This is a genomic window from Flectobacillus sp. BAB-3569 (assembly GCF_002270355.1).
GTDB classification, from domain to species: Bacteria; Bacteroidota; Bacteroidia; order Cytophagales; family Spirosomataceae; genus Flectobacillus; species Flectobacillus roseus.
Genome location: NZ_NJFZ01000019.1, coordinates 57,672 through 115,342 on the forward strand (window position 1 = coordinate 57,672; position 57,671 = coordinate 115,342).

Consider the following 57,671-nt stretch of genomic DNA (forward strand, 5'->3'; position numbering starts at 1 on the left):
CTCGAATCCGTTAGGTGTAATATTAGTTATGAATCTAACGAAATCGTTAATTTCAAAACCATAAAATCGGGAGATAGTCAAACAGAAAATAAAAAAGATTTATTGTTCATTCTCTACACCAATGGAAAGCATAGTTTTTTTGCTTCACCCACCTCTATTTCATTGTCTACACTAAAAAAGAAGCTACTTGAGAAGGCCGATATTAGCACAGCAACCACTCATACTACCACCACCCAAATCATTAAGCTGTCTAATGCTGAAATGGAGTCATACAGCAAAAAAGCTGAGTTAAAAGTAGATGGCTTTAGTAGTTTCTTAAACCTCATTGCAAACAAAGAATTGTCATCAGAGGAAAAAGATAAGGTGATCGAACAAGCTACAAAACTATTTACCCCTGGTGCAACCATACAGGTGTCATTCCGCAAGCCCGACGGTACAGTATCAGTGGCAACACGAAAAATTGAAGAGTATTTGAAGAAGTTAAAGCTATCTAAATTTAGTAGTGTTAAAATAGAATGGTCTGATATTCAATATATAGGAGATTTAAAACAAGAGGCAGATGGCAATTATTATGGTACTATCACAGGAGAGCAACGATTTTCTGGATATAATAAAAATGGTAAGATTTCTTACAGTGATATTGTAAAAAAGGATGTTAAAGTAATGATTACGACCTATAATAAAACAATTGACGCAGTAGAAAAACGTCAATGGGAGGTCTTTCTAGGTAATATTGGAATTGTAGAAAACAAATAATCTAGCAGTTAATTATCAGATCATTTACTCATTTTTAGCAAAAATTTAGGGTTAGAATCGAACGCAATATGAAAAAATTATACCACGCATTACTACTAATAATCATTTACCTTAGCTCAACAGCAACTATTGTTTCTCAAACTATTACCCAAAAAGAAAGCGAGGAAATCAAACTTTCTGCCAAGAGAAAAATTCAAAATGGATTTAAAGACTTACTAAACTTTATCACAGATGAATCAATTGGTGATGCCGAAAAGCTAGCGACTATAAAGGATAGTTATTCAAATAGCAATATTCAAGTCTTTTACAATAGTCAGACTATTTTAGAAGATGATATTAATCCCAACTATTACAATGGAAACAACATTCACGATCTTAATGTAGAAAAATACCTAAACGCTTTAGATATTCTCTACACCAAAAGTATCGAGAGCTCAATAGAAATAAACATCTTGAGTGTTTCAAACGTAAAACAGGTAGGAGGTACAATGTTTATTAAAGTATATTTTGAATGTCTGTTTAAAAATTCACATAGAACAATAAAAGTTGCCTATAAAAAGAATGATAGAGTTGCCGAACTAAAGGTTGAACATATAGGTAAAAAGTGGATAACCAACATCACTCGTGTAGCATTCGGAAAAGTTAATGATGAAACAGGTAAAAATGATCTTGCCATAACACAGGTAGTCGAATCTGCCACCAATCAACCTAAAGAATCAGAAGTCATTCAAACCAACGAATCTCAAAAAGACGTCAATGAATTTAATCGTTTATTGGCAGATGCTGACGATGCCTTCAAGGCCAAAGAATATGATATTGCACTACAGGCATACTCTGAAGTTCTAAAAAAGGACAGAGACGAATACGGTAAATCATTCTATATCAAAAAACAAATCTCTCTCTCGAAAAGAGAAATACAAAAAGAACAAGACCTAAAAAAACAAGAAGAGGAACGTCTAGCTCAAAAGCAAAAAGAGGACAATTACTTTAAAGTAATATTTGAAGCTAAAACTTTTGAGCGCAAACGATATTACGGAAAAGCTATTCAACAATACCAAGCAGCGTTTAGAATAATACCTGATTCAGCTATTCTATACCAGGAAACCATTAGAAATCTGAATAAAGAACTAAGCCTAAAAACAGAAGCAGATGAAATGTTTTTAGCGGGAAACTTCAAAGAGCTGAAACGAAAATATGATGCCTATATCAAAAAAGATCAATCCAACTCGGATTATTTCCTTGGCCGAGCAAAGTGCTCAATTCAACTAGGTGATTCTCCCAAAGCCATCCTTGAGGACTTGGACCAAGCGATTAGTCTTGACTTTAGTAATACCTATGCTTTTAAAGTAAGAGCTGAGTTTTATACTTCTCAAAATAATATTCCAAAAGCCATTGCTGATTATACAAACTTTCTAAATATTGAGCATGATAGTGCATCTATCTATGCCATAAGAGCTACTTTAAAAACAAGAACTAACAATACCCAAGGAGCACTTGAAGATTATGAGAAAGCCATACAATTGGATAAAAGAAACCCCAAATACTATTATGAACGAGGAATAATACATACGCAAAATAGCTCTTGGCAAAAAGCTATTACTGATCATACCGAGGCAATATCTATAGATCCAAAAATGGCTCAAGCCTATTACTACAGAGGAGAAGCTTATTACAATCTAAAAAAGTATAAGGAAGCTGGTCAAGATTTTTCCAGGGCGATTAGCCTACAAATTGATGATAATCTGGCTAATAATATTCGACAACATTCGGAGGAGTTTTTTCTAATCGGAGACAGAGCTCTTGAAAATAATGATATAGCATTTGCCATATCAAGTTTTACCAACAGTGTTCTTATACTACCCTACAATTATAGATCGTGGTATAAGATTGGGGAATCATATCAAAAAGAAGGTAAACTACTTGAAGCAATAACAAACTACACAACTGCAATAAAATATAACGATTCTTATGATGATGCTTATTATGGACGCGGTTATGCAAAGTTTTATTTGAACAGATATAAAGAGGCTCTTGAGGATTTCCACAAAGCCAACGAATTGGTAGGGAATTATTACAACGCTATATTTTACGAAGCTAGAACCCTCATGTTATTGAAAAATTTCAAATCAGCGATTTTACTATTTCAAAAAATTAAAATAGCAAAATCGACTATAGAAAAAAGTTACTCGAAAGATTTTTTTGCTAATACACATTTGTACTTGGGCATAGCAATGATTGAAGAAAAGTATATTGCAGAAGCTAGTACAGAACTAAGCTCGGCTATCAAGATAAACCCTTACTTGTCAGAAGCTTACTTTCAGAGAGGTCTAGTATATCTACAATTAAATAACTTGGAGTCTGCATTGAGTGACCTCAATCAAACAATCACGCTTGGACCAAACAATAGCCAGAAAGAAATGGCAATAGGTAACGCTTTGTATAATATGGAGAACTACAGCCAAGCTACCAATGCTTTCCAAGAATCTATTAATCTTGATACCCTGAAATCCAATTACTATGAAGCCCATAAAATGAAAGCTTACTGTTTCTTCAAACAAAATCAACATGCAGAGGCTGCCCAGACATTTGTTAAAGCAATAGAGTATAAATCTAAACAGGACGATTCAAGCATTTATCGAGATTTGACAGTGAGCTATCTATTTGATGGTCAAAGCTCAAAAGCATTATCAGTCATTGAAAATGTACTTAAAACAGATCCAGAAAATGTAGAAATCAATTATCTATTAGTATGTTATTATGTACAAACTCAAAGTATGGAAATAGCCTTAAAAATTTTAGAGAAACTCTTCACTCTCAATGCAGTGGACAATAACTTCATAAAAAAGGATAGGTTAATTAATACCATAGATAGTAGCTTTAAAACTTCTAAGGACTATAAAGCTCTTTTAAAAAGAATCGCAAAATAGACATCTTCATAAACAACATATCATAGTGATTTTACGCTTGCTATCCATTTTACTTTTTCTGATATTCAATCATACAAATTTGGTCTTAGGTAGTCCTCTAGATATCAAAATAAGAGGACTACTTATTGATGCCATTACTACAAAATCAGTATCAGCAAATATCTATTGGGCTTATTCAAGTAATTCAACACTTATTTGGAGTAATCCTACTTTTTCTGATGGGCATTTTGACATTAAATTAAAAGATAAAGCCATCAAGCTGAGAATTGAAGCAACGGGATATGAAAGTGTTATAATAGATTTATCACTCGATAAATCAAAGACTGCTAATTTGTTTTTAAAGATTCCCTTACTTAAACAAACCACGCACCAACTCAATAAAATATTTTCTCAGTCAACGACCAAGTCAGATAAAACAAAAAAAACTACCGATAATAAACATCATAAAGTTACAAATATTGAATTTATAGCAGTTAATGGTCTTACACATGAGCCACTTGCAGCTACTTATAAGTTTGTACCTACAAATTTTTCAAAATCAGAACATTACACAACCAGCGTCGAAAATCCTCATTTAGCATTAACATTTAATGGAAATGATATATATGCGGTAGAAATCGCTGCTGATAATTTTCAAACTTTTTTAGGTAATCTTATCATTGATAATTTAGATAGTCGCACACATCATGATACTATTTATTTAGCTAAAGAACTAGTTTTTCTGAATATAATAACTCAAAAAGTAGGAACTTTAGATGATATTTATATCTCAAAATATGGCTCGAAAGCACCACATTTATTTCAAAAATTAAGCTTTAGTCATGAAATAGCCTACGAAACCCTAGAAAAGAACGAAAGGTATCAATTATATATCATAAACGATAAAAAAGATACTATTTCACATACTTTTCAAGCTACCCACAATATTTATCAAATCCTTAGCGACACACTTTCAAAATCTATAAATCATCCTAATCAAAATTACCATAAATCTATTTTATACTTTGAAGCAAGTGATTTTCATCTCAAACCAGAGTCATATGATCATTTGAGAGAGGCCATCAAGAGAGCAAAATACCAAAAAGAATTATTAATTGATATTTATGCTTACACTGATAATTTAGGCGAGTTTTATGCAAATCTGTACCTTTCTGAAATCAGGGCGATGTACATAAAAAATACGTTATCCGCCGAGGGAATATCAGATAAACGAATTAGATGTATACCTATGGGAAGCAAAAACCCTATCTCCAAGAATAAGGATGAAGCGTCTAGAAGTCAAAATAGGAGAGTAGAAATAATATTATACAATCCTACAATATCAAAAAATAGCAAATAGAATATTCTATCATCATAACAACAGAATCCCTTAAAGATTTCGTCCAACCTCCCAAAACTCCGTAACCCATCATCATCCACCCATCTCGCCAGTCATCATTTTCTTTGTTATTGCTGGACAAAAATCAAACAATTTTCCTGCCTCAATCATTTATTAATCCCTCTTTAAAAATGAAAAAATTCCTTTTTTACCTCCTTATTCTTATAAGTAATGCCTCCATCGCACAAGTCAGCAGAGATACTGAACTTTACCAAAGCATTATGAAAAAAGACAGTCTATTGTTTAATGTAGGCTTTAATACTTGCGATATTTCACAATTTGAGCGTTTGTTGAGTGACAAATTTGAGTTTTTCCATGATGTCGACAGTATTTCGTATAAGCCTCAATTTTTACAAAATATCAAAAAAGGATTATGTAAAACTCCCGATACCTATCAATCTCGTCGAGCATTGGTAGAAGAAAGCACTGAGGTTTACCCATTGTACAAAAACAAAGTTTTGTATGGTGCTATCCAGCATGGCGTGCATAAATTTTATGAAAAAATAGCAGGAAAAGCAGAGCGCTTTGCCAGTACTGCCAAGTTTACGCATGTTTGGCTACTCGAAAATGGAGAATGGAAACTAGCTCGTGGACTCAGTTTTGACCATCAGCAAAAGGATATTCCTTTTCAAGCAGCCTCTACTTTTGACAATATTCCTGATATAGAAAAATGGTTACAAGAAAACAACGTTCCCACGCTGGGAATCGGCGTGATAAATGCTGGCAAAATTCAAGATATTAAGGTTTATGGAACACTGAAAAAAGGAGTTACAGCTCCCTACAATACTATTTTCAATGTTGCCTCTTTGACTAAACCTGTCACAGCCATGGTCACGCTCAAACTCGTAAGCCAAGGAAAATGGAATTTGGACGAACCCATTTATAAATACTGGACAGACCCCGATGTTGCCAAAGACCCAAATAGCAAAATTTTGACCACAAGACATTTACTGAGTCATCAAAGCGGATTTAAAAATTGGCGTTTTATTAATCCTGACAACAAACTTCATTTTGATTTTAAGCCTGGAACCAAATATCATTATTCGGGTGAAGGATTTGAGTACTTGAAAAAAGCCCTAGAACATAAATTCCACAAAAGTCTGGAGCAATTGGCACAAGAGCTTATTTTTACGCCTTTGCAAATGAACCAAACACAATTGGTTTGGAATAACAAAATTGATATTTCAAGATATGCAATCGGCTACAACAAAGAAGGCGAAGCTTATCCCATTGAAAAAAATACTAAAGCCAGTGCTGCCGATAACTTGCTTACGACGATTGAAGACTACAGCAAATTTATGCTAAGTATTATGAAAGGAGAAGGACTTAGTAAGGAGGTTTTTGAGGATATGATCAAAACTCAAGTAGTCACCAAAAAAGGAAAACATTTTGGTTTGGGCATGGAAATCTATGAACTCGATAAAGGAGAATACGCCATTTCGCACGGAGGAGCCGACAAAGGTTGTCAGACGATTATGTTTATTCTTCCTAAAACCCAACAAGGTCTAGTCATTTTTACGAATGTAGATGATGGCTATAAAGTTTATGAGAAAATTCTTTTCCACTATTTGGGAGAAAAAGGTAGAAAAATCTTCGAGATAGAAACGAAATAAGCCTTCCCCTCGTAGAGATACTAAAACAGGTGTCTCTACGAGAATAAAATCATATTTTTCTGTAAAAAGCAGGAATATCCCACCTATAGCCCCAAAGCTAAAAGCCCCCAAAACAACACCTAAGCGCTTTTGTACAAAGTTGACCAAACATTTCAAATAAGTAAATAAAAGCACCTATATCTACGGCAAAATTGTATAATACATTGAGAAAATGATACAAATAAGACCCTACACTGTAGGCTATCTTTGTGATTCAATCGTTCTCATTTTTTCAATTACCTCAGCGTACTAATTGCCAATGAAAAATAGCACTGGTAAGATATTTTTGCTCCTTTGTTGTACTTTTTTTGTACTTTGTTCAAATTGTTTTGGACAAATATCCGAAGTATGGGTGTCTCCCACGGGTTCGGACAGTAACATTGGTACCAAAGAACAGCCCCTTGCTAGCCCTTCAATGGCACTCAGAAAGGTACGAGAACTGAGAAGGTTGCATCAAACCGACCCTTCAAAATCTGTACATATTTATCTTAGCTCAGGTAAATACTTTTTGGAAGAACCTATCCATATTAGACCCGAAGATTCAGGTATATCTAATAACCCCACCATCCTCGAAGCAGCACCACAAGCACAAGTTTCTATTAGCGGTGGCAAAGCCATTGTTAACTGGAAATTATTAAAAGAGACTCTCGCTTTTTTACCACAAAAAGCGAAAGGAAAAGTTTGGGTAGCCGATTTACCTGAGGGTATTTCATCGGGAATTCGCCAATTGTGGGTCAATGGAAAAAAGGCGACTCGTGCCAAAAATACAACTGGCATTGAGATGCACCGTATCCTTTCTTGGAATAAAAAAGAACAAACTTGTTGGATTCCTGCACCCAAAGAAGCGCATTTGGAACAAGCCAAAGGATTGGAATTCTTTATCCATCAGTGGTGGGAAGTTGCACAATTGAGGGTAAAAAGGATAGAAGTGCAAGGGGACAGTGCAAAACTTACTTTCTTTCAACCCGAAAGCCGTATTCAATCAGAACACCCTTGGCCAGCGCCTTGGATTTCGAAAGAGACAGGCAATTCTGCTTTTTATTTATGCAATGCTTTACAGTTTTTGGATGAAGCTGGCGAGTATTATTGTGATCCTGTTGCGCAGAAAATCTACTATTTCCCATTCTCAAACGAGAATATGAATCAAGCTGAAGTAATTGCTTCTCATTTGGAGACATTGGTGCGCATAGAAGGAACACCAGAAAAACCTGTACAACATTTTCATATTCAAAATATTAACTTCGAGCATACTGCCTACTGGCGACCAGCTACGCACGGACACGTGGCGCACCAAACGGGTATGCCTATGACTGATGCTTACAAATTAAAAATTGCAGGAACGCCAGAAAAACAAACGCTCGAAAATCAAGCTTGGATTATTCGCCCGACGGCAGCGGTTAGTATCAACCATAGCCAAAATATTCATATTCAAAACTGTCAATTTACCCATACTGCCTCTACAGGCTTGGATTTGTACAAAGGAGTTAGCCAAAGTTCAGTGACTGGTAATGTGTTCAAAGACATTGGTGGCAATGGTATTTTGGTGGGCAATTTTTCTGATGAAGCTACCGAAATACATTTACCTTATAATCCTACAGACCTACGAGAAGTTAGTCATCATATCCAAATTTCGAATAACCTTATTACCGATGCGACCAACGAAGATTGGGGAAGCGTTGGAATAGGTGTGGGCTTTGCGCATGGTATCCAAATTACACATAATGACATTTCAAATGTACATTACTCTGGTATCAGCGTAGGTTGGGGCTGGACACGTCATATAACTGTTTTGAAAAACAATCTTGTAAAGGCTAATAAAATTCGCCTTTACGGCAAAAATATGTATGATGTCGCTGGTATCTATACGCTTTCGGCACAACCCAATACGCAAATCATTGAAAATGTCATTGATAGCATTTATCGTGCGCCGTATGCACATATTCCTAGTCACTGGTTTTACCTCTATACCGACGAAGGCTCTTCGTTTATGACTATTCGTGATAACTGGACGGCTTCGACCAAATACTTACAAAATGCGAATGGGCCAGCTAATACATGGGAAAACAACGGTCCTATCGTAGCTGATAGCATTTATCAAAAAGCTGGTTTAGCGCCACAATTCCAATCTCTTTTACGTTTCGCCAATCCGTATGACGCTCGTTACGCCATCAATATTGAAAAACCAGTAATAGTCGAATTGGTCACAGCCCAAGGAAATGTGCTTGATAAAGAAAAACTAAAAATCATTTTAGAAAAAAGCAAAATCAGTACTTCGTCCGTCTATCAGTGGCAAAATCATACGGCCATTTTTGATAAAGTGCAAGATGTGTATTTACTCCAAGACCGTCTTAAAAATGCTTTTCCTGACGTAAAAATTAAAACATATCATGATTTATTCTATGAGTTTAATCGTGAAAAATGTGGCGAAAAGAAAAAGGAAGGTACCTGGAAACATATTCTACTTACTGCCAATTTGGTTGCTGATTCCAACAAACAAAAAGCGTATTTAGACGCTCACGCTACTCAATTTGAAAAGTGGCCTGAAGTGTCAAAAGGCTTTTGCAAGGCTGATTTTCAACAACTTTTATTATTCAAAAATGGTCGCCAGCTCATGCTTGTCATTAGCATTCCTGCTGAAGCTGATTTTGAAAAACTCAATCCACGCACTACCCTCGACAATCCAAGGGTAAATGATTGGAATAAAGCCATGAAAGATTATCAAGAAGGTTTGGAAGATGCACCCAAAGGCGATACTTGGGAGTTTTTGAAACCTCTCGAATTTTAAGAAATAAAGTCATTTAACAATATTTAGTCAAAACCATGTTAAGAATCGGCATTTTAGGACTGGGAGAAGGACGAAGCACTATGTCTGCTGCGCTTGCGAGTTCAAAGTTAGAATTAGTAAAAATATGTGATTTACGCTTAGAGCTTTGCCAGCAACGTGCCAAAGAGTTTGATTTTCAGTCTTATACGACCAATTTTCAAGAATTACTCGACGACGAAAGTATCGATATTATTGCCATTTATACCCCTGACAAATGGCATGCTACGCACGTAAAGCAAGCACTCTTACACGGCAAGCATGTAGTATGTACAAAGCCATTTATCGACAATTTGGCTGATGCTAAAGAGCTCATCGACTTATCTGAGAAAACAGGAAAAAAGGTATTTGTTGGTCAAAGTTCACGCTTTTTTGAACCGATGAAAAAGCAAAGAGCAGACTATGAAAAAGGTCTTATCGGTGACCTTATTACCATCGAAGGCTATTATCATGCTGATCACCGTTGGTTTTTGGAAAAAGGCTGGTCTCTTGAATCAGCATTCAAATGGTTATATGGTGGATTGAGTCACCCTGTGGACTTTATTCGTTGGTATTTGCCCAATATCGAAGAGGTGATGGGTTATGGTATGTTGAGTGCTAATGGCTTGAAAGGCGGACTCAAAAACCCTGATACTATGCACTTTATTTTTAAAGCTACCGACGGACGTATTGCTCGGGTTAGTGGCTGTTATACAGGCCCCGTACAACCAGTAGTGCGCGATAGCGAAATGAGTTGTATTCTGCGTGGAACAGAAGGCTGTAGTCAAGCTGATTACATGGATTTGAGATACGCTGTGACGACCAATACAGGCGAGGAAATCGTACAGACTTGGGAACATAAACTAAAGCATTATTTCAGATTTGAAGGCAAAAGTCATCACGCTGGCGAATACCAAAACTACCTTGAATACTTTGTTGATTGCCTGGAAAGCGGACAAACAGCCTATCCAGATGTGAGAGAAGGAATCGGAACTGTAGCGCTATTACAAGCAATGGATCGTTCATTATCGACTGGTCAGCCCGTAAAGGTTGCTGATCTTTTGGCAGAATTTAGCTTGTAAGCAACAGGGTTGAATTGTAAATATAAGTCTTTAATTATCAAAAATTTACATTCTCAATTCACAACTCACAATTCTGCATTATTACCTCTGTTTGAAAAAATAGTAAAACCATGAAACACTATTTCTTACTACTGACTTTATTGGGATTGCTTTTTTCTAGCTTTAGAAAAGATGAAAAAGCGATTACTGTTGAAAAAGTCCGTTGTGAATTTTTACAAAATCCTGAAGGTATCGACGTAGTACAACCACGTTTGAGTTGGCAAATCAATACCAACCAAAGAGCAGTCAATCAGACAGCTTATCAAATCTTGGTGGCTTCTAGTCAAGAGTTATTGGCGCAAAACCAAGGTGATTTATGGGATTCTGGAAAAATCAATTCAGACGAAACGATTCAGGTACGCTATGCAGGAAAAGCCCTCAAAAGTCGTAGTAAGTGTTTTTGGAAGGTAAAGGTTTGGACCAATAAAGGAGAGTCAAATTGGTCTGAAACAGCATCTTTTAGTATTGGTTTGCTCAATTATGTAGATTGGAAAGGGCGCTGGATTGGCTTAGACCGCTCATTCGCATGGGATAACGAAGGGCAGTTTTCACGCTTGTCGGCTCGCTATTTCAGAAAAGATTTTACGGTAAAGAAAAAACTTAAAAGTGCTACTGCCTATATCATCGGCTTGGGACTGTATGAGTTATATCTCAATGGCCAAAAAGTTGGTAATCAGGTATTAGCGCCTGTTCCGACGGATTACAACAAAGGTGTCAAATACAATACTTTTGATGTAACAAATTTGTTGCAACAAGGTGCCAATGCAGTGGGGTCAATTTTGGGAAATGGTCGTTATTACACGATGCGCCAAGATTACAAACCTTATAAAATCAAAACATTTGGTTATCCTAAAATGCTTTTCAATCTCGACTTGGTTTATGAAGATGGCAGTCGCGAAACTATCGTAAGCGATGATACGTGGAAAGTAACTGCCGATGGACCTATTCGATGCAATAATGAATATGACGGAGAAGAATACGATGCTACCAAAGAGTTAGGCAAATGGAGCCAATCTGGCTATGTAGATACTTCATGGCTCAAGGCGCAATTGGTACAAGAACCAGGCGGCGACTACGAAGCACAAATGACTGCAAACATGAAGGTTATGCAGACCATCAAACCAATTGCTCTTAAAAAACTCAATGCTCAAACCTATATTTTGGATGTGGGTCAAAACATGGCAGGCTGGTTACGCCTAAGTGTTCAGGGAAAAAAAGGCCAAAAAGTTACCCTTCGTTTTGCCGAAAGTCTGCAAGCAGATGGAAGTTTATATGTACGTAACCTTCGTGATGCCAAAGTTACAGATATATACACACTCAAAGGAGAAGGTACAGAAACATGGGAGCCTCGTTTTGTCTATCATGGCTTTCGATATGTTGAGATTACAGGTTTTCCAACAGAACCCAAGCTTGAGCAATTTGAAGGAAGAGTGGTATACGATGAGATGAGTGATGCGGGTAAATTCCAAAGTTCGAATACTACGCTCAATCAAATCTTCACCAATGCTTATTGGGGAATTCGTAGCAATTACAAAGGTATGCCTGTGGATTGTCCACAACGCAACGAGCGCCAGCCATGGCTGGGAGACCGTACTACAGGAGCTTATGGCGAAAGCTATTTGTTTGATAATCATACCCTTTATGCCAAATGGCTAGATGATATAGAGCAAAGCCAAAAAGCCGATGGAAGTATCCCCGACGTAGCCCCTAGTTTTTGGAGATACTATGGCGACAATGTTACGTGGCCAGCTACCTATATCACGATTGCAGATATGCTCTACCAGCAATTTGGAGATGCTGAACCTATCAAAAAGCATTACCCATCTATGAAAAAATGGGCAATGTATATGGCTGAAAAGTATACCGAAAACGGATTAATCAATAAAGATAAATATGGAGATTGGTGTGTACCACCTGAGTCAAAAGAATTGATTCATGCCAAAGACGAAAGTAGATTGACTGATGGCAAATTGTTAGCTACAGCGACTTACATTCGTGTGTTGCAACTCATGCAAAAATTTGCTCAAACTACTGATAATCTGAAAGATGTAGCATCTTTTTCCAAAATGGAATCAGATTATAAGAATGCCTTTAACCAAGCTTTTTTGAAGACCTCAAATTACAGCAATGGAACCGTAACTGCCAATTTGTTACCCTTGGTTTACGACATAGTTTCAGCGGAAGAAAAAACTAAGGTTACAGAGAATTTAATCCAAACTATTGTACAAAAAACAACAGCCATATCAGCACGGGCGTCATTGGTACACAATGGCTCATGCGAGGATTAAGTAATCTCGGAAAAGGTGATTTGGCTTATACGATTGCCACGCAAAAAGATTACCCAAGTTGGGGTTATATGGTCGAAAATGGCGCCACAACCATTTGGGAATTATGGAATGGCAATACCGCCAATCCCGAAATGAACTCAGCCAATCATGTGATGTTGTTAGGTGATTTGTTGATTTGGTATTACCAACATTTGGCAGGTATTAAATCCAGAGAAACCGCATACAAATACATTGAGTTAAAATCAGATTTTCCAAAAGGATTAAATCAAGTACAAGCAAGTTATCAGTCAATACGAGGAACGATTGAATCCCATTGGAAAAAAGAAGGCAATACTTCTACTTGGCAAGTTAGCGTACCAGCCAATAGCAAAGCTATTATTTATATTCCTTCCCCTGATTATCAAAATATTATAGAAGGAGGGAAGGCAATTTCTCAATATAGAGAAATCAAAATTATGGGATTGAGCCGAGCATATACGATACTAGAAATTGGTTCTGGCTCTTACTCATTCGAATTTAAAATATAGGAATAGAGTACAAGGTCTGAGGCTCAGTTTTATACTTTTCACTTTGTGCCTATGTGCCTTGGTCACTGTTTCAAAGTAAAAAAGCATTTATGAAAAAATTACTTATAGGATTTATCTCATGCACACTGGCATTGCCCTTCACATCGGAAGCTCAAGTTTGGAAAAAAGGGCTTCTTGTGGATGAATTTGTAGTGGAAAATCCACCTTTCCCAGAAAGTCATGCCTCTACAATGGCTGAAACACCTACTGGATTAGTTTCGGCATGGTTTGGTGGTACCAAAGAACGTAATCCAGATGTGTGTATCTGGGTAAGTCGCCAAGAGAATGGCAAATGGCAAGCACCACAAAATGTTGCTAATGGCATCGTAAACGACACTTTGCGATATGCTTGTTGGAATCCAGTTTTGTACCAAATTCCTAATGGCGAGCTTTTACTATTTTATAAAATAGGACCTAGTCCTGCCAAATGGAAAGGCTGGTTAAAAACCTCTGCCGATGGTGGAAAAACCTGGTCCGAAGCAAGAGCTTTACCAGAAGGATATATCGGTCCTGTGAAAAACAAGCCCGTATTACTATCCAACGGCAACTTATTTTGCCCAAGCAGTACCGAAGGTTCATTAGGCTGGCGCTTGCATTTTGAAGTGACCAAAGACGGTGGCAAAACATGGAGACAAGTAGGACCTATCCAAGGAGATAAAGGCACGCAAGGAATCCAACCAAGCATTTTAGATCATGGAAAAGGCAAATTGCAAATTTTGGCGCGAAGCAGAAATAGAGCCATTTTGACCTCTTGGTCGTATGATAATGGAGAAACTTGGACTCCTTTAGAAAAAAGTAATTTACCTAATAACAACTCAGGTACAGATGCCCTAACAGCCTCAAATGGAAAGCATTATTTGATTTATAATCACGTATTACCTCCAGGAGATCTAGCAAAAGGGCCAAGAACACCTCTGAATTTATCGGTTTCAAATGATGGCATCAATTGGTCTGCCGCCTTGATTGTCGAAGATTCTCCTATTAGTCAATATTCCTATCCATCTATTATTCAAACCAAAGATGGATTATTGCATGTGATTTACACATGGCGCAGACAAAAAATTAAACACGCTGTAATAAACCCTAAAAAACTCAAAATCGTAAAAATTACTGAGGGCAAGTGGCCTGTTGTAAAAGGTTATACCGCTCCGCAAGGAGGCGAAATTACAAAAGACTAATCCTCAGAAATACCTTAATTAATATGAATACGCTTCAACATGTAAGTATTTATTTTCCGAATAAACTGGTATTTGGTAGCGGTGTTATCAACCAAATCGCCGAAGAATTAAGCGGATATAATGCCCAAAAAGTTTTATTAGTTACAATAGAACCTATCCTAAAAGCCTTAGAACCGCTTTTAGCAGATATAAAAGCTCGACAAATCGAAGTACAGATTGATACTAGTATTGTTCAAGAACCTACTTTCGAAGACTTTTTTACTTTAATGAAAAAAGTAGAGCCTTTCAACCCAGATGTAGTGCTCGGAATCGGTGGGGGAAGTGTGCTCGATATAGCCAAATTGGTAGCAGCTCAGCTTGACAATCCTCAAGAATTAAGAGAATATGTTGGCATTGGTTTGTTAAAACAAAGAGCCAAAAAGCTCATTTGTGCACCAGCCACCGCAGGAACAGGAAGCGAGGTTTCACCTAATGCTATTTTGGTAGATAATCTTGACAATCAGAAAAAAGGCATTATTAGTCCTTATCTAGTTCCAGATGCTGTATATGCTGACCCTTTGTTAACGGTAAGTGTACCTGCAAGTATCACAGCAGCTACGGGACTTGATGCCCTTACGCATTGTTTGGAAGCCTATACCAACAAATTTGCTAATCTGTTTATCGATATGTATGCTTATGAAGGAATGAAGTTGATTGGAGCGCATATAGTCGAAGCTGTACAAAATGGCAATAACGAGCACGCCAGAGTACAGGTAGCTATGGGCAGTTTACTTGGAGGTTTTTGTTTAGGGCCTGTCAACACGGCTGGGGTGCATGCTTTGTCTTATCCTTTGGGAAGTTTATATCACTTACCACATGGTTTGTCAAATGCCCTTTTGCTTCCCTATGTAATGGAATACAATCTTGTGGCAGCACCCGAACGATATGCCAAAGTAGCAGAAGCACTTGGTTGCGAACCCGTGGCGGATTCGCTCGAAATGGCAAAGTCTGGCGTAGCCAAAGTGCGAGAACTAATCAAGGCTTGTGGTATTCCTGCTACCTTACGTGAGGTAGGTGTGGCACATGAAGATATTCCTCAAATGGCGAAGGATGCCCTAAAAATTCAACGGTTATTGAAAAATAATCCAAGACCAATTGAGGAGTCTGACGCTATTCAAATTTTTGAAGCTGCCTTCTAAACTCCCCATTAGGGCTGTACGAAGGAAGATAATACCTATCCATTTCGGATATTGGACGTTGGATTTCGGAAGTGTAATCTACTATTTTTTGTAAAAAATAAAGGTATTTTTCCGACATCTGAAATCCCAAATCTGAAATAGTTTGAAAATCTCCCAATCATAAATCCTTAAATCAACTGTTCTCCATGAACACGATATAAACTACCCCATGAGTATTCAAAAAAATATAGCGGAATAGTGGTACCAGCGGTAACGCCTCTGACTGAAAGTTTTCAGTTGGACCACGGTGCAGTCGAAAGCATGTTCGATAATTTTTACCGTAACCATGTTTTACCTTTTATTCTTGGAACTACTGGTGAATCAGCATCTTTACCTTTTGAATTAAAGGCTGATTATGTAAGACAAGCAGGGAAAAATAAACAAAAAGGGACCACATTATATGCTGGTATTGCCTCTAATTGCCTTGAAGAATCCATAGAGCTAACCAAAATTTGCGAACAAGCGGGAGTAGATGTGGTAGCAGCCACCTTACCCTCTTATTACGCACTGACTGAAAGTCAGATGAAACGATATTTTGAACAATTGGCAGATGCTATTCCGTTGCCATTAATCATTTATAATATTCCTGCAACAACCCATAGTTCTGTTCCTCTACAAATCATTGACGACTTGAGCTATCACAGCAATATTATTGGTTTAAAGGACTCTGAAAGAAATGTAGAACGCCTTCATGAATCCCTTCATTTGTGGAAAGATAGACCAGACTTCAGTCATTTTATGGGTTGGGCAGCCAAATCGGCAGAAGCGATGTTGTTAGGCAGTGACGGTATTATTCCTAGTACAGGAAACTTTATTCCTAGCATTTATCACGAAATGCAAGAGGCGGTGCTTCAAAACGATACCAACAAAGCCCTTCGTATGCAAGAGCTTTCGGATTTGTATGGAAGTTTATACCAAAAAGGTCGTACACTTGGCGAGTCGCTTTGGGCTTTAAAAGCATTGATGTCAACGCATCAGCTTTGCCAGCCAATTGTAATGCCTCCATTACAAGGTTCTTCGCAAGAAGATTTATTGCAACTAAAAGAGGCTTACGCACAAGCGCTAGAGAGTTTAGCATTGTCAGAGTAGCAGTAGGCACTAGGCAACAGGCACAAGGCAAAGAGTGTTAAAAAGTTTTTAACGACCACGGACATGCATTTTTCCCATAGCTCACCGCCGAAAACCGATACCTGAAAGCTTAAAGCACAATCTTAAACTTTATCTGGTGTACTAACTTAAATCACAATTCAACATTAAAAATTCTGCATTAGTACTTATGTCAGCATTACCAATTATCGGAATCACCATGGGGGATCCAGCCAGTATTGGACCCGAAATCGCTATAAAAGCCTTATTAGATCAGAGTATTTACCAAACTTGTCGCCCGCTATTGGTGGGTAGCGCCAGTGTTTTTACCCATATTATTAATTTATTAGGTCTCGAAGCTACGATCAATCCTATTAAATCGGTAAAAGAGGCGCAGTTCCAATTTGGACAAATTGATGTTTATGACTTGGACAATGTGGATATGGAAACTTTGCGCTTTGGCGAAATATCAGCCATGTGCGGAGAGGCCTCTTTTCAAGCGGTAAAAACCGTTATTGAACTAGCCTTGGCCAATGAAATTGACGCAACAGTAACAGGACCTATCAACAAAAAGTCTATCAACGAAGCTGGTCATCATTTTGCGGGACATACCGAAATTTATGCGCATTACACCAATACAAAAAAATATGCCATGCTTTTGGTTGAGGATAAACTAAAAGTTATTCATGTATCCACGCACGTATCCTTGCGCCAAGCTTGTGATTTGGTGAAAAAAGAACGTATTCTACAAGTAACAGAATTGCTACATACAGGCATGAAACGTTTGGGCGAAACCAATATGCGTATTGGTATTGCAGGGCTAAATCCGCATGCGGGCGACTCTGGTCTGTTCGGTACAGAAGAAGCAGAGGATATTGCGCCAGCAGTTGAAGAAGCTTTGAGTTTAGGATACGAAGTAGAAGGACCTGTTCCGCCAGATACCTTGTTTGCCAAAGCTGCAACTGGTTATTATGGTGGGGTAGTAGCGATGTATCACGACCAAGGACATATCCCCTTCAAACTTACTGGTTTTAGATGGAATGCCGAAAAAGGTCAAATGGATAGCGTAAAAGGCGTAAACATCACGCTAGGTTTACCCATTATCCGTACATCGGTAGACCATGGAACGGCTTTTGAAATTGCAGGAAAAGGCATCGCTAGTCCTGACGCTATGACTTTGGCTATCGAAAGTGCTATTCAATTGAGTAAGAATAAGTAAAAAGAGGTTATTTGTTAATAGTATATCAGTTATTGGAATACACTCATAGTCAGAAGAATACTATTAAAGTGTAGTGTATAAGTAAGTAAAAGCCAAGATTAACCTTTTGATTACTAATATATTATAATAACTATTATACTATTAACCTGATTACTGGACAAAATTGAAGTTACTAGTTCAAGACTTAGTCTTGGACTCATTTTTTAACAGTTTTAAACTGTTTTTAAACATTCATTGAAAAAGTCTAAATACCTTTTCTCTTTTTGTCCAGTAATTAGACTGTTAACTAATTACGTCTTGTTACGTACTTCTTGTACGAAAGATTGTAAGAACTATCTATTTCGGAAGTAAAGTAAAAAATAAAGGTATTTTACTTTTTTTCCGAAATCCTAAATCTGAAATAGTAAGAAATCCTTCGTACAATTCTAATTTTCTAATTATGATTCTTGTCATTGCTGACGACCTCACTGGAGCTGCCGAAATAGCTGGAATTGGATTGAGATATGGGCTCAAGGTAAGAGTTTGTACAGAAATTATTCAAGAAGTAACAGAGGATTTATTGGTCATTTCGGCAGATACACGTTCTCTAACTGAAAATCAAGCGGTTGCCAAAGTTGAGTATCTGATTAAAAGCAGTCAACAGTATAAGCCAAGTTTGATTTATAAAAAGATTGATTCGGTACTACGCGGTCATGTTTTGGCTGAAATTAAGGCGATTCAACAGGTTTTTAGTAAAAAAAATTGTCTAATTATTCCTACAAATCCATCCATGGGGCGGAAAATACAGGATGGAAAATATTATGTAGGTGATAAATTAGCGCATGAAACCGCTTTTGCTCATGACCCTGAGTTTCCGATTCAGGATAGTGAGGTAATTAATATGCTTCGTGCCAAACCTACTGATCAGGTTCGTGTATTGGCACAACCAATTTTACCATTACAAGGAATAATAATCGCTGAAGTTGCACAGAAGGAAGATTTGACAAAATGGGCCTCACAATGGGCAAAAATTGACCTATTGGTCGGCGGAGCTGAGTTCTTTGCCTCAATTTTGTCAAATTTAGGGTATAATCTTGTTGAAAAAATCTTTTCTCCTCAACAAACAGCCCTCGATTGTCTGTACGTCAGTGGAACGACTTTTAGTGATAGTGTAGAAAAAATACAAAACCATGCCCGACACAAAGGTGGTGTTTGCTATTTACCTCATGAATTAGTCAGACAACCCATTGACTCAGAAGAATTTAACCAATCGTTAAATCGTTGGGAAAGCGAAATAATTCAATGCTTTAGTCAACATAAGGTAGTCATAATTGCTGTTAAAAAACAGTTGGATACGACCCAAATAACGCCTGCTGAATTAGCTAAATTAATGGCTAAAGTTGTCAAAAAAGTATTGAATCAAGTACATTTAGCAGAAATACTCATCGAAGGAGGTGCTACGTCAGCCGCTATTTTGGCAGAAATTCCTTTACAAAACTTTCTTCCTACCGAAGAATTTGCTCAAGGGGTAATTCGTATGCAAAGCCTCGAACGTCCGAGTACCTATTTAACACTCAAACCAGGAAGTTACGCATGGCCACAAGCCGTAACGTATGCTCAACTGTAGAAAACATTACCACCAACCAATGAACCATACATTACATGCCATTGACTATGGCATTATTTTGTTTTTTTTAGGATTGACGTTATACTTCGGTTTTATTTTCGCCAACAAACAAAAAACAACTCAAAATTATTTTCTTGCTAAAGGTAAAGTACCTTCTTGGGCCATTGGTATGTCCTTGCTGGCTACTCTTATCAGTAGTGTAACTTTTTTGGGATACCCCGGCGAAGGTTATTCTTCCAACTGGATTTTATTGGTACAAGGCTTAATGGTGCCTATTGTTTTGTTGGGAACGATATGGTTTATTGTGCCTATTTTCCGAAAAGTCATAGGGCTAAGTACCTACGAATACTTCGAAAAACGTTTTGGGCGCTTTGCTCGTTACTACAGCTCTTCTTCATTTATCCTTCGTCAATTTTCGGGTATGGGAACGGTATTATTCCTCATGGCAATTGCATTGGGTAATCTTACTGGACAATCGCCTTTGTTAATCATGTTGGTGATTGGGGGAATTATCATTTTGGTCAATCTCAAAGGTGGTATCGAGGCCGTTATTTGGCTCGATGTATTCCAAGGTTTTATGTTGCTGGCCAGTGGTATTACCTGTTTGGTCGTTTTGATATATTCTATCAAAGGTGGATTTTCGGAGGCATGGCAAATTGCCTCTAGCAAAGGTCATACAGGCTTTGGCCCTTATGAGTTAGATTTAAGCAAATTGACTTTTATCGTGATGGTCATCAATGGTAGTTTTTATGCTATTCAAAAATATGGAACAGACCAAACTGTTGTTCAACGATATTTAACTGCCAAAACAGACCGTCAGGCTATCAGAGCCTCACTTATGGGTATTTTCTTAACCGTACCTGTTTGGATGATGTTTATGTTTATTGGAACGCTACTTTTTGTATTTTACCAACAAAATACACTTCCTGAAAAGATACAAGCCGATGCCGTTTTTCCTTATTTCATGATGACTCAATTACCAACTGGTGTAGTGGGTTTTATTCTCTCGGCATTAATTTCTGCTGCAATTTGTAGCTTAGGTGCCGACCTCAATTCATTGGCTGCAGTAGGCGTAGAAGATTATTACAAAGTATTGCGTCCCAACCAAAGCGATGAAAGTTATCTGAAAGCCAGTAAATGGATTGTTGTTCTTTCAGGTGTCATTACCCTTCTTATTGGCGCTCTATATCTGAGCACTGGTAGCGAAGGCGTACTTGGAATTGTATTCACACTTTATGCAATATTTTCAGGGGGAATTGTTGGTATTTTCTTATTAGGTTTACTCAGTAGTCGTGCCAATACACAAGGCGTAAATATTGGTATTTTTGTCTGTATTCTTTTTACTGCCTATGCTTTTTTGACATCTACTCAAATTGGATTAGGAGACCAAAAATCATTATTATTAGACCTAGGAGCGTATAATTTCCCACACCATAAACTCATGTTGGGCGTTTATAGTCACCTGATTGTGATTGTAGTAGGATATGTGGCAAGTCTATTTTTTCCAGCACCTAACTGTGATAGAAATTTATTGCTAAAAGGTTGGTTTGAGGATAGAAAGAAAAAATAATACCATAATCAATTCTCTGAACTTAAAGCTTATGAAAAAGCTATCTTTCTTGCTTTTGGGTGTATTTTTTGCCCATATTCTTAGTGCTCAAAATTATCAACTATGGTACGATAAACCAGCCCAAAAATGGACGGATGCTTTACCATTGGGCAATGGACGCATTGGTGCAATGGTTTTTGGAAATCCTTCCCAAGAACATATTCAATTCAATGAAGAAACACTTTGGACAGGAGAACCTCGTGAATATAATCGAAAAGATGCCTATAAATATTTGGGGCAAATTCGCCAGTTATTGCAAGAAGGAAAGCAAAAAGAAGCAGAAGCTTTAGCAGAAAAGCAGTTTATGGGACTCAAAAGCAATGAAGGCAAGCGAGAAACTTGGATTGCAGATATGTTGGCTTTGAAAGGAATATCTGGAAATCCTTCACAAATAAACTTTGATGACTCTTCATGGAAAACCATGACCGTACCATCCTATGAAGGTTGGGAAGCTGTTGGATATGAAGGCTTAGACGGAGCCGTTTGGTTTAGAACAACCGTTGATATTCCAGCAGGTTGGGAAAATCAAACGCTCGTATTAGATTTGAATCGCATCCGAGATTATGATTATACCTATATTAATGGAAAATTGATTGGTAGTTCACAGCATACTGAAGGGCGTAAATATCAAATTCCTGCCAATACTTTACATGTAGGAAAAAACTTAATAGCGATACAAGTATTGAACTTTTCCGATAAAGGAGGTATTGCAGGCTACAAAGATACCTCTCGTCATATTGGCTTATATCCTGTGGGTCAAGAGGACAAAAAAATCTCTTTGAATGGTCAATGGAAATACTTTATCCAAAGCGATGAAACGCCAGCAGTAGGCAAATATCAAGCTGATTACCAACCGTTTGGAGACTTATACATCAACTTTTTACATGGAAAAGTATATCAAAAATATCGTCGCTCTCTTAATTTAGCAACTGCCGAATCTCAAACAGAATATACGGTTGATAATGTTGTTTTCAAAAGAGAATATTTTGTTAGTCAGCCTCACCAAGTAATGGCCATTCGTTTGACCGCGAACAAAACTCACCAAATCAACTTAGAGAGTTTTTTAACAAGTCCACACAAAAATTATAGCTTTAAATCTCTCGGAAATAATACGTGGGAGTTGTCGGTAAAAGTTCGAAATGGCGGATTGTTTGGAAAAGCCTATTTACAAATCCAACAAAAAAATGGCTCTTTAGAAGAGAATGCTGGGAAAATCGAGATTAAAGGAGCCGATGAAGTAATTTTTTACCTGACCGCCGCTACTAATTTTGTCAATTATCAAAATATTTCAGGAAACCCTCAAAAACGCTGCGAGGAAGTTTTTAGCAAACTACAAGGAATATCTTACGAGCAAATTCAAAAGGCCCATCAGGCGGAATATCAAAAATATTACAAACGTTTTGCCATCGAGTTAGGTCAGGATACCAAAAGCCATCTGCCTACGGATGTGCGTTTAGCAAATTTTGGTAGAGAAAATGATCCTTCATTTGCCGCATTATATGTACAATACGGACGCTATTTGTTGATTTCAGCCTCTCGTCCCAATACACAACCCTCTAATTTGCAAGGTATTTGGAATGATTTGTTGGCCCCACCTTGGGGAAGCAAGTACACCACCAATATCAATGCCGAAATGAACTATTGGCCAGCGGGAGTTTTGAACCTTATTCCTACACAACAGCCTCTTATACAAATGATTACAGATTTGTATAAAACTGGTAAAATTACGGCAAAAAATTACTATAATGCCCGTGGTTGGGTAGTTCATCACAATACGGATTTGTGGCGAGGAACAGCCCCAATCAACGCCTCAAATCATGGTATTTGGGTGAGTGGTGCTGGTTGGCTAAGTCAACATTTATGGGAACATTACCAATACACACAGGATAAAGAGTTTTTACGAAAAACGGCTTATCCCATCATGAAATCAGCTTCAGAATTTTTTGTGGATTTCTTGGTAAAAGATCCTAAAACAGGTTGGCTTATCAGTACGCCTTCTAATTCGCCAGAACAAGGTGGATTAGTAGCTGGACCGACAATGGATCATCAGATTATCAGAGAATTATATAAAAACACGATTAAAGCTTCTCAGGTTTTAGGAATAGACAAAGCCTTTGCAGACACGCTTAATCAACAACACAAGCAGATAGCGCCAAATCAAATTGGTAAGCATGGACAATTGCAGGAATGGCTACAAGATTTGGATGACCCTAAAAATAATCACCGTCATGTTTCGCATCTTTGGGGCGTTCACCCAGGGCATGATATTGGTTGGGACATCGACTCGACGATAATGAAAGCCGCTCGACAATCACTTATTTATCGTGGCGACGAAGGTACTGGCTGGAGTTTGGCTTGGAAAATTAATTTCTGGGCAAGATTTCATGAGGGCGAGCACGCATTACAATTAGTCAAAATGTTGCTCAGACCTGCCACAAGTGCTGGTGGTTCATACTTAAACCTATTTGATGCCCATCCACCGTTCCAAATAGACGGCAATTTTGGTGGTGCGGCGGGTATTGCCGAAATGCTTATCCAAAGTCAAACAGATATTATTGAACTATTACCTGCTTTACCCAAAGATTGGTCAGAAGGGAAAGTTAAAGGCATACAAGCTAGGGGAGGGTATATCTTGAGCTATGCCTGGAAAAATGGCAAAATCACAGAATTGAGTATGACAAGTAGAGAGACTACTACCTGCAAAATAAGAATTAATCAGGTTGTACATACCCTCAAGCTTCAGCCTAATAAGCCCTACCTCATCGAATTTTAAATACTTATAGTAAATACTGTTAACACGAGATATTTTCATAAAGGTATCTCGTGTTAATTTTGTACAATACTTTGAAAAAATCTTACCGAAAACATCGCTTTAGCCTGTCTATTTTTGTACAATAATTCTGATAAAATTCATTTTACCGATATTTACCTATGTTCACCAGAAGAAGGTATTGTACAATCTTGATACTCTTTTTAGGATTCTTATTTTCTGCAAAAGCACAAAGACAAGATATTTCCCTCAATGACAACTGGCTAACCACCGTTCATGAATCAAACATTCATGCGTATGATGGATTTGAAAAAAGTACATTTTCAACACAATCATGGAAATCTGTACAAGTACCGCACAACTGGGATCAATATGAGGGTTACCGCCGACTAACACATGGCAACAAACATGGGTATGCATGGTATCGGAAAAGTTTTACTGTCAACTCTACTAATAAAAACAAGCGCTATTTCCTTTATTTTGAGGGAGTTGGTTCTTATGCGACTATTTGGCTCAACGGTAAATTATTGGGTATGCATGCTGGTGGACGCACTACTTTTCAATTAGATGCCTCGAACTATATTTTACTCAATAATCAAGAAAATATTTTGGCGGTACGTGCCGACCATCCTGCCGAAATTCAAGATTTGCCTTGGGTTTGTGGCGGATGCAGCACCGAACGAGGTTTTTCAGAAGGCTCACAACCCATGGGTATTTTTCGCCCAGTACATTTATTGATTACTGAGCCTATTCGAATCGCTCCTTTTGGCATTCATATTTGGAATGATACCACCGTTTCTGCGCAAAAGGCACAACTCTATGGTTCTGTCGAAATACAAAATCTCAGTAATAAACAATCAGCTATCAAAGTCGTTCAAGAATTAAGAAACCAAGATAATCGACTGATTTTTAGCAACAATAACACGATTTATCTTTCAGAAAAAATAACACAGAATATTCCTATTACCTTCCCAAGTATTTCCAATCCTAAGCTTTGGTCGCCAGAACAGCCCTATTTGTATCAACTTGTAACCAAAGTCTATAAGAAAGGTAAACTTATCGATGTTCAAAAAACAGCGTATGGTATTCGTTCAATCAAATGGCTAAAAAAATCAAACGGACAAAAGCAATTATTAGTAAATGGTAAACCATTCTTTATCAATGGAATAGCCGAATATGAGCATTTATTAGGTAGTAGTCATGCTTTCAGTGCTGAACAAATCAAGACTAGAGTTGAAATGGTGAAAGCGGCTGGTTTCAACGCTTTTCGTGACGCACATCAGCCTCATAATTTGCGCTACCAAGAATATTGGGATAAAGACGGGATTCTATGGTGGCCACAAATGGCAGCACATATTTGGTATGACACACCAGCTTTTCGAGAAAATTTTAAAACCCTTTTAAAAGACTGGATAAAAGAGCGCAGAAACAGTCCATCCATTATACTTTGGGGACTCGAAAATGAAAGTACTTTGCCTGAGGATTTTGCCAAAGAATGTACCCAAATTATTCGAGAATTAGACCCAACAGCTTCTATTCAACGATTGGTAACCACCTGCAACGGAGGAAAAGGCACCGACTGGGATGTGCCTCAAAACTGGACAGGCACTTACGGTGGTGATCCAGCAAAATACGCAGAAGACCTTGAACGACAAGTGCTTGTAGGAGAATATGGTGCTTGGAGAACGGTAGATTTACACCAAGAAAAACCTATGGCAGGAGCATTCAGCGAAGAAGCGATTGGCGAATTAATGCAATTAAAACTTCGCTTAGCTGAAGCCGCCAAACAAAATTCCATAGGACATTTCTTCTGGTTATTGACGTCTCACGATAACCCAGGACGGGTCCAAAGTGGTGAAGCATTGCGCGAATTAGACAGAATTGGTCCTGTAAATTATAAAGGTTTATTGACGCCTTGGGAAGAGCCTGCCGATATATTCTATTTATTTAGAGCAACTTATGCCCCAGCCAAAACCCAGCCGATGGTCTATATCGTTTCTCACACTTGGCCAGACCGTTGGACTCAGGGTGGAATAAAGTCAGGGATAAAAGTTTATTCCAATTGTGAAGAAGTCGAATTGTTTAATGACCTAAATGTTTCGTTAGGAAAACAAAAAAGAGGAAAAGAAGGCGTATTTATCTGGAATAATGTCCAGATTCAATATAACATGTTGATTGCCAAAGGCTTTGTCAATGGGAAGTCTGTGGCAGAAGATATGGTGCAATTGCATCATTTACCAACGGCACCTGCTTGGTCTGCCCAAAAACAACAAACGAAAAATCTTGTAGTCAATAGTCCACAGAAACACTACTTGTATCGTGTCAATTGTGGGGGCGATTCCTATACAGACAAGAACAAATCTTTATGGCTAGCAGACCAAGCAAAAACACCTCAAAATCAATGGGGGTATCTTTCATGGGCAAATGATTTTGAAGGTATTCCCAAAGCTTATGCAAGTCAAAGGAGAACCTTTGACCCAATCAAAAATACCGCCGACGATGAACTGTTTCAGAGTTTTAGATATGGGCGAGATAAACTTTCCTATCAATTTGCACTCCCTGATGGTCAATACGAAGTGGAATTATATTTTATTGAGCCTTGGCATGGCACAGGTGGGGGTACGATTATTCGGGTTGGCGTTTGTTTGATGTGGCATTTAATGGAAATACCGTCCTCAAAAATTTGGATATCTGGAAAGAAGTAGGGCATGATGCAGTGTTGAAAAAAACAATTCCATTTCAAGTAAAAGGAGGAAAACTGAACATTTCTTTCCCTCAAATAGCCTCGGGACAAGCCATTATTTCGGCTATTGCTATTGCTAGTACTGAGAAGAAAAATACATTTACAGCAAGTTCAAACACCCTGATTACATCAACAAAAACCATTAAAACTTGGCTAGATACTGGCAAACCACTTTTTAGGGATTCACAAGAAAACTATGTGAGCTTGCCAGCTGTATTATACGGAGCAGAATATCTATTTTCTGAAAAAAGTGAAAAATTGTACAAACTTGCTCTGAATGAAATAGGGGATATTTATGTCGGAATAGATTCTTCGAAGGCATTACCAAAGACTTTAGAGGCATTTGAAAATACCCAAAGTTATATTCAAAGTACCCAAAAAGTATATCGAGTTTTTAAGAAAAGAGTTCAAGCCAACACAGAAGTGGCATTAGATTTCAACACGTTTGAGGCAGAAGCACTTGTTTTTGCTTTGCCAGCAAGTAGTTTGCAACCACCTTTTGATTTAAAAACTACGACTACCTACAAGGCTGCCGAAGCCAAAGGAATAGGAGAGGGGATTCAAAAAATGGCTTTTTTAGGCAAAGAACGTATGAGTATTGTCAAAAAAGGGCAAAATGCAATTCAATGGACTATCTCTACGGGAGTCGCAGATACGTATTCATTAACCATCAAATATCATAATCCTAGCTCGGAAACTGTCTATGGCAAACTAAGCATTAGTCTGGTAGATGGCACCATCATCAAGAACAAAGAAACGATTGCATTAGTACCAACCAAAGCAGGCAAATGGAACTATGTAAGTACCACAACAGGCACGATGATTAATGCAGGAAAATATCATGTAGTACTAGAATTAGATCAAGTTGGAGAACTGCACTTAGACGCCTTGGACGTTCAATAGTATTTATGATAATATTGTACAATTTAATATAAAAATACTATAAATTTTACTAGATAAAGTACTATAATTTTGTATCAGCCTCCAAGGGAAGTTTGAGAAAAAGAAGCGTGGAGCGTTAGTGACATAGTGAGACCTTTTAACTTTATGAAAATAATCTCAATACACTATGAACCACCAAAGCTTACCGCTTGTGGATATCTCTCTGATTATCATCTATTTATTAGGAATGATAGCAGTAGGATACCATTTTTCGAAAAAGAATCAGAATACAGAACAATTCACCAAGGCATCGGGTAGTATACCGGGCTGGGCAATAGGCGCCTCGATCTATGCCACTTTTTTAAGTAGTAATACCTTTTTGGGTGTTCCGGGTAAGGCTTATTCAGGCAATTGGAATGCTTTTGTATTTAGTTTGTCTATGCCTTTGGCGGCATGGGTAGCTTCCAAATATTTTATACCATTTTATCGAGGAACAGGTGAAATTTCAGCCTATACTAATCTCGAAAAAAGGTTTGGTGCATGGGCAAGAACGTACGCTGTAGTGTGCTTTTTGCTAACGCAATTAGCCCGAATGGGGTCTATTTTTTCGGTATAGCACTCAGTCTACAAGCACTAACTGGCTATTCGATGGAAACGATTATGTGGGTGATGGGTATTTGTATCATCGTATATACCGTCTTGGGAGGCATCGAGGCTGTGATTTGGACAGAAGTAGCACAGGCATTTATCAAAACTTTTGGTGCTTTACTGATTTTATTTCTCATCGTAAAGGATATGCCTGAAGGCTCGCGACAAGTTATCGAAATAGGCACCATAAAAAATAAATTTAGTTTAGGCTCCATGAATTGGGATTTTACCAGTTCAACTTTTTGGGTGGTTCTATTTTATGGTTTTTTGATAAATCTGAACAATTTTGGGATGGACCAAAATTATATTCAGCGCTATCACACCACCACCTCTGAAACTGAAGCTCGAAAATCATTATGGATGTGCGTTTGGATGTATATTCCAGCATCTTTACTTTTTTTCATCATTGGTTCAAGTTTATATGCCTATTATGAGGTTCATCCTGAATTATTGAACCAGCTCAAATTGGAAGTTGTCAAAGCCAAATTTCCTAATCTGAGTTCCTCTGAATTACTGAAGCAAGCGGCTCAACTCAAAGTAGAAGATTATGGCGATAAGGTAATGCCACATTTTATGGTTCACAAAATCCCAGTTGGATTGATGGGACTCATTATTTCGGCATTGTTGTCTGCGGCCATGAGCACGATTAGTTCTGGTATGAACGCCTCAGCAACAGTGTTTTCGATAGACATTTACCAACGATATTTTGTCAAAGACATAAGCGACAAAAGTAGCTTACGTATATTGCATACGTCAACGATTATTTTTGGTTTTTTAGGACTCGCTTCGGGTATGGCTATGATTGGTGTCAAAAGTATTTTGGATATATGGTGGCAACTTTCAGGACTTTTTGCCGCAGGTATGCTAGGGCTATTTTTGTTAGGGTTATTTAGTAAAAAAGCCACCAACCAAGCAGCCATTATTGCCACATTAATAGGATTGGTGGTCATTTGTTGGATTACATTTTCTGACATCTTACCATCCGAATATGACGGATTAAAAAGTCATTTACATAAAAATATGAGCATTGTAATCGGTACAGTTACCCTATTTATTTCGGGTGTTATTGCTACTAGGTTATTGTCAAAAAATAGCTCATAATCAAAACCTTAGCTTTTTCACTTCCTCTAGAGTTATGATTACTACCAAAAAAGGGTTTATTCCAGTAATGTTAACGCCATTCCATGAAAATGGTGAAATAGATTTAGAAGGTCTTGGTCGACTGACAGAGTTGTACGTAGAAGCAGGTGCAAGTGGATTATTTGCCAATTGTTTATCGAGTGAAATGTTTGAACTTACTGAAAATGAACGACTTCAAGTAATCAAGCAAACCATCAAAAGTGCGTCGGGACTACCTGTTGTAGCCACAGGAAGTTTTGGTAAAAGCATACAAGAGCAAGCAGATTTTGTCAAAAAAGTATATGATACTGGCGCTGATGCAGTGATTATCCTGGCAAACGCCATTGCCGAAAGTCATGAGACTGACGAAGTTTTTGAAGACAAAATGATGCAATTGTTGTCATTAACGGAAAATATTCCCTTAGGACTTTACGAATGTCCTGTACCTTATAAGCGTTTGGTTTCAGCGGATATATTGTCGAGGCTAAGTCGCACAGGAAGAGTTATTTATCATAAAGATACCTGCTTGGATATTGAGCAAATCAAGGCTAAAATCAAAGCTACAGAAGGGCAAAATTTTGGACTTTATGATGCTTATATGGTTCATGCTGTGGATTCTCTAAAAGCAGGAAGTGCGGGATTATCCTGTATCCAAGGTAATTATTTTCCAGAGCTAATAGTTTGGTTATGTGACAATTATAATAAAGAGGAGCTTTCGGAGGAAGTCCAAAAAGTGCAAGATTTTTTAGTGAAACAAATGGATGTGATGCACCATGTTTATCCAACTGCTTCAAAGTTATTTTTACAGAAAAGAAAATTTCCAATTTCGACATTTACACGACGTAACGTAGGGAAGATAAGCCCTTCTGTCGCCAGCGATATTGAGACTTTGTATCTGGCATACAAGGACTTACAAGATGCTATACCTTTACAGGAGATAGTTTGTTAATTAATTTGGGATGGAATCCCCCGCAATAGTTTTACTAGCGGGGGATTTTTTTGGGGCTATGAGGATTGAATAATTGTGAGTTAGTGCTGTACGAAAGATTCTAAAACTGTCTATTTCGGATGTATAATCTTCTATATTTTATGAAAAATAAAGGCATTTTGTTTTATTTCCGAAATCAGAAATCCCAAATCTGAAATTGTTCGAAAGTCATCTGCTATTTCTTATGATATTTCCGCTTGTACTCCAGCGGAGTAATACCCATTACTTTTTTGAAATGCCTGTAAAAGTTTGACACATTGTTGAATCCACAATCAAAGCATATGACTTCGGTAGGTAGTTTATCCTCGACCAAAGCCCTACAAGCGTGTGAAATACGGATTTCAATCAAGAAATCATAGTAGGTCTTTTTAGTCATGAGCTTAAAGTAACGACAAAACGAAGTGACGCTCAAGTTACTAATCGCTGCAATTTCTTCAAGGGTGATATCCTTTTTATAGTTCATCAAAGTATAATTACACACCTTATTCAATCGCAGCGTATCCGACTCGTTCGATTGGTAAAAAGCTTGTCCACCAGCAATAGTCTCAAACTCATCACTTTCGGCCAAGAGATGTAGTATTGAAATAAGCAAAGAGATACGCTCTAAGTTTTTAGCTTGTGCAATTTTGATCATTAGCTCTGTCAGCCTCTCACGAGTTTCCCCAATAATAACCATACCGCTTTTGGCCTTCTCATACAATTTTGGAAGCAAATATGCTTCTGGTAAACCCAGCAAATATTTACCTAAACAATCAGGCAAAAATTGTATAACCACCGCCTCAACATCGAGATCATTATCTGGATAAAAATACTCTTCTTTACAACGCCAAGTATGGGGTAAGTTTTCGCCCACCAACACAATCTCACCATGCGAAAAGTTGCTGATATTATCACCAATAAAACGAACCCCTTCGCCTCTGATAATGTAATGCAACTCTAGTTCAGGGTGGTAATGCCAGATACCTCCAAAGTTAGGTCTAACGTCGTGTCGGACACTAAAGGAGCTTTCTAGCTTAACAGGAACTTTCTGGAAAAGTGGTTTCATAACTCAATATTATCAAAAAAATAGGACTATTCTTTTATTTCTACTTTCTCTAAAAAACGTTCTACTATCAAAAATTTTGTACAATATATTCAAATATGATGATTCCAATTTATTATATGACAATATTCTACACTAAGTTGGTAAAAAAATGCATAAAAATAGGACTTTATATAGTGAAATTTGAATCGTAGAAACAACACAATTTTACTTGTATAAAAGAATATTACCAAATTATATAACTAACGTAATATAAAAAAAGTATAAAGTTGTCATTACTTGTCTTGACCAAAACTTATAATAAATTAATAATCAATTACTTAATTTCTAAAAAATTACAAGTATCAGTAAATCAATGTGTCAAAATAACACTTATCATAGTTCTCAGAAATCAGGTTTTGAACAAGTAGAATACAATTCCATGATATTATGATAAAAGACTACAATAGATTGCCTTAAAAAATTAGAAATTCTCAATATTTTACCAAGAAGCGTTGCTAATAAATCATAATCACTCTGGAGGCAGAAAAGTGTAAAAGAAAAATTTCAATACCAACATAACAGATAAATGTACCTTATAATGATCCAATTCCGATTACTCTCGATCACCGCTTTATTACTAGGATTTGTGTTATTGGGAAATGCACAAAATGCTCAAGATATATCTGCAAAAGAAGCTGCTTACACCAAGACTATTACAGATAGAGCTGATAAGATTGTACAGAAGCTTGAAGTGAAGAAAGAAAAGAAAGCACTTAAAGTAAGAGATATAATTGCCAATCAGTATCGTAATCTCAACGACATCCATGAGCAAAAAAAGAATAGCATCTTAGCACTCAAAAGCAATACTTCATTCAATAAGGAACAGCTTACCGCAGAAATTCAAAAAGTAGAACAAAAAACAGAAGCTGATCAAAACATCTTGCACGAAAAGTATATCAAATCTCTTTCTAAGCAACTGTCTGACACACAAGTTGAAGCAGTAAAAGATGGCATGACTTACAATGTATTACCTAACACTTACAAAGCTTATCAAGAGATGCTTCCTGATTTGACAAAAGAGCAAAAGAAGCAAATTTTGGATTATTTAACTGAAGCAAGAGAGCACGCTATGGATGCCGAAACCTCTGAAAAGAAGCATGCTTGGTTTGGAAAGTACAAGGGCAAAATCAATAATTATCTTTCAGCGCAAGGAGTAGATATGAAAAAAGCAGGGCAAGAGTGGGAGAAAAAAATTAAGGCAGCCGAATCAGCTAAAAAAGAAGCAAACAAAACCTCTGGACAATAATAATTAGGAAAACTCAAAGTAACTCGAACGAAAGTCGAAACGTACAAACACTATTTAGTACTCAATTTAATGTAAGGAAAAATATGACATTTCATTTACAACCACAATTTGGCAAAGTTAAAGGCACTAAACTTACCTGTACTTTGCTATTAGCAGCCCAGTTCATTGCGGGAGCTCCTTTTTTGGAGGCAGCTCAAGCTTCAAATCCTGCGTTGGGTTCTGCCGTTAAGACAAGTAAAGCCGACCACACAGTGACAGGTTCTGTAAAGGACAGTGAGGGTGCACCATTGGCAGGTGTAACAATTCGTATCAAAAACAGCAAAATAGGTACAACCACTAAGGCTGACGGTACATTTACACTTAATGCGCCAACAGGTAAAGAAACGCTAATTATTAGCTCAATTGGTTATAAAACACAGGAAGTTACCCTTGCAGATCGTAAAATCGTTAATGTGATTTTGGATAGTGAATCTTCCTCTTTAGATGAAGTGGTAGTTGTAGGTTATGGTCAACAAAAGAAAATTCACTTAACAGGTGCAGTTGCTCAAATCGATATGAAGGCTATCGAGGATCTTCCTGTAGGTAGTTTATCGGCTGCTTTAGTAGCTCAACAACCAGGTGTTGGTGTATCGGGAGGTTTTGCTCGTCCAGGAGATCCTGCAACTATTACTATTCGTAATCCATCCATGTTTTCAAAAGATGGTGGGACATTATCGCCATTAGTCGTGATAGATAACGTAATTCGTTCGTTTGACGATTTTAACACGATGGATCAATCTGAGGTAGAAAATATTTCTATTTTGAAAGATGCAGCTGCAGCAATATATGGTGCACGTGGTGCCAATGGCGTTATTGTGGTTACGACCAAAAGAGGTAAAACAGGAGCACCTAGATTTTCCTACAGTACTTCAGTAGGTGTTTCTGATGCTAAATTACCTAAAATGATGAACGGCTATGAATTGGCAACTTATCGTAATAGTTATAATACAGGAACAACCAATACATCCTTGCTATATAGTCAAGATGAGTTAGACTATTTCAAAACAAATAGTCAGTCGTGGTTAGAACAAGCATGGAAATCTTCATATACTACACGACATGCCTTAAACGTGAGTGGTGGTACCGAGAAAGCCACCTACTTTGCCAGTGTTGCCTACAATCAACAAAACGGAAATTTCGATAAAATCAATTTTGATCGTTGGTCATTCCGTGCCAGTGCAGACGTAAAAGTATCAAAAAATGTAAAAGCTAGTTTAGGTCTATCGGGCGATGTTTCTACAAAAGACCGTTACTTATTGAAACAAGGTGGAACGAGTAATGAAAAAGATTTTCAATCTCTCTTATATGCAGCTCCATTCACTCCAGCTTATTACAATGGATTACCAGTAAGTTTATTAAGTAGTGGTGCCAACACAAACGAAAACTTCCATTTTTTTGAAGCACAAAAATCAAACAACTACTTGATGTCTCGAGATAATGGACTAAATATCAATGCCTCACTTGAATACGACGCACCTTTCTTAAAAGGTTTAAAAGCAAGAGTGACCTACAACAGAAATATGGAGAATTCTTTTGGTAAAGAATTTGGTACACGTTACAAGCTATATACCTTTACGATGCTTGGAGCCAATAAACACATTGTTGGAGGAGATGTAAGAAGTATTGCTACAGTATCAAACAGTAACCGTATTTACTACGCCCCAAGTTATGGAGATTCATATCAATTGAATGGTTATTTAACGTATGATAAAACTTTTGGAAAACATACCATCTCTGTATTAGGTCTATTTGAACAAGGCGAGGCTTACTCTGACGGTATCACCTCATACTTAGACAACCTCGTAGATAACGCACTAGATAACGCTGGATATGCTTTAGGAGGAACAGCTTCGGGTGCTGGTGTTGGTACTATTAGCGAATCTGAATCAGAGTCAGGACGTCTTTCTTTTGTAGGTCGTGTTAATTACAACTATGCCAATAAGTATCTTGCTGAAGTATCAGTACGTCGTGATGCATCTACCAACTTTGCCCCTGAAAATCGTTGGGGAACCTTCCCTTCACTTTCATTAGGTTGGGTTATTTCAGAAGAACCATTCTTCAAAGACAATGTGCACTGGGTAGATCAATTAAAGTTCCGTGCTTCGGTAGGTCTAACTGGTATGGATAATACAAGAGCGTACAACTGGTTACAAAGTTACAACCTAATTCAAACAGGTAACGGTCCAGTATTTGGAGGTAACTTAGATAGAGCAGGTATTTTCAGATTAAAAAATGCCATGCCTAATCGTGACTTACAGTGGGATGATGCTACTAAATTAAATGGTGGTATTGATGCTTCCTTCTTGAAGAATCGCATGAGCTTGACACTAGATGGTTTTTATGACTATCGTTACAATATGTTAACGACCTTGACATCATCTGTTCCACTTACGGTAGGAGCGGCTCTTCCTTCACAAAATTTCGGAACTGTAGCGGCATTTGGTACTGAAATCTCATTAGGATGGACAGACCGTATTAATAAGGACTGGTCTTACAAAGTACGTGGTTTCTTCTCATGGAGTGACAACAAGCAAATTAAAGTTGACTATGACCAAGGCTTGAAAGGTACTTATCGTGATCCAAACGGACGTTCTACGGATATGGGCTTCTTAGGTCTAAAATCGATGGGAATCTTACGTACTCAAGCTGACTTGGATGCTCTTTTGGAAAAAAATCCAGCCTATACCATTTATGGTCAAAAACCTCAGGTTGGTATGGTATATTATCAGGATGTACGAGGAGCGAAATCTGCAACACCAGATGCAAACGGAAATTACTCTTATGCTGAGGCTGATGGCAAAATTGATGACAACGATTTGCAATACTTGACCAATAAAAAAGACAATCACTTTGGCTTCGGTCTAAACTTTGCCACTACTTACAAAAAACTATCATTCTCTTTCAATCTAGGAGGTTCATTTGGTGGACAAGATATTATGGAATCTGGCGCTAGAAGCTGGGGTACTTCAGCACAAGTCAACGCTATTACCAACCTTCCTGTTCATTTAGTTGACCACTGGACGGTAGACAACCCTAATGCAAAATACCCTGCTCCAGCTTTCAGAGCTCAAAATGGTTATGACTCAGATTTCTGGTTTGTTAGTTCATTTACATTAGCTGTAAGAACACTTAATGTATCTTATGAACTTCCTCAAACATTAGCTCAGAAACTCAACATCAATAGTGCAAGAGTTTATTTAACTGCAACTAACCCACTAAACCTTTACAATCCGTATAGCTATAAATACTGGGGAAGTACATTTGATGTTTATCCAACACTCAGCACATTCTCTCTTGGTCTTAATTTGAACTTATAATCAGCGGAAGTAAGGAACGAGAAAGTAATCTTAAAATTGAAGAAAATGAAAAAGAAATATATCCTATGGTCGGCGTTGGGGGCTATGCTCTCATTAGCAAGCTGTGAAAGTGTTTTAGATAAAACCGATTTGAATGCTGCATCCCCTGAGCTTATAGCAGGTGACTCAGTTTTGGCGAATATTGCCCTAAACTACATTTACAATCAAAACTTACCTGATTGGGGTGGTGCAACTGCCGTATCAGGTATTGGAGGGAGTGTTTATACGGAAGAATCATACAACCAAGGCAGCAGTCAAAATAAGTTTTTAGAAGGTGCTGTAGTGGAAAATGATGTAACTGATTTTGGAACAGCTCTGAATGCTACCAATAATTATGGAAAAATCAGAACGATCAATACTTTTATTGCTGATTTAGAAAAGGACAAATTGATGGATAAAGGCGCAAAGAGTCGCCTTATTGCACAAGCTATTTTCTTTAGAGCATGGAGATACTTCGAGCTTGTAAAGTTATATGGTGGTGTTCCAATGATTACTACCCCACAAAATGCTGTAGGTACAGAAGCCATTAACGCGGCATTTGTCCCAAGAAATACTACAACAGAGTGTTTCAAGCAAATGTCAGCAGATCTTGATTCAGCAGTCAAATATCTACCTTCTACTTGGATTACACCTGCTGCAAACTGGGGAAGGGTCACAAAAGGTGCAGCGGCAGCCTTAAAAGGTAGAATACTTTTGTATGCTGCATCACCACAGTTTAATCCTACCAATCAAGCAAGCAAATGGCAAGCAGCCTATGATGCCAATAAAGCTGCTTTCGATATTTTGACAGCAAGTGGAGCAAAACTTATCACAGATTATGGAAAAATCTGGTTTACTGAGGTTGGTAACACAGAAGCAGTATTTGTGACAGGCTATAACATATCGGTGGGCGACCAGCAAAGACGTAATAGTGGCTGGGAAGCTGCCAACCGACCAAGATATTCGACTGTTTCTGGCGGTGGTTCTAATATACCTTCATGGGATTTGGTTAAAGCCTACCCAATGAAAGATGGCAAAAAGCCTGGTGAATCAAAATATACCTACAGTGATTTACTATTTTTTAAAGATCGTGATCCTCGTTTCGAAAAAACTATTGCTTATAACGGTTGTACTTGGCCAATGAGCAACGTCCCTAATAATAGACTTTGGACGTATCTAGCTGCTGGAAAAAGCGTAGAAAATGGTGGTGTAAATATAAGCAATACAGGATTTTATTGCCGTAAAGCACTCCAAACATCCGATGTTGCTGGCTCAACGCTTGATCCTTCAAATACTATTTTCTCAGGAACAGACTGGATTGAAATTCGTTTTGCAGAAGTAATGCTCAATTACGCTGAAGCGGCTGCGGCTGTTGGTAAACTGGATGAGGCTTACACGCAAGTAATAAATGTTCGTAAGCGCGCAGGTATAGAGGCTGGATCTGATAATCTCTATGGATTAAAAGCCAATATGTCATCAGCAGAAATGATGAAAGCAATTCTTGATGAAAGACAAGTTGAGTTTGCATTTGAGGGGAAACGCTTCTGGGATCTTAGACGTTTGAGATTACTTGAATCTACTCTAAATGGGAAAAGAGGTACAAAAGCCGTTATTTCATTAAAAACAACGGGTGTACCTGCTGACTTTGCAACTACTCGTGATGGTATGAAATTAGAAGATGTTTACACGAATTACTTTACCATTGCATTGACACCAAATGGACTCATGAGCCGTCCAGCTATTAATTACCTTCCAAAGTATTACTTCTTTGCTTTACCAACACAAGCATTGAACAATAATCCTCTTTTGAAGCAAACTAATGATTGGACAAACGGCACCTTTAACCCATTAGAATAAAATTATCAGTGATTTGATCACCAATAATACAAATTATTACTTTAGCATAATCGTCTGAAATTAGTAAAAGCTGTTCTCATTTGAGGACAGCTTTTTTTTATTCGATTAAATTAGGACAAGACGAATGATTCTATTTTGTACAAAAGTGTTTTTTCAAAGTTTTTGAAATTTAACGTAGCGTCAATGCGCTTACCCAACTCAGCATGGCAACTGCAAGGGTTGCAGCTATATCAGTGCTATTTTATTGATAAGGCTCAATCTATGTACAATTCTTATAGAATTAACTTTCTTCCTAGTCCAAAATATAGCCTTCCAATTGTGGTGGCGAAGGAACAGGCTCTCCTATCATTTCAGACAAGGTTGTTTCAATGGTAAGACACATCGCATTGAGTGGTAAATCATTTGGTTCCGTCCCAAAAGGTTCTTCTAACTCATCTGCAATGGTTTCAAAAGCTACGAAAGTATAAGCAATAAAAACAGTGATAATAGGTGTAAGCCAACCCAAACTATCCACCAAACCAAATGGCAAAAAGAAACAATACAAATAGACAGTTCTATGCAATAAAACGCCATAAGTATAAGGTATAGGAGTAGAATGAATTCTTTCGCAACCACCAACAATAGCTGACAATTGATTCAAATTTGCATCCATTGCCATTTGTCCTATCGAATCTATTTTGTCTTCTAATTTGGCTTTTTTGACCCAATTCGCTAATTCATATTGCAGAAAGGTAGGTTTAAAACCTATACTTTTACTTCTTTCAAAAACCTCAGAAGGTAATCTTTTTTCTAAATCAATATCTGCATTTGTATGACGAAGTTGGTGTTTTAAAGCATAAGCAAAGGCTATAAGTATGGAAGTAAACTCTCTAATTTGTGGGCTTTTGCTATCGTAAGTAGTCAAACTCAAAGCTTGTCTGAGCAATGAGCGAGAGTCAATAACTAGTGCTCCCCAAAGTTTACGACCTTCCCAATAACGATCATAACTGGCATTATTTCGAAAACCTAGAAAAAGAGCAATCGCCAAACCAAACAAAGTAAATGGCGCAGGATTTAGAGGAATTTTGTAGTCATAAAATGTACCATTAAAATGAACGACAATCATTGAGAAAACTAGTAATAAACTCAATCGTGGCAATAATTGTGGCAAAACCGAACCGTGCCATATAAATAACATATAAAACCAGTTCTTTTTCTTTCGCTGTATCATAAACTTTAAAAGTTAACATTTTGTGTGTAAATCGCGCTAAAGTTATGATAATTCAAAAAGAGAAGCAATGAAAAAGACAGCATGCAAACAAGTTGCATAAATTATCTTATGTTAAATAAAGAATTATTAGAACAAAAAGGCATACAAGAATTCTTGTATGCCTTACCTATTCAACCTTAAGAAACTAATTTATGGCTTTTTAAGCTCCACGAATTTTACTTTACTTTTTCCAAAATCTTTAGAAGTCGCAACAGCAATACCTCTTTGGTCACCCTTGTTTACCCCGCAATAAAAGTGATAAACAACTCCTTTATACTTTAACACATAAGATTTATGGGCATACAATTCATCATATGATTCTGATGACTGAACAAGATTTTCACCTTCCCAATCCGTCCAGTGCAATAAATCTTTGGAGACGGCAAAGCGATTGAAGGCACCTTTTCTGTCTTTCCAAAATGCCCCAAAATAAAACATCACATAATTATTGCCTATCTTCTGGATTTGCGGATCGCCTGTAATTCCTTGAGAATGATATACTAATGGCTCTTCTTGAATTCGTTTCCAAGAAACCATATCATCCGAAACAGCCATACCAATGCGTTCATACCAACGAGTTTTTTTATTATTCACTGCCGAATCACCATTGGCGTTGTAATACATCACAAACTCATGTCCCAAGTGTTTTTGTGAATCTTGAATCACAGTACTTTTGAATAGTTTCCGATTTTCCCACCAACGAGTATTTTTATCTGTTGCGGTCAAAACAGGTTTTTCTAACCTTTGCCATTCATGTGCCTTACTTGGGTCATCGCTTGTGTATGCCATACTAATCGACAAATCGCCAGCTTCATATCCAGCAGCATTTCCGCCAAAATACGACATCCAATATTTTCCTTTATAGGGTTTTAGTTCATAACTACCACCCCAAGTCATATCTTGGAGCGCCATATAACCCGCTTTTTGGTTGGCATCCCAAACTTTTACTTTGGTCGTATCCGAAAATGACATCAATCTTCCTTTAGAAGTCCAATTCAACAAATCTTTACTCTCGGCCAACCAAGTCTCATAGCCGCGACCATTGTAAATCAAGTAGGACATATACCATTTTTTCCCCTTTCGAAATACGGTCGGACAGTCCATTTTATGCTCTGTATCTTCGGGAACAAGCACCAAACCATATTTATAAGGCGTTTTTACTTCTTCATAAATGGCTTTCATTTCTTGAGAAGAAATCAATTTTTGCCCAAATGAAGCACAGCTAACAGAAAAGAACAGTAAGGCTAATAAGCTCTTTTTCATACAATTATACATTAAAATGTTATTTATCAACAGCTCTTTTTCGCCAAAAATTAGCAAGAATAGAACCCGAGATATTCATCCAAGGACTAAATACTGCCGCTGGCAAGCCAACGGTTCCGAGCTTACCCATTGTTCCCGCAAGTCCAGAAGCCATCCCTCCATTTTGTAAGCCAACCTCAAAAGCAATCGTGCGAGCATCGGTTTTGCTCATACCAAAAAGACGAGCCAACCAATACCCAAAGAAATACCCACTGGCATTATGAATTACCGACACCACAAAAAGTAAACCGCCCACTTTCAATAAGTTATCACGACCCGCCGCAGTAGTAACAGTGGTAAAATAAATAATGCCCATCATTGAAATATAGGGCATCCAAGTGTCCAGACGAGGCTCTAGTGTGGTTAAGAAGTGGTACACAACACCCATCACTATCGCCGCTAGGATAAAGCTAAATATCCCTAAAAATTCTCTCGGATCGCCTTCTATAGCACTTTGTTTTAGGAAAAAAGCAATGCACAAAATCACTATCAGTGAAATCAACGCTACTATTCGAGCTTTTTTTAGAACCGATTCATCCGAGTTTTTCAAAAAATCATATAACAGTGCCGCGCCAATTGGAATCAACACTATCTTGATTATTTCCATCATCATGCCTACAAAAGCAACTTCAATGAGTGTTCCTGCCAACAATTTCATAAGTAATGGCGTCAAAAATGGGGCAGCCAACGTTGCCATGGCCGTTACTACAACCGATAACACTAGATTTCCTTTTGCCAGATAAACCATTACATTCGATGCCAAACCAGAAGAGCATGAGCCAATCAAAATGATGCCAGCGGCAATTTCTGGTTCAAAATGAAAAATTCTTGTCAACAAAAAACCCATCAAAGGCATTACTGAAAAATGACAAAATAAACCTACGAGTACGCCTTTTCCTGTTGAACCAATACCTGCAAAATCTTTCACTTTGATATGCGTTCCCATACCAAACATCACAAACTGAATGATAATCAATATCAAAGTTTTATCTCTTAGATTAACACCTCCCCAAGACTTAAAAGCCTCAGGATAGAGCATTCCTGACAAAACAGCCGTCATAATCCAAGCCGTATATTGATAGTTTTTAAGAGATTCTACTTCTTTAATCCCTAAAGCAAAACATACTATACCAGCAATAGCCAATGGGGGTAACATTTCATTAGTTCCTGAATACCAAAGAAGTACACACGCGATTAGCAATAGGAAGGAAAGAATTAAACAGGTTTTAAAGACAACTTTCATAGCTACAGGTTAGGATAAAGCTTGTTGAGAAGCCAAATATTCAATCGCAATTTGAGGACTTGAAAGAATAGGAACTTTCTTTTCGCTTGGATTCAAACTAGCAACCACTCGTGCCATAGAAGCCTGAGCCAGTACGATTACATCTACTTTTGATGCTAATTGTTTCAATACCTCTGTTACTTTCTGATCATGTGTCGCGGCATCGCCACGCATCAAGGCATCGAAAGCACCTTCACACAGTACAGCCTCCAATTGAATTTCCTTACTAGCCACTTCGGCACGACGAGAAATCAAATCTGCTGTTGGTTCAAGCGTAGACGATAAAGTCGCAATCACACCAATACGAGTGCCCATAGCGACAGCCTTGTCGGCCATTGGCTGGTCAACTCGCAACACTGGAATATCTACCAAATGCTCTGAAAGTTCTACCGCTGGACCAATCGACGAACAAGTTACCAAAACTTGATCGGCTCCGCCCATTTGTGCAGACTCTACATAGCCAACCACTTGTTTGGCGATGGTAGGAGTGAGCGAACCCGAAGCAATAATATTTTTCACTAAAAAGTCATCTACAATATTGAACACTTGTACGCCAGGTAAAAAAGCTTGACAAAGCTCCTGAAATACAGGAATTAAGGTCGCAGATGTATGAACTAAAGCTAATTTTTTCATTGAGTAATAAGGTTATTTTGTGAGTTAAAAATTGGTAAGTAGGAAAAGGTTATTAGTTAACAGTATATTGGTTATTTGAAGATATTCATAATCAAAAGGTTATAGTCAAATTTTGCCTCAGTTATACTATTAATTTAATCTTTCCTACTACTTAAGTTGGTGAGCAAAGAGCGTAAAAGTGTCTCTCACGAAATCATTAATACATTTCGCCTAATGCCTACGGCTTATGGCCTAAAGCAATTTTATTATGGCTGAGCAAGCAATTTTTTCAAGACCTTATAAGACACTTTGAAAATGGTCCCATGCTTATGACCTTCGGGAACTGACACGATTTTGGATACATCTTCAAAAGTTTTAAAGTCTTTGGTGCGCATGGCTTCGTAGGTTTTACTTTGGTACGAATCAAAATAAATGAGGTACTCCTCTCCTACCCTAACCACCGACGGTCCTTCGGTAAATTTCTTGGTAAATGGCTCAGAAACATGGCTAAACTCACCCGTAGCAATTTTCCCAAAAGCTACTTTAATATTACGATTTGGACGGGTGTTGTCTTTTAATACCAACACATAATCATCTTTTTTGCGAGGAACAATTACCGCATCAATGACGCTAAATTTAGGATCCAAGAATAATCTACTTGGCGAGAATGTTTTGAAATCCTTTGTCGTAGTCACATACATTCGATGGTTGTTCTCTTCATCTTCTATTCCTTTTTCAAAACGTTTAGGAATACAAGAAGCCCAAATAATGACAAATTGTTTGGTTGCTTTATCATACAAAATCTCAGGTGCCCAAACGTTGACTGTACTTGGCTCATTTGCCATCACAGGAATAAACTGCTGCTCTGACCAATGAATCAAATCTTTGGAGGAAGCATAACCAAAGCCCAAATCGCCTTTCCAGCTACTTGTCCAAACCAAATGAAAAGTACCGTCGGGACCTTGTGCAATGGACGGGTCACGCATGACCTTTTGTTTACCAACCTTTGGGGCTAATAAAACCTTATTTAGATCTTTCCAATGATAAGCATCTTCACTATAAAGCATCCGTAATCCCTCAGTAGCAGGTTCATGGAAAGAAGTAAAAAGGTAAACCTCTTTTTTACAAGAACTTGATAATAAAGCAATTAATAATAAAAATATTCCTGTTCGTTTCATAGGTTTAAAGGCTAGCAAATAGCGATAACTTTGTTATTTGACGATAAAATTTTTGATATAATAAACTGCCTCTGGTGCTTGTTCACCTGCATTTGGCACATCAAAATCTTGGTCAGTTGGCGTATCAGCATTCGGAAAACGGCGAACCTCTCCCGTGCGAAAAACCACACGACGGAAAGAAGCCACTGGGGCAAACTGTAAGCGAGTTCCCTTTTTCTGGCCATTGACATAAATGTCATACATACGCTTATATCTATCCAATTCAACACGAATTTCATACGACTTTCCAGCCTCATACGTCTGAACCCCTGAGTTTCGATAGCCCACTTTTGCTTTTAGCGTGCTATCCGAATCAAAAATCAAACGAGCAGCAGGCGTTCCCTTTTCATCCTGAAATTCAATATGCAACAAGCCTTTATTATTTTGAGCAGGAATAACCGTGAAAGTAATAGTAGTCTTAGTCGCTTCTGGAATAACACGTTCCGCCTTGGCAAAATCAAAAGGATCTTTATCGTGTAAAGCCAAAGCTTTTGAACCATCAGGAGCTTTTTCTATACCTACTCTTGCCCAAAGAGGACTATAAATATTCCATAACTCTAGCTCTTTGCCTTCTGGCATTCTGTCAAATGTCTCATTGATAGTCCCATACACTTCGCTCGCCACAGGAACAGGCACTTTACTCACCCAAATATCCTCTTTGTTCATACTGTAGGTCAACCACATATTGCCATCGGGCGGTGTTCCGTTACCTTCTATAATGCCACGAACATATTGTGGACCGTAAGATTTATAATTTCCACCATAGCGCATCGTCGAAATTTCTCCAGTTACTAGCAATAAATTCTTGTAATCCAATCCATTATCTGAAACAGAGATACCCAAAGGCCAACGAAATTCTGATGGATTATATACAGTCGCATATTGACCATTTGACAATTTTTGACCCCAAATTTTTGCATTACTATTCACAAACCCTGGCGCACGCAAAGGACTATATTCCCACGTTTTGCCTTCGTCTTTACTGATAGAAGTTAAAGCATGTTTCCATAAACCTACGACGTTTTTGTTTGGTAAATGATAAAAACTAAAAGCTTTTACCTCTTTTTCAAAGGAATTAATTCGTCATCTCTATCTGCTTCTTCTACCCATTGTTGCATCATCAAAGGAGTTGCCAACAGTTCATTACAAGCCTCAATAAAGCCTTTATCTTTACTTTGGGTAAACATCGTGTAAGGCGATTGTTTCAAATCCCAAGTGCGATTCGGACGAATAAAATGAATAGGTCCAAAACTTCCATCTTTAAAAATCTCACGTACCACACGACCTATCCCTTTGCCGTCATTTGGGTCATCTTTGGCATCAAGGGCTATGCCATAATAGGCCAAAGCCAACAAACGGTTTTTCTTGGATACATAAAATCCCATACGCTGGTGCATCACAGCATACAAATCTTTGGCTACACCTTTGTAGCCCTGCTTTGTCCACCCATCTGGAATTTTATGTGGGGGAAATAAAACCACAGGATTTGTCCAATCCTTTCCATTTGAAGAGGTTTGTAAAAAAGTTTGCCCAGGAGGAATATGCTCGCCCACAGGGTCGCTCAAAAACTCCAAGAAAAAGGTATTATTCCAATATGCCAACATAGGCGCATGGTTGTATGTCCACGAGCTCCCACCAGCCCATTCAGGGTGTTCACGGTTAGCTCTAAACGTTTGGTAATTATGAACACCGACAGTCAAAGGTAATTGCCCGTGATGGTAATCGACATTCACCAAGGTTTTCCCAACATATCTAACGGTATCTTGAGAAAAGGTTTTTTGAGAAAACAAGCTCAACAAAGCTATTCCCCAAAAATGTATAAAACTCTTTTTGTACATAAACAAAATATTTTTGGTAGCGCGATATATGCAACGACTAACGCAAATGTTTTAAATCTAAAAATGATGCAATCAGACATCTATATGAAGACGTTGCGTGCAACGTCTCTACGATTTACCAAATTTCTCAACAGATTTTGCAAACTCTGGATATATTTTAGCGGCATCTTCTACAGTTAAACCATCTACGGCTGCTTTCCAAGCTTGTTGTAGAGCAGTTACGCCAGCACTTGCGCCCATTGGATGCGCCATAATACCGCCACCTGCCATATACAGCAAATCTAAAGTTTGGGTACGACGATACGTTTCGGGTGCTTGTCCACCCCATTGTCCTGATGACACTACGGGCAAAACTTTATAACCTCCCAACATCGGTTTTAAACATTGCTCGATAGAAGTGACCACCGAATCATCTGATTCCCAAAATTTATTTTGAATACCATTAACATGCAGTTGGTCGACCCCCGCCAAACGCCATAGTTTTTGATAGGCTGTAAATTCGATGCCTAACAAAGGATGACGAGTCATCATTCCCCAACCATTGCGGTGGGCATGAATAGCCAAGGCACGTTGGTCACAGATTTTTTTTGTACCAGAAATACCCACACTATTGATACTCACCATTGCACAAGTACCTCCCACATTTACGATTTTTTCATAGCGTCGAAGCATATCATCTATTTCTCCGCTGATATTAAAAGCATACATGACTTTTTTGCCCGTTTTATCAGCATGGCGATTAATCACATCCATAATCGCATCGACTCTTTTCTCAAATGGAGAATTAGCGGTTGAGCTCATCAATTCATCATCCTTTACAAAATCAATACCTGCTTCTGCTAGTACTTTTACAGTTGCGGCAGTATCCTCTGGACTTAATCCTACGCTTGGTTTGATAATCGTACCAATCAAAGGACGATCATAGACTTGGGTTAATTTGCGACATCCCTCTATGCCAAAAGCTGGTCCTTCAAAATGATTAGCGAAAGATGCTGGCACTTCGAGAGAAATCAATTTCAAACCTGTAAACTGTCGAATTTCGTACAAGTTGCCTTGCAAAGTAGAAATCATAACAGGCAAATTATAGCCAAAATTTTCGATTGACCACGATACCTCAACCATCGCACGGTGATATTGGCCTGTTGGACTTTGGGCACCCGGAATAGCTGGCGTTGTTACGGTTTCGAGAAAAGTAACCTTCTCTACTCTCGCTGCAAAACGGGCTTTCAGCTCTTCTGTTTCGCCAGGAACAGCCACAAATGTTCCAGAAGATTGTTCCCCCGCTAATACCATTGCCGCTTTTTCAGGAGCAAATGGCGTTTCGATATAATATGTTGCAAAAATTCTTTCCATGTGTAATACTTCGTAATGCTGTATGCTTTAGGCAATAAGCGCTAAGCAAAATATTTTGTTTTTCTAGCCTACAGCCTATGGCTGACAGCTTAAAGCTATTTCTATCTACTCACTGGCAACCACACACTCATTTCGGTGTCGCCGCGATTAGCCCAAGCAAAATAAGGAATCAAAGAAACTTTGGTTGTTTGGGTATTGGTTGAAACAGGACGATACAGCGAATTTTTCCATTGATTATCTATAACCAATTTCACGGAGCCTTCTAATGCTGTAACTTCGGTATTTACAATTTTCTGTTTTTTAGGAATCCACTGAGTTGTGGTCGGAATTAGGATAGAAGACAGTTTTTGGCTAGAAGACAAATCTGCTGATTCTAAACAATATACAATTGGTCCACGCTTTACAGCCACCTGATTTCTGGTCTCTTCAACCAAGGGATTGGACTCTAACAACTGAGTAGGCATAGCCAAACGCAATGTTAGCTTGTCGCCTTTTTTCCAATTTTGTTTGACTCCTACATATTCACTAATCGCAACAGTCTGGTTCAATTTTTTACCATTTATAAAAATCTCAGCTCCTGTTGTCCAGCTTGGAATACGCAAATAAATCGTATAATTCTGACTTGGAATTTCTTTCAAATCCAAAGTAATATTGCCTTCCCAAGGATAATTGGTTTGTTGTTCAACCCACAACTTTTGTCCATTTTCCAATGTTGTTTGAAGCATACTACCACCGTATAGGTTGATATACAGACCATCTTTTGCCAAACTATAGACATAATTGTTGACCTCAGCGACCGTACGGACTACATTGGGCGGACAGCAATTTGATTTACTAATATAAGGAGAACGACCACCGTGCCAGCGCATCAAATATGGATAATCTTTTGAAGCACTTAATGGATTGGTATAGAAAAACTTATTGCCTTCCAAATTCACTCCAGAAAGTATACTATTGTACAAAGCCAATTCCATAATATCGGCATATTTAGCCTCGCCAGTCAATTGAAGCATACGCCAATTCCACAACAAATTTCCAATATTGGCACAAGTCTCATTATGAGCCGAATGATTCGGTAACTGATAGGAACGTCCGTACGCCTGATGAATTTTTTGTACGGTATCAGGTTTATAGGCCGTTCCGTCTGGAGAAACCCCATCATATAAAGCACCACAAGCACCAGTCACATACATTTTATGGTTAATTACATCATCCCAAAGGGCATTAAGCGGTGCTAACAAAGTAGCATCGCCTGTTTCTGCATACACATCTGCCACCCCTGCAAACAAGTAGTTAGCACGCACCGCATGACCAATTACCTTCGTCATTTTGCGAAAAGGAACACGGTCAGAATTATCATCAGTACCTTCTGATTCACCGCGAATCGTAATCAGTTTTTCTGCCAAAGCCAAGTAACGAGGCTCCTTGGTAGTTCGGTACATTTCGATAATACCCATGTAGTGAGATGGGCAAATTGCATTGCGAGCTTGTTCAGGGGAAGCAGTATTATAAAAACCAATCAAAAAATCTGTCGCTTTTTTGGCAATATTCAATAAGCTTGTTTTTCCAGTGACACGATAATGAATACAAGCTGCCGTCATCAGGTGACCAAAATTATAAGCCTCAAAACTTAGCTTATCATCAAACATTTGTGTTTTCCCACTCGCTTTTTGTTCGATAATAGATTTGGTATAAATATAGCCATCAGGCTTTTGCGCCTTACCGATTACCTCAATCGCATGGTCGAGCCAGCCCTCCAACTGTGGGTCTTTAGTGGAAGCATACATCGCCGACACAGCTTCCAAAGTTTTATAAAAATCTCCATCATGAAATGAAGGACCTCTAAAACGTCCTTTGGCCAGACCTGCCGCTACCTCAAAATTGTGAAAGGCATGACAACTTATGGTATCGTTATAGCGATTCCAGAGGGTGGGAACCATGGTCTTTTTACAAACCTCAAATCTATCTGCCCAAAAACCCTTAGTCCAAGACACTGCTCCAATGTCAACGCTTTGGAGTTTAGCATATTTACTGCTTTGGGTATTTGTCAGCCCTTTAGTCTGTGAAAAAAGCGAATGAGTAAACAAACTCAAACACCCAACCAACAAGCCTTTTTGTAGGATATTCAACATAGTTTAGAAGATGTATATTTTCGGAATATATAAAATCTTATCATTGGTCAACAAAGGTACTAGGCTCTCAAAGTGTTTTTTTGTACCATTTTCTCCAAGTTTTATACCATATTACCTTTCATTTAGTCAACATTTTCTTGAAAGGAGCCAATATTGTATCTTGGCATAAGCTTCTGAAAAAATGCCTTCAAAATAGGCTAATTTTTAGAATGCTATGATAATATCGTACTGATTTTCGAAAAGGTTTTTCCTCTATAACAATCTGATAAAATTAAGGAAAATGAAAAAATTGCTATTTATTATAGGCTTGTGGCATTCATGTTTCACTGATATTTTGGCACAAAATACCCGAGCATCAATCGACCAATACAATGTAATTTGGAATAGTCCAAGTCAAAATGCAGCTGAATCTATGCCTTGTGGTGGTGGAGATATTGGCTTGAATGTATGGGTCGAAAAAGGCGATATCTATTTTTACATAGCTCGAAGCGGAACTTTTGATCATAACAATGCAGTCCTGAAACTCGGGAGAATGCGTTTAACGGTATCTCCAAATGTATTTGAAAACCCTAGCACTTTTACGCAAGTCCTCAGATTATCTTCGGGAGATGTTGTAATAGAAGGTAGCGACGGCAAAATCAAAACACAGGTTAAAATCTGGGTTGACATTTTTCGTCCTAATATTTACGTAGAAGTTAATAGCAATCAGGCGATTACAGCAAAAGCACAATATGAAAGCTGGCGATATCAAGACCGTTTGATGAGTAAAGGCAAAGAAAATAATGCCAATTCCTACAAATGGGCGCCACCTCATCAGGTCGTTACGCGTAAGGATAGTATTCGCTTTGCACCAAAAGGAATCTTATTTTATCATAATAATGGTGACGAAATCTCAGCTTTTGATGTGGTAGTCAAACAACAGGGTTTAGATAGTCTGAAAAAACAGTTTTACAACCCTATCAAAAATTTAGTGTTCGGTGGCATCATTTCAGGTAATAACTGGCAGCAAGACGCAACAACGCAAGGTAAATATCGTGATACAGATTTTAAAGCTTGGAAAATCAAAACCATAAAATCATCTCGCCAACAACAATTGATGATTAGTTTGCACACCGCAACCACCACAAGTATCTCCGATTGGGAAAAGAGCTTATTAAAAACTCAAGCTGAAGGACAAAAGGATATGCTAATGGCTCAAAAGGCTACACATAATTGGTGGAGAGAGTTTTGGCAAAAAAGCTTTATTCATATTACTCCCAATCAAAAAAATAGCAAAAGCTGGGAAATAGCACGCAACTATCAAGTTTTTAGATACCAGTTGGCGTGTAATAACTTTGGACAATATCCTACAAAGTTTAATGGTGGTTTGTTTACGGTAGACCCTTACTTTACGGATACAACCATGAAATTTACACCTGATTTTAGAAATTGGGGTGGTGGAACACATACTGCTCAAAATCAACGTTTGGTCTATTGGGGTTTGTTAAAAACAGGTGATTTTGAAGCAATGAAACCTCAATTTGATTTTTACAAAAGAATACTCAACAACGCCGAACTACGCACCAAATACTACTGGGGACATCAGGGAGCTAGTTTTACAGAACAAATTGAAAATTTTGGTTTACCTAATCCCGCAGAATATGGATGGAAACGCCCCGCTGGCTATGACAAAGGTATGGAATACAATGCTTGGCTCGAGTACGAATGGGATACGGCATTGGAATTTTGTTCCATGATTTTAGAAACTGAAAGATTTACAGGAAAAAATATCACCGAATATATTCCTTTGATAGAAAGTTGTCTTCGTTTCTTTGACGAGCATTATCAATATTTAGCCAAAAAACGAGGTAGTAAAGCTTTGGACGGTAACAAACAATTAGTGATTTACCCTGGGTCGGGCGCTGAAACTTACAAAATGGCATACAATCCAAGTTCGACTATTGCAGGATTAAAAACGGTGTTGGAGCAACTTCTCTCCTCCCCTTCTCTAGCCTCCGAAAACAAAAAAACTTGGGAGGATATGCTTTCGCGAATTCCTCCTATGAGTTTCAGACAATTTGAAAATCATGCAACCATCGCGCCTGCCAAAACTTGGGAGCGTATCAATAATGTGGAAAGTCCTCAACTTTACCCTATTTTTCCTTGGAATCGCTACGGGATTGGAAAGTCAGGTTTGGACACTGCACGCAATACCTATTTATATGATACCGATGTGCTGAAATTTAGAAGCCATATTGGTTGGAAACAAGATGTAATTTTTGCGGCTCGACTTGGACTAAGAGAAGAGGCGCAAAACTTGCTGGCGCTAAAACTTCAAAATGCTCCTCGCCGATTCCCTACTTTTTGGGGGCCGGGCTACGACTGGACACCCGATCATAACTGGGGTGGGTCGGGTATGATTGGTTTACAAGAAATGCTATTACAAACCACAGATCAAAAATATATCTGCTCCCTGCATGGCCCAAAGAATGGGATGTGCATTTCAAACTTCAAGCACCTTACCAAACAAGCGTAGAAGTAGAATGGAAAAATGGTAAGCTCGAAAAACTCATCGTCATACCCGAATCTCGAAGAGCAGATATTATAGAAGCTTGGGAGTTGAAATAGATATCTTGATATTTAGTGAATTGCGATTGAGTGAATGAATTCTATCTTTATCTATTTACTAGTTCAAGACTTTGTCTTGGACTTATTTTTTATACAGTTTACAAACTGTAGCAAATACTAGTTCGAGACATGGCTTGAGACGCAAGGCATTGCGTCTCTACTAGTGAAACATAATCACTCATCCACTCAATCACAAATCACTAAATTTAAAATAACTCCCATTTTATTATAAAGTTGGTGGGCAAAATAGAATTTAATTTTTGTGCCCAAGGCATTCAGGTATCAACTTTCGGCGGTGGGCTTTGTAAAAAAGCATGGCTGTGGTTAATAAAAACATTTTAACACTCTGTGCCTTGTGCCTGTTGCCTTGTCCCTAAACACATAACTTAAATATTATTCTGCTCGATTACTAAATATAGTTTTAAGAAATCCTTAAGTTCACACCAATTGAGTAATTCGAAATCATCTAATACAAAATACTCATAAGTCTCATCAAAATGAACAATTTTATAACACTATAGAACAGTTTTGCCTAAAAATGACTCAAAATAGCCCTTTCAAATTGTTCACACAATTGATGATTTGAATAAAAAGCGCAAATATGATACGTTTTGATTAATATTTGAATAGAAACATCAAAGAGAACCTACTTACTTTGTTTCAATAATATATCAAATTAGTTCAATAAAATTGCTTTAAAGGCTGTTTGGTATATTATCCCCGAATTAATTAACTTAAACGTATTAAAAGAAAACATGATGAAGTTCAAAAGAGGTTGGTACAAAGGCATATCCTTGGCAGCTTTAATGATGTGCACTATATCTAACAGCTCAACGGCTCAGGTGCGTAAGGTATGGACAAAAGAGCAGGCAAATGAGTGGTATAAAAAACAAGGTTGGCTCGTCGGTGCAAACTATCTTCCTAAATCTGCCATCAACCAACTCGAAATGTGGCAAGCAGATACTTTTGATACAGAAAATATTGATAAAGAATTAGGATATGCCCAATCACTTGGAATGAATACCATGCGTGTGTTTTTGCATGATTTGGCTTATGAAACAGATTCAGTAGGTTTTTACAAACGCATTGATACATTTTTGACTATTGCTCAAAAACATAAAATTCGTCCTTTGATTGTAATTTTTGATTCATGCTGGGATCCATTTCCACAAGTAGGCAAACAACATGAGCCAAAACCGTATGTACACAACTCTGGTTGGGTACAAAGTCCAGGACAAAAAGCCTTGCAGGATGAAAGTCAATATATACGTTTAGAGAAATACGTTAGAGCTGTCGTGAGTCATTATGCAAAGGATAAAAGAATTTTGGGTTGGGATGTTTGGAATGAACCAGATAATATGACTGGCCCATCTTATGAAAGATTAGAAATCAAAAATAAGGTAGATATTATCACTAAACTACTTCCAAAAGTTTTCGCTTGGGCGCGTGCTGCCAAACCTACTCAACCACTTACTTCTGGTGTTTGGGCGGGAGATTGGTCTCAAGATGCTAAATTGAAGCCAATCGAAAAGGTGCAATTGGAAGAATCGGATGTGATTTCGTTTCACAATTATGATAATCCCACGATTTTTGAAAATAGAATAAAAGAATTGAGCCGTTATGGAAAACCAATGTTATGTACTGAGTATATGGCTCGTCCAAACGGTAGTACATTCCAAGGTTCATTGCCAATAGCAAAAAAATACAAAGTTGCCATGTTCAACTGGGGCTTTGTTTCAGGAAAATCTCAAACGATTTATCCTTGGGATAGCTGGACAAAGCAATACAATTCAGAGCCTCCTGTATGGTTTCATGATATTTTCAGAGAAGATGGTTCTCCATACAAGCAAGAGGAAGTTGACTTTATTAAATCTATGACACTGAAAAAATAAGACTTTTAGTCTCAAGTGTCTTTTAAAAAACTGATAATCAAACACTAAAACATAAAAGTGAGAAAACTATTAACTATAATCCTTGCTTTAGGACTTTGTTCTTGTGGACAAATGGATGTTTCGGCACAAAGCCAAGGAACATTCGCTAATCCCTTATTGCCCTCTGGAGCAGATCCTTACAGTTTTTATAAAGATGGGTATTACTATTACACCCATACGACGGGCAACCGTTTGGTTTTATGGAAAACGAAAAACATAGCAGAATTAGCAACCGCACCCAAGAAAACCATCTGGACACCGCCAGTCGGGACGATGTACTCTAAAGAAATTTGGGCACCAGAAATTCATTTCATTCAAGGAAAATGGTATATGTATTTTGCTGCCGATGATGGTAAAAACGATAACCATAGAATGTATGTGCTAGAAAATGCCTCTGCTGACCCGATGGAGGGAGAATGGATATTTAAAGGAAAAGTGGCAGATAAAAATGATAAATGGGCTATCGACGGCGATGTTTTCACCCATAATAATCAGCTTTATATGATTTGGTCGGGTTGGGAAGGTGACGTAAATGTACAACAGAACATTTATATCGCAAAGATGAAAAATCCGTGGACAATTGATGGAGAAAGGGTAAAAATTTCTGGTTCAGACTATGATTGGGAAAAACATGGAGACCTCAACGACCCTAATAATCCGCCTCACGTAAATGTAAATGAAGGGCCTCAGTATTTGGCTCACGACAAAAAAGTATTTATTATCTACTCAGCAAGTGGCTGTTGGACAGATTTTTACGCTTTAGGAATGCTTACAGCAGACGCTAAAGCAGATTTACTCAATCCAAAATCATGGAAAAAATCGGCACAACCTGTTTTCAAACAATCTGCAGAGAATAAGGTATATGCCCCAGGACATAATTCATTTTTCAAGTCAGCTAATGGCAAAGAAGACTGGATACTCTATCACGCAAACCCTGAACCCAATCAAGGTTGTGGAAACCATCGCTCTCCAAGAGCTCAGAAGTTTACTTGGAATGCCGATGGAACTCCCAACTTTGGAAAACCAGTAAGTACACAGGAACAAATAGCCTTACCTGCAAAATAAGATATTTGTCCATTTTAAAGATTTGAAAATGTAGGTCAATACGCTATCAAATCGAAAAGAATTCCAATTTTCTATGAGAACGCCTCGGGGGTGTAATGCCCTCGGGGTTATTTTAAAGTTATCTACACATTTTTTTAAGGTTACCGTCTTTACTAGTTCAAGACTTTGTCTTGGACTTATTATCTAAACAGTTTCGAAACTGAATCTATTACTAACACTATTTCAAGCTAGTGCTACAATTCTTGAAATGCTTTCATTTGTGTTAGGAATAAGATATTAATACAGAAACAATCCCTTGATAACTATTGACTATGAAAATGATGAAAAACCGTTTACTTCTAACTTTAATCATTTTATACTCTTGGTCTGGTTTTGCTCAAAAAGCACAGTATCAAGGAAACAAAGCGCCTTTGGCTCCTCTCAAATATATTGAACTTCCCTTGGGAGCTGTAAAGCCACAAGGCTGGCTTCGTCAGCAGTTGGAAGTCATGAAAAAAGGAGCAACAGGGCATTTGGATGAATATTTTCCCAAAATCCAAAACGACAATGGTTGGTTAGGAGGCAAAGGTGATGCTTGGGAAGAAACCCCTTATTGGTTGGATGGCGCTGTACCATTAGCCTATTTGCTCGAAGACAAAGCCCTCACTCTGAAGGTCCAAAAATATATAGATTGGACTCTTTCTACGCAAAGATCCAATGGTTTTTTTGGTCCATTAACCAACGAAGAAAGAGAAGGAAAACCCATAAGCTCATGCGAACAAGGTGCTGACTGGTGGCCAAGAATGGTGATGCTTAAGGTATTGCAGCAATACTATACTGCCACCAAAGATACTCGTGTAATTCCGTTCATGACCAAATATTTTCACTATCAATTACAATCCATCAAAGCTTGTCCGCTCAACAAATGGACAGATTGGGCGCGTGCTCGCGGGGGTGACAATATTATGTCTGCTTACTGGCTCTACAATCAAACAGGAGACAAATCTTTGCTCGAACTTGCCGATATTCTTTACCAACAAACTACTCCATGGACTCAGTACATGGCAGAAAGAAACTGGGTTATGCAGGCTTCGGCCAATCAAACGGGTGAAAGTTGGATGGATCGTCATGCCGTAAATGTAGGAATGGGGATCAAATTACCAGCCATTTATTATCAAAGTCAAAAAACCGACTATTATCTCAAAGCCATGAGCCAAGGTTGGAAAGACATCATGACTTTGCATGGCTTACCACATGGAATGTTCTCTGGAGATGAAGATTTGCATGGAAACGAACCTTCTCAGGGTGTAGAACTTTGTGCTATTGTCGAAACCATGTTTTCGCTTGAGAATGTCCTTGGTATCACAGGTGATCCAATGTATGCACAAGCCCTTGAGCGCATGACTTACAATGCGTTACCTACGCAAACAACAGATGACTATATCTCTCGTCAGTATTTTCAAACAGCTAATCAGGTAGAAGTTAGACGTGGAACTTATGATTTCTCTCTACCATTTTATCGCGGTATGAATAACGTATTTGGTCCTTATGCTGGATACACTTGTTGTACTTCAAATATGCACCAAGGTTGGACAAAATTTGTGAGCCACCTTTGGTATGCAACGCCACAAAATGGTTTGGCGAGCTTGCTTTACGGACCTTCTAGTATAAAAGCAAAAGTAGGTAATGGCATTGAGGTATATATCAATGAAAGCACAAACTATCCTTTTGAAGATCAAATCAATTTTGAGTTACAATCCGCTCAAGCTGTTACATTTCCTTGGGAGTTTCGCATCCCTGAATGGTGTCAAGAAGCCACCATTAGTATCAATGGAAAGGAATTTCAAAAGGGAAAAGCAAGCGAAATTGTAAAAATTCAACGTCAATGGCAGCCAGGAGATAAAGTAACCTTGCATTTTCCTAGTGAAGTTCGCACAAGCGTATGGGCACATAATTCAAGAGTTGTCGAAAAAGGACCACTTGTTTATGCCTTAAAAATCGAAGAAGAATGGAATAAAAAGGAAATTAAAGAAGAAGGTACTTTTTATGAAATTCTCCCAAAAAGCCCTTGGAACTTTGGTATTCCCACTTCTGTAGCTGAAAAACCTAGTAAATTTTTACAAGTATCCAGCAAAGGAATGCCGCAAGGTTATGTTTGGAATGCCCAGAATGCTCCCATAGAAATCAAACTTTCGGCCAAACAAATTCCAGCTTGGGTTATCAATAACGACGGTGTTGCACGCATTCCCGTTACCACACGAGACGGCTTTTATCAAGGTGCGGTCGATAGCAAAGAACAAACCATCACACTTATCCCGTATGGTTGTAGTAAATTAAGAGTTGTAGCATTTCCTTTAATCAAATAATAGTAGAGAGTTCGAAAGAAATCAAGTGTTTTATCCCAAATACGAGATTTCTTTCTCGCCCAATTCTCTATATCATGAATCAATTTTATCACATGAAAAAATCAATTGTTGCACTTCTGAGCCTTTTCAGCATTTCAACGCAAGCTCAACAGTTGCGTCCACCCGCTGTTCCATTGATTGCCAATGACCCTTATTTTAGCATTTGGTCAGTTTCTGACAAAGCTAATGAGTCGGTAACAAGACACTGGACTGGCAAAAATCACTCTCTTCAAGGTATTGTCGAAGTTGATGGCAAAGCTTTTCAATTTCTCGGAATGCCAAAAATCAATTACAAAACCTATGCAAGTACAGCCGCAGAAAAAGTATATCAAGCTAAGTACACTTTGGATACACCTGCTGCTGGTTGGGAAAAAGAATCATTTGACGACAACTCATGGAAAATAGGCACTGCTCCTTTTGGTGATGGTGCGGGTAGTAATCCCATGCGTCCAAATACCGATTGGAAAACCAAAAAAATCTGGTATCGTCGTGCAGTAGAACTTCCTGCAAAATTCAATGCGGAGAAATTGAGACTACAAGTAAGTAATGACGACGATGTTCAAATTTATATCAACGGCGTTTTAG

Annotated in this window: 36 protein-coding genes and 1 pseudogene (2 of these 37 cut by a window edge); 27 read left to right on the top strand and 10 right to left on the bottom strand. The window is 38.0% G+C overall.

What is annotated here, in order from left to right:
* The 19 genes and pseudogenes from BWI92_RS17735 to BWI92_RS17815 all read left to right on the top strand — a co-directional run.
* Positions 1–756, top strand: partial view of a hypothetical protein gene (locus BWI92_RS17735; protein WP_141234826.1) — the 3' portion only. It extends 375 nt beyond the left edge of the window; only the last 756 of its 1,131 coding nucleotides appear in the window; its start codon lies beyond the left edge, outside the window; its stop codon occupies positions 754–756.
* A 488-nt stretch (positions 757–1,244) separates the two neighbouring features.
* Entirely contained in the window at positions 1,245–3,683 is a 2,439-nt protein-coding gene (locus BWI92_RS17740) for a tetratricopeptide repeat protein (RefSeq protein WP_176464471.1), read from the top strand.
* Between the two features lie 25 nt (positions 3,684–3,708).
* Positions 3,709–5,022, top strand: coding sequence for an OmpA family protein (locus tag BWI92_RS17745; RefSeq protein WP_176464472.1), 1,314 nt, complete (start codon positions 3,709–3,711; stop codon positions 5,020–5,022).
* A gap of 170 nt (positions 5,023–5,192) precedes the next feature.
* Positions 5,193–6,674 carry a serine hydrolase gene (locus BWI92_RS17750; protein ID WP_095164959.1) on the top strand — a complete coding sequence of 494 codons (1,482 nt, stop codon included), beginning with the start codon at positions 5,193–5,195 and terminating at the stop codon, positions 6,672–6,674.
* A 391-nt stretch (positions 6,675–7,065) separates the two neighbouring features.
* Positions 7,066–9,498 (top strand): right-handed parallel beta-helix repeat-containing protein, encoded by a 2,433-nt coding sequence (locus tag BWI92_RS17755; RefSeq protein ID WP_229363255.1) that lies wholly within the window; start codon positions 7,066–7,068, stop codon positions 9,496–9,498.
* A gap of 35 nt (positions 9,499–9,533) precedes the next feature.
* Complete coding sequence (locus BWI92_RS17760) at positions 9,534–10,595, top strand: Gfo/Idh/MocA family protein (RefSeq protein WP_095164963.1); 1,062 nt, start codon at positions 9,534–9,536, stop codon at positions 10,593–10,595.
* 110 nt (positions 10,596–10,705) lie between these two features.
* Complete coding sequence (locus tag BWI92_RS17765; protein WP_217903440.1) at positions 10,706–12,922, top strand: family 78 glycoside hydrolase catalytic domain; 2,217 nt, start codon at positions 10,706–10,708, stop codon at positions 12,920–12,922.
* A complete protein-coding gene (locus BWI92_RS27775; RefSeq protein WP_217903441.1) occupies positions 12,910–13,449 on the top strand; it encodes an alpha-L-rhamnosidase C-terminal domain-containing protein in 540 nt (179 codons plus the stop codon). Before BWI92_RS17765 ends, BWI92_RS27775 begins: the two co-directional genes overlap by 13 nt.
* An 89-nt stretch (positions 13,450–13,538) precedes the next feature.
* Positions 13,539–14,666, top strand: coding sequence for an exo-alpha-sialidase (locus tag BWI92_RS17770; RefSeq protein WP_095164965.1), 1,128 nt, complete (start codon positions 13,539–13,541; stop codon positions 14,664–14,666).
* Between the two features lie 23 nt (positions 14,667–14,689).
* On the top strand, positions 14,690–15,844 hold the full coding sequence (locus BWI92_RS17775) for an iron-containing alcohol dehydrogenase (protein WP_095164967.1): 1,155 nt from the start codon (positions 14,690–14,692) through the stop codon (positions 15,842–15,844).
* 237 nt (positions 15,845–16,081) lie between these two features.
* Positions 16,082–16,972 carry a dihydrodipicolinate synthase family protein gene (locus BWI92_RS17780; RefSeq protein ID WP_217903442.1) on the top strand — a complete coding sequence of 297 codons (891 nt, stop codon included), beginning with the start codon at positions 16,082–16,084 and terminating at the stop codon, positions 16,970–16,972.
* Between the two features lie 187 nt (positions 16,973–17,159).
* A complete protein-coding gene (gene pdxA, locus BWI92_RS17785; protein ID WP_095164971.1) occupies positions 17,160–18,188 on the top strand; it encodes a 4-hydroxythreonine-4-phosphate dehydrogenase PdxA in 1,029 nt (342 codons plus the stop codon).
* Between the two features lie 439 nt (positions 18,189–18,627).
* Positions 18,628–19,794 (top strand): four-carbon acid sugar kinase family protein, encoded by a 1,167-nt coding sequence (locus BWI92_RS17790; RefSeq protein WP_095164973.1) that lies wholly within the window; start codon positions 18,628–18,630, stop codon positions 19,792–19,794.
* 19 nt (positions 19,795–19,813) lie between these two features.
* Positions 19,814–21,364: a sodium:solute symporter gene (locus tag BWI92_RS17795; protein WP_095165197.1), complete on the top strand. Its 1,551-nt coding sequence runs from the start codon at positions 19,814–19,816 to the stop codon at positions 21,362–21,364.
* 31 nt (positions 21,365–21,395) lie between these two features.
* Positions 21,396–24,176, top strand: a complete 2,781-nt coding sequence (locus tag BWI92_RS17800) for a glycosyl hydrolase family 95 catalytic domain-containing protein (RefSeq protein WP_095165207.1) — start codon at positions 21,396–21,398, stop codon at positions 24,174–24,176.
* A gap of 188 nt (positions 24,177–24,364) precedes the next feature.
* Positions 24,365–26,878, top strand: a complete 2,514-nt coding sequence (locus BWI92_RS17805) for a glycoside hydrolase family 2 TIM barrel-domain containing protein (protein WP_217903443.1) — start codon at positions 24,365–24,367, stop codon at positions 26,876–26,878.
* Positions 26,857–27,819, top strand: coding sequence for a malectin (locus tag BWI92_RS28515; RefSeq protein WP_255406794.1), 963 nt, complete (start codon positions 26,857–26,859; stop codon positions 27,817–27,819). Before BWI92_RS17805 ends, BWI92_RS28515 begins: the two co-directional genes overlap by 22 nt.
* A 166-nt stretch (positions 27,820–27,985) precedes the next feature.
* Positions 27,986–29,547 (top strand): annotated as a pseudogene (locus BWI92_RS17810) (sodium:solute symporter).
* 34 nt (positions 29,548–29,581) lie between these two features.
* Positions 29,582–30,514, top strand: a complete 933-nt coding sequence (locus BWI92_RS17815; protein WP_095164975.1) for a dihydrodipicolinate synthase family protein — start codon at positions 29,582–29,584, stop codon at positions 30,512–30,514.
* A gap of 214 nt (positions 30,515–30,728) precedes the next feature.
* Here BWI92_RS17815 and BWI92_RS17820 read toward each other — a convergent pair whose 3' ends face one another.
* Positions 30,729–31,598, bottom strand: coding sequence for an AraC family transcriptional regulator (locus BWI92_RS17820; protein ID WP_095164977.1), 870 nt, complete (start codon positions 31,596–31,598; stop codon positions 30,729–30,731).
* Positions 31,599–32,175: 577 nt separating this feature from the next.
* Between BWI92_RS17820 and BWI92_RS17825 the strand changes: the two genes are divergently transcribed.
* From BWI92_RS17825 to BWI92_RS17835, 3 genes are all read left to right on the top strand, one after another.
* Positions 32,176–32,883 carry a DUF3826 domain-containing protein gene (locus BWI92_RS17825; protein ID WP_095164979.1) on the top strand — a complete coding sequence of 236 codons (708 nt, stop codon included), beginning with the start codon at positions 32,176–32,178 and terminating at the stop codon, positions 32,881–32,883.
* Positions 32,884–32,966: 83 nt separating this feature from the next.
* Positions 32,967–36,239: a TonB-dependent receptor gene (locus BWI92_RS17830; protein WP_095164981.1), complete on the top strand. Its 3,273-nt coding sequence runs from the start codon at positions 32,967–32,969 to the stop codon at positions 36,237–36,239.
* 45 nt (positions 36,240–36,284) lie between these two features.
* Positions 36,285–38,114: a RagB/SusD family nutrient uptake outer membrane protein gene (locus BWI92_RS17835; RefSeq protein WP_095164984.1), complete on the top strand. Its 1,830-nt coding sequence runs from the start codon at positions 36,285–36,287 to the stop codon at positions 38,112–38,114.
* Between the two features lie 292 nt (positions 38,115–38,406).
* On the opposite strand, the gene BWI92_RS17840 is transcribed toward BWI92_RS17835, so the two are convergent.
* The 9 genes from BWI92_RS17840 to BWI92_RS17875 all read right to left on the bottom strand — a co-directional run bounded on the left by BWI92_RS17840 (position 38,407) and on the right by BWI92_RS17875 (position 49,099).
* Positions 38,407–39,324 (bottom strand): bestrophin family protein, encoded by a 918-nt coding sequence (locus BWI92_RS17840; protein WP_095164986.1) that lies wholly within the window; start codon positions 39,322–39,324, stop codon positions 38,407–38,409.
* A 189-nt stretch (positions 39,325–39,513) separates the two neighbouring features.
* Positions 39,514–40,626, bottom strand: a complete 1,113-nt coding sequence (locus BWI92_RS17845; RefSeq protein WP_095165213.1) for a glycosylase — start codon at positions 40,624–40,626, stop codon at positions 39,514–39,516.
* A gap of 19 nt (positions 40,627–40,645) precedes the next feature.
* The gene (locus BWI92_RS17850; RefSeq protein WP_229363258.1) at positions 40,646–41,821 is read right to left on the bottom strand and encodes a bile acid:sodium symporter family protein; all 1,176 of its coding nucleotides are present in this window, start codon (positions 41,819–41,821) and stop codon (positions 40,646–40,648) included.
* 96 nt (positions 41,822–41,917) lie between these two features.
* A complete protein-coding gene (locus BWI92_RS17855) occupies positions 41,918–42,580 on the bottom strand; it encodes an aspartate/glutamate racemase family protein (RefSeq protein ID WP_095164990.1) in 663 nt (220 codons plus the stop codon).
* A 245-nt stretch (positions 42,581–42,825) separates the two neighbouring features.
* Positions 42,826–43,737, bottom strand: a complete 912-nt coding sequence (locus BWI92_RS17860) for a glycoside hydrolase family 43 protein (protein ID WP_095164993.1) — start codon at positions 43,735–43,737, stop codon at positions 42,826–42,828.
* Positions 43,738–43,770: 33 nt separating this feature from the next.
* Positions 43,771–44,673: a hypothetical protein gene (locus BWI92_RS28290; RefSeq protein ID WP_229363260.1), complete on the bottom strand. Its 903-nt coding sequence runs from the start codon at positions 44,671–44,673 to the stop codon at positions 43,771–43,773.
* A 158-nt stretch (positions 44,674–44,831) separates the two neighbouring features.
* Positions 44,832–45,614: a hypothetical protein gene (locus BWI92_RS28295; RefSeq protein ID WP_229363262.1), complete on the bottom strand. Its 783-nt coding sequence runs from the start codon at positions 45,612–45,614 to the stop codon at positions 44,832–44,834.
* 108 nt (positions 45,615–45,722) lie between these two features.
* On the bottom strand, positions 45,723–46,967 hold the full coding sequence (locus tag BWI92_RS17870; RefSeq protein ID WP_095164994.1) for a ribulose-bisphosphate carboxylase large subunit family protein: 1,245 nt from the start codon (positions 46,965–46,967) through the stop codon (positions 45,723–45,725).
* Between the two features lie 101 nt (positions 46,968–47,068).
* On the bottom strand, positions 47,069–49,099 hold the full coding sequence (locus BWI92_RS17875) for a glycoside hydrolase family 127 protein (RefSeq protein ID WP_095164996.1): 2,031 nt from the start codon (positions 49,097–49,099) through the stop codon (positions 47,069–47,071).
* A 280-nt stretch (positions 49,100–49,379) separates the two neighbouring features.
* On the opposite strand from BWI92_RS17875, the gene BWI92_RS17880 reads away from it, so the two are divergent.
* From BWI92_RS17880 to BWI92_RS17900, 5 genes are all read left to right on the top strand, one after another.
* On the top strand, positions 49,380–51,614 hold the full coding sequence (locus tag BWI92_RS17880; protein WP_229363264.1) for a DUF5703 domain-containing protein: 2,235 nt from the start codon (positions 49,380–49,382) through the stop codon (positions 51,612–51,614).
* An 847-nt stretch (positions 51,615–52,461) separates the two neighbouring features.
* Entirely contained in the window at positions 52,462–53,598 is a 1,137-nt protein-coding gene (locus BWI92_RS17885; protein ID WP_310588926.1) for a cellulase family glycosylhydrolase, read from the top strand.
* A 57-nt stretch (positions 53,599–53,655) separates the two neighbouring features.
* Positions 53,656–54,702, top strand: coding sequence for a glycoside hydrolase family 43 protein (locus tag BWI92_RS17890; protein ID WP_310588927.1), 1,047 nt, complete (start codon positions 53,656–53,658; stop codon positions 54,700–54,702).
* Between the two features lie 317 nt (positions 54,703–55,019).
* Positions 55,020–57,047 carry a beta-L-arabinofuranosidase domain-containing protein gene (locus BWI92_RS17895; protein ID WP_229363271.1) on the top strand — a complete coding sequence of 676 codons (2,028 nt, stop codon included), beginning with the start codon at positions 55,020–55,022 and terminating at the stop codon, positions 57,045–57,047.
* Positions 57,048–57,139: 92 nt separating this feature from the next.
* Positions 57,140–57,671: the 5' end (the start) of a glutaminase family protein gene (locus BWI92_RS17900; protein ID WP_095165245.1), read on the top strand. It continues 1,874 nt past the right edge of the window; only the first 532 of its 2,406 coding nucleotides appear in the window; it begins with the start codon at positions 57,140–57,142; the stop codon falls past the right edge of the window.

Excerpts from the sequence above, each read along its gene's own strand:
- BWI92_RS17775 (WP_095164967.1), top strand. The coding sequence starts at position 14,690 with ATGAATACGCTTCAACATGTAAGTATTTATTTTCCGAATAAACTGGTA.
- BWI92_RS17795 (WP_095165197.1), top strand. The coding sequence starts at position 19,814 with ATGAACCATACATTACATGCCATTGACTATGGCATTATTTTGTTTTTT.
- BWI92_RS17840 (WP_095164986.1), bottom strand. The coding sequence starts at position 39,324 with ATGATACAGCGAAAGAAAAAGAACTGGTTTTATATGTTATTTATATGG.
- BWI92_RS17860 (WP_095164993.1), bottom strand. The coding sequence starts at position 43,737 with ATGAAACGAACAGGAATATTTTTATTATTAATTGCTTTATTATCAAGT.
- BWI92_RS17855 (WP_095164990.1), bottom strand. The coding sequence starts at position 42,580 with ATGAAAAAATTAGCTTTAGTTCATACATCTGCGACCTTAATTCCTGTA.
- BWI92_RS17760 (WP_095164963.1), top strand. The coding sequence starts at position 9,534 with ATGTTAAGAATCGGCATTTTAGGACTGGGAGAAGGACGAAGCACTATG.
- BWI92_RS17850 (WP_229363258.1), bottom strand. The coding sequence starts at position 41,821 with ATGTTACCCCCATTGGCTATTGCTGGTATAGTATGTTTTGCTTTAGGG.
- BWI92_RS17845 (WP_095165213.1), bottom strand. The coding sequence starts at position 40,626 with ATGAAAAAGAGCTTATTAGCCTTACTGTTCTTTTCTGTTAGCTGTGCT.
- BWI92_RS17875 (WP_095164996.1), bottom strand. The coding sequence starts at position 49,099 with ATGTTGAATATCCTACAAAAAGGCTTGTTGGTTGGGTGTTTGAGTTTG.
- BWI92_RS17885 (WP_310588926.1), top strand. The coding sequence starts at position 52,462 with ATGATGAAGTTCAAAAGAGGTTGGTACAAAGGCATATCCTTGGCAGCT.
- BWI92_RS17790 (WP_095164973.1), top strand. The coding sequence starts at position 18,628 with ATGATTCTTGTCATTGCTGACGACCTCACTGGAGCTGCCGAAATAGCT.
- BWI92_RS17835 (WP_095164984.1), top strand. The coding sequence starts at position 36,285 with ATGAAAAAGAAATATATCCTATGGTCGGCGTTGGGGGCTATGCTCTCA.
- BWI92_RS17825 (WP_095164979.1), top strand. The coding sequence starts at position 32,176 with ATGATCCAATTCCGATTACTCTCGATCACCGCTTTATTACTAGGATTT.
- BWI92_RS17880 (WP_229363264.1), top strand. The coding sequence starts at position 49,380 with ATGAAAAAATTGCTATTTATTATAGGCTTGTGGCATTCATGTTTCACT.
- BWI92_RS17800 (WP_095165207.1), top strand. The coding sequence starts at position 21,396 with ATGAAAAAGCTATCTTTCTTGCTTTTGGGTGTATTTTTTGCCCATATT.
- BWI92_RS27775 (WP_217903441.1), top strand. The coding sequence starts at position 12,910 with ATGCGAGGATTAAGTAATCTCGGAAAAGGTGATTTGGCTTATACGATT.
- BWI92_RS17740 (WP_176464471.1), top strand. The coding sequence starts at position 1,245 with ATGTTTATTAAAGTATATTTTGAATGTCTGTTTAAAAATTCACATAGA.
- BWI92_RS17750 (WP_095164959.1), top strand. The coding sequence starts at position 5,193 with ATGAAAAAATTCCTTTTTTACCTCCTTATTCTTATAAGTAATGCCTCC.
- BWI92_RS17820 (WP_095164977.1), bottom strand. The coding sequence starts at position 31,598 with ATGAAACCACTTTTCCAGAAAGTTCCTGTTAAGCTAGAAAGCTCCTTT.
- BWI92_RS17870 (WP_095164994.1), bottom strand. The coding sequence starts at position 46,967 with ATGGAAAGAATTTTTGCAACATATTATATCGAAACGCCATTTGCTCCT.
- BWI92_RS17765 (WP_217903440.1), top strand. The coding sequence starts at position 10,706 with ATGAAACACTATTTCTTACTACTGACTTTATTGGGATTGCTTTTTTCT.
- pdxA (WP_095164971.1), top strand. The coding sequence starts at position 17,160 with ATGTCAGCATTACCAATTATCGGAATCACCATGGGGGATCCAGCCAGT.
- BWI92_RS17770 (WP_095164965.1), top strand. The coding sequence starts at position 13,539 with ATGAAAAAATTACTTATAGGATTTATCTCATGCACACTGGCATTGCCC.
- BWI92_RS17830 (WP_095164981.1), top strand. The coding sequence starts at position 32,967 with ATGACATTTCATTTACAACCACAATTTGGCAAAGTTAAAGGCACTAAA.
- BWI92_RS17815 (WP_095164975.1), top strand. The coding sequence starts at position 29,582 with ATGATTACTACCAAAAAAGGGTTTATTCCAGTAATGTTAACGCCATTC.
- BWI92_RS28295 (WP_229363262.1), bottom strand. The coding sequence starts at position 45,614 with ATGTACAAAAAGAGTTTTATACATTTTTGGGGAATAGCTTTGTTGAGC.
- BWI92_RS17895 (WP_229363271.1), top strand. The coding sequence starts at position 55,020 with ATGATGAAAAACCGTTTACTTCTAACTTTAATCATTTTATACTCTTGG.